Below are 53,992 nucleotides of genomic sequence, written 5' to 3'. Positions count from 1 at the left end.
TTGACCAGGAAGATCCAGTGCCACGAGAGGTACTGCGTGAGCGCGCCGCCCACGAGTGGCGCGACGACGGGCGCGGCGAGGGCAGGCCACACGAGGAATGCTGTGGCCTTGAGCAGCTGGTCCTTGGGCGTGCCCCGGAGCACGAGCAGGCTGCCCACGGGGACCATGAGCGCGCCCGCGAGGCCCTGGACGGCGCGGAAGGCGGTGAGGGCCGCGAGCCCGGGGCTCAGCGCGCACGCGAGCGAGGCGAGGGTGAAGAGGGCGATCGCCGAGCAGAAGACACCGCGTGCCCCGAACCTCTCGGCGAGCCACGAGCCGAACGGGATGCCCATGGCGACCGTGACGAGGTAGGCCGTCATGGCGATGCCGGCGTCCGCCGCCGCGACACCGAAGTCGGCCCCTATCGCCGGCAGCGCGGTGACGAGGGCTGTCCCGTCCAGGAACTCCATGAAGTACGCAGCGGCCACGAGCAGCGCGAGGCGGGGGTTCCAGGGTGCGGTCACTGTCACAGGGTAGCGACGGGGCGCCCCGCACTACGCCACGGATGTGAAATGGATGTTTACAAGAATGGAAATTTGCCTCAAGAACGACCCGTACAACCCGCAGTTCAACTCGCAGGGCATCTCCTGCGACATGACCGGCGGCTCCTCCGGCGGGCCGTGGTTCATCGGCACGGGCTCGGAGGGGTACCAGAACTCGGTCAACTCCTACGGCTACGGCAGCCGCTCGGACGTCATGTACGGCCCGTACTGGGGCTCCGTGATCCAGTCGGCCTACTCGGCTGCAGCGAGCTGACGCCGGGGGCGCTGGGCCGGCTCCCGGGCCAGCGCCGCTGAGCCCTGCCGGGACCTGCAGACGGCGGGCCGGGGGCACACAGCCCCGGCCCGCCGTCGTGCGCCTGGAGAAGGCCACCGGAAGGCGCCGGGCGAGGACGCCAGAGGAAGACCGCTGCCCGCTCAGAACGCGGGGTAGCCGTAGCCCATCTGCATGAGCTCCGGTGCCTGGCCCGAGGCCGCGAGCGCCACGACGCCGGCGGTGAGCAGGACGCTGACCACGAGCCACACGGCGGAGAACCTCGCGAGCGCGCGGAGCTCGGCGCGGCTCACGGGGGCAGTGTCCGCGCGCACCGCTTCCACCGTTGCGCGGAGGCGCTCCACCGGGGTGGGCGCGATGGGGGCGAGGACGTTCGAGGCCGAGTCCGTGGTGCCGTCCACGAGCGTGGCGACCATGCAGTTGCTGCGGCGGTCCAGACGGAGGTGCGCGATGCGGCCGCCGTGGCGCGCGAGGAGGATGTCCTCGCCGAGGTGCATGCGGCGGCGGGTGCGTGGGCGGCGGCTGTCGATGAGGGACATCGGTGCTCCTTTCGTGGCGCGGGGCACCGTTGCCCTCGTTTTTCGTATATGATCCGCCCTCCAGCGTACGCCCCGCGACGACGCGGACGACGCCGAAGGGGGCCTTTCGTAGCCAAGTTCACACGCGCCGCCTACCGTGGTCCCATGAACGGCCCCGACGGCGCCGACACCGGCGCGAGCGCATCTGGCCCTCCGAGCGCGGCCGGCGTCTCCGGCGCTGTCGATGCTTTGGGCGCAGCAGGGGCGGCGGGCGCCGCGGGCACAGCGGGCGCCGCGGGCACAGCGGGGGCGGGCGGCCAGCCGGCCTTCCACGACGTCTACTCCCACGGGCACCACGAGAGCGTGGTCCGCGCCCACGCCTCCCGCACCGCCCAGAACTCCGCCGCGTACCTCCTCCCCCACCTGTCCCGGGGGCTCTCCGTGCTGGACGTGGGGTGCGGTCCCGGCAGCATCACGTGCGACCTGGCCGAGCTCGTGGCGCCGGGCGAGGCGCTGGGGATCGACCGCTCCGAGGACATCGTGGCGCAGGCCCGGGCCCTCGCCGCCGAGCGCGGCCTGCCCCACGTCCGGTTCGCGGTCGGCAACGTGTACGACCTCGAGCTCGACGACGAGGCCTTCGACGTGGTCCACGCCCACCAGGTCCTCCAGCACCTGAGCGACCCCGTGGCGGCGCTGCGGGAGATGCGCCGCGTGGCCAAGCCCGGCGGGATCGTGGCCGTGCGGGACGCCGACTTCCACGGCATGAGCTGGTACCCGCAGCTGCCGGAGCTGGACGAATGGATGGAGCTGTACCAGCGCATTGCGCGGCACAACGGCGCGGAGCCGGACGCCGGACGGCGGCTCGTGGCGTGGATGCAGGAGGCAGGCTTCACCGACGTCTCCCCCACGAGCAGCAACTGGCTCTACGCGACCCCGCAGCAGCGGGTCTGGCAGGCGCGGGTGTGGGGCGAGCGGGTGCTGCACTCGGCGTTCGCGGAGCAGGCGCTCGAGTACGGCTTCGCCGAGCAGGCGGACCTGGACCGGATCGCCGCCGGCTGGCACCGCTGGGGCTCCTCTGTGGACGGCTGGTTCCTCATCCCCAACGGGGAGGTCATCGCTCGGGCGTAGGGGGATGCGGACGTGCACGGACGCACGCCTGCCGAGGCCGATGACGGGCTGGCTGTTCCTCCACAGGCATCCGCGCGGGCGTGTCGTCCACATACGACGGCGGGGACGCACCTCGGGGGCCGCCCCGCCCTAGCGTCGGGGCATGGACCCATTCGATGACCGACAGCGCAGATTCCCGCCCGACTACCCCCAATCCGAACCCGCGTGGACCGCCAGCGGCTACGTGAGGCCGGAACCATACACCGCCGAGGTTGACCAAGTAGACTTGGTCAACATGGGCCAGTACAACGTGCAGGACGCCAAGACGCGGCTCTCGGAGCTGCTCAACCTGGTCGAGGCGGGCGAGGACGTGGTGATCGCCAAGGCCGGCCGACCCGTGGCCCGACTCGTCAGGATCGAGCGCCCCTACAAGCGCCGCCTGGGGTTCGTGCACGGGACGCTGCCTGAAGACTTCCTCGAGCCCCCGCGAGAGGAGGACATCGCACCATGGGAAGGCCCCCTTATCTCCTCGACTCCCACGCACTCGTCTGGGCACTGACCGAGCCCCGGAAGCTCTCCCGCAAGGCCAAGAACGCCATCGAGTCCTGGGAGTCGATCCTCATTGCGTCCGCGGTGACGGCCTACGAGCTGTCGTACAAGCGGCGCGCCGGCCGGCTTCCCGGTCTCGAGGGGCTCTTCGTCGGCTACCGCAGGCATGTTCTGGAGCTCACCGCCGAGGAGCTGCCGATCAGCGGGGTCCACGCACTCGAAGCCGGCGGGCTCGAGTGGGAGCATCGAGACCCCTTCGACCGACTGATCGCCGCACAGGCCCTCGTGGAGGGCTTCACCCTGATCACAGCGGACCCGGTCTTCGACGGGCTCGAAGGCCTCGAGGTGCTGTGGTGAGCCGACGGGCCCTACGCTTGTCTGGTGCCGATCTCCCTCTGGGCCACCCTCCTCGGAGCCTGCCTGCTCATCAGCTTCACCCCTGGCGCTGGCGCCATCAACACCATGAGCAACTCGCTCAATGCCGGATTCCGCCGGGCGCTCTGGGGCGTGCTCGGCCAGCAGGCCGCACTGGTCATCCACCTGGCGATCGTGGCCGCAGGAATCGGTGTGATCGTGGCGAGCTCCCCGATCGCCTTCAACGTGATCCGCTATCTGGGCGCCGCCTACCTCGTCTACCTGGGCGTGCGGCAGTTCCTGCGCCGCCCCGACCTCTCCGAGGACACGGCAGCGGCCCTCGCGAACGAGTCCGGCCGCTCCATGTTCCAGCGCGGCCTGTGGGTGAACCTGCTCAACCCGAAGGCCATCGTCTTCTTCCTGGCCTTCATCCCCGGCTTCGTGCAGCCCGAGCATCCGCTGTGGAGCCAGTACCTGATCATCGGCGCAACCATCGTGGTGGTGGACATCGTCGTCATGTGGTTCTTCTTCGCCCTCGCCGCCAAGAGCTTCCAGCGGTTCACCCGCAGCGAGAAGGGCCAGCGGGCGCTCAACCGCGTCTTCGGCGTGCTGTTCGCGGCCGTGGGCGTGCTCCTCGCGGTCAGCTGAAGCCGGGCCGGCCGGGCTTCGGCGTGATTCCGCGGCGAGCGGGGGCCGACTCTATGCTTGGACCCATGAACCCGACGGCGAGCACATACCGGATCCTCACCGTCTGCACCGGGAACATCTGCCGCTCGCCCATGGCCGAGTCCATGATCGCGCACGCGCTGCGCGAGGCCGGCTTCGAAGGGTTCGCAGCGGTCGACTCCGCCGGGACCACCCACTACGAGGTGGGCCGCCCCATCGACCCCCGCGCCGCCCGCATCCTAGGGCTCCACGGACTCGCCGCCCCCACGCACGCCGCCCGCCAGTTCGACCCGGCCTGGTACCACGAGCGCGAGCTCATCCTCGCCCTCGACGTGGACCACTACGGCCACCTCCGCGAGAACGCACCGGCCGGGACCGAGCACAAGGTGCGCATGATGCGCGAGTTCGACCCCGCCGTCGCACATCTCGACCACCTGGACCAGGGCATCGAAGACCCCTGGTTCGGTGACCACCGCGACTTCGAGCTCACGTGGACGCTGCTCGCCGCCGCCGTGCCCGGCGTCATCGAGCACGTGCGCAGCGAGCTCGCACGGCGCGAGCACGAGCCCACGAGCGCCTGACACGTGGCAGCCACGCACTTCGGCTCCGCGCGCACCCCGGCTGTCATCGCCGTCGACGGCCGCTCAGGCGCGGGGAAGACCTCCCTCGCGGTAGAGCTGGCCGCAGCGCTTCGCGCCCATCGGAACGTTGCGCTCCTGCACCTCGAGGACGTCTACCCCGGCTGGGACGGGCTTGCTGCCGGGATCGACGCATGCGCTGCCCGTCTCCTCGGACCGCTGCGCCGGGGGGAGACGGCGCGCTGGCGGCCGTGGGACTGGGCCGCCGGCGCCGAGGGGCCTGAGCGGGAGAGCGAGCCCGCGGACGTCGTGATCCTCGAGGGCGTCGGTGCCGGCGCCGCCCCGCTGCGCGAGTTCTCGGACGCCGTGGTGTGGGTCGAGGCGCCCGCCGCGGAGCGCAAGCGGCGTGCCCTCGCCCGGGACGGCGAGACGTACGCGCCCTTCTGGGAACAGTGGGCCGCGCAGGAGGACGCCTGGCTCGCAGCGGACGACGTCCCCGCCGCCGCGGATGTGACCGTGGGAGGGCCTCGCGCTGGCGGGCCCGACGGCGAGGGCGGCGGGCACGGTGGGCCGCGGCCCGAAGGCGTCGCGCCACGGGTCCTCGCTGCACTCGCAGAGCTGCCCGCGCTGCGGGAGGCCCTCGCTCCGGAGCGTGCCGAGCGCGAGGCGGTGGGGGTTCTCGCACGGCGGATTGCCTGCCGTCCCAACCCGGAGGAACTGTTCGCGGGCCTGTTCGGCGCGTCCGGGCACGCCGTCTGGCTCGACTCATCCGACGCCGAGATGGGGGGCCTGTCCAGCGAAATGGGGGACCTGACCGGCGAGATGGGGGGCCTGGCCAGCGAAATGGGGGTTCTGACCGCCGAAATGGGGGTCCGGAGCCGCTTCAGCATCATGGCGGACGACGGCGGGCAGCTCGGCCGGCGCATGGCCCACCGGCGCGGCGCAACCGAGGTAGTCTTCGGGCCCGGTACCGAGGTGCCCGCTGCGGCCCGCTTCCAGTCGCCCTTCTTCCGCTGGCTCGACTCCGCCTGGGTGCAGGACGGCCCCGCAGCCGTCCCCGGGCTCCAGTGCGGATTCGCTCTGGGCTGGCTCGGGTACCTGGGCTACGAGCTCAAGCGCGAGTGCGGGGGCAACGACGTGGACCCGGGGCTGCCCGACGCGCAGCTCGTCTTCGCCTCACGCGCCGTGGTCCTGGACCATGGTCAGGGCGAGGCATGGCTCCTGGCCCTCGACGCGCCCGGCGCTTCCGAGTGGCTCGACGACGCTGCCACGATCGTCGCAGGCTCACAGGAGACCCCGATCTCGGCGGCCCACACCCCCATCTCGGCGGCCCACACCCCCATCTCGGCGGCCCACACCCCCACCTCGGCGGTCCAGCCCCCCACCTCGGCGGCCCACACCCCCACCTCGGCGGGGACCGGGCTGGGGGCGCGGCCGGCCTTCGCGAGCCGGGACTCCGCGGCGGGGTACATGGACAAGGTCCGCGCATCCCAGGCCGAGATCGCCGAGGGAAACACCTACGAGGTCTGCCTCACCACTGCGCTCGAGGCCACGGTCCCCAGCGCAGACCCCCTCGCCGCGTACCGCGCCCTGCGCCGCCGCAGCCCGGCCCCGTTCGCGGCGTTCGCGCGCTTCGGGCCGCTCGCCGTCGCGAGCACCTCGCCGGAGCGCTTCCTCGCCGTCACCGCGGACGGGTCCCTGCGCGCCGAGCCGATCAAGGGGACCCGGCGCCGCCGGGCGGATGCGAGCACGGAGGAGGACGCCGCCGTCGTGCGTGAACTCGCCGCGAACCCGAAGGACCGCGCCGAGAACCTCATGATCGTCGACCTGCTCCGCAATGACCTCAGCCACCATGCGGTGCCGGGCTCGGTGAGGGTGTCGCGGCTGTTCGCGGTGGAGTCGTATGCGACCGTGCACCAGCTGGTGAGCACGATCGACGCGCGGCTGCGGCCCGGCGCGTCCCGCGCGGAGGCGGTCGCGGCGGCGTTCCCGCCCGGCTCCATGACCGGCGCGCCGAAGATCAGCACCATGGACATCCTCGACCGGCTCGAAGCGGGCCCGCGCGGCGTGTACTCCGGCGCGATCGGCTACTTCTCCCGCACCGGGGCGGCAGACCTCTCGGTCGTGATCCGTACCCTCGTCATGGCGGGTCCGGCTGAGGCGGCGCCTGGCGAGCAGACGGGCGGGGCGCACGACGGCGGCACGCGGCTCACGCTCGGGGTGGGCGGCGCCGTCGTGGCCGACTCCGACCCGGCGGACGAGTACGAGGAGATCCGCACGAAGGCGTTCGGGGTGCTCAGCGCGCTGGGAGCCGACTTCCCCGACTGAGCCGCCCGTCGTCGTGCGCCCCCACCTCGGCGGCCCACACCCCCATCTCGGCTGCCCAGTCCCCCCTCTCGGCGGCCCACACCCCCATCTCGGCTGCCCAGTCCCCCACCTCGGCGGCCCAGTCCCCCACCTCGTCGGGCTACTGGAGGGTAGCGGTGAGCCGGGCCACGTTGTCCACGTACCGGCTCACGAGGGACCGGCCGCGCCAGGCCACGAGGTCCAGGGGCTCGCTGATCTGGCGGTAGGTGTCCTCCACGGCGCGCATCTGCGCCACGATCCCCGCGCCGGGGAGCATGAGGGAGACCTCCATGTTCAGGGAGAACGAGCGCATGTCCATGTTCGAGGACCCGAGCACGGCCACGTCGTCGTCCACCGTGAAGTGCTTGGAGTGCAGCACGTACGGCTTGGGGTAGCGGTAGATCTTCACGCCCGCGGCCAGGAGCTGCTCGTAGTAGGACTGCTGGGCGTGGTGGACGAGGAACTGGTCGCCCTGCTCGGACACGAACAGCTCCACGTCCACGCCGCGCTGGGCGGCGGTCGTCACGGCGTACAGGAGCGAGTCGTCCGGGACGAAGTAGGGGCTGCAGATGGAGAGCCGGTGCTGGGCAGAGTAGATGAGAGTGTTGAACAGGCGCAGGTTGTTCTCGTTCGCGAACGCCGGCCCGCTCGGAACCACCTGCGCGGGGGCGTCCCCCTCGTGGTCGGCCGGCTCGAGCTGCTCCTCGAGCAGCTGGTCCGTCTCGGAGAGCCAGTCCGTGGCGAAGACCACGTTGAGCGTCGTCACGACCGGCCCCTCGAACCGGCCCATGAGCTCGACCCATTGGCGCCCCACGCGGCGGTGGCGCGGGTTCCGGTAGGAGCGCTCCACGAGGTTGAGGGAACCTGAGAACGCCACCTCGCCGTCCACCACGAGGATCTTGCGGTGGTTGCGCAGGTCCACCCGGCGCCACTGCCCGTGCACCGGAAGGAGCGGGAGCATGCGGCGCCACTGGATCCTCGTGGCCTTGAGCCTCTTCTTGAGGTCCCGGTAGCCGTTGATGCGCAGCGTGCCGAGGTGGTCGAACAGGAGCCGGACCTCCACCCCCCGCTCGGCGGCCTCGGCGAGCGCCGTGAAGAGCTCGTCCGTGGTCTCGTCCCAGCTGACGATGTAGAACTCGGCGTTGACGAACCGCTGGGCCCCGCGCACGGCGTCGGCCATCTCCGCGAGCGCGTCCTCGTACTCGGGGATGAGCCGGACGGTGTTGCCGTTGACCATCGGCAGCGCGCCGAGCCCCCGGTTGAGCTCGGCCGCGGACTGCAGCCACTCGGGCCCCGGGAAGGAGGTCACGACGTCGTGCGACTCCGCAAGCGCCGCGCGCACCCTCGCGTTGACCTGCAGCTGCTGCTCCCGCCGCCGCCGCGAGAGGCGGAAGTTGCCGAAGAGGAGGAAGAGGAGGAGCCCCACGGTGGGGATGAAGAAGATCGCGAGGAGCCACGCCATCGCCGTGGTGGGGCGCCTGTTGCCGGGGATGATGCCGAGCACGGCGATCCGGATCACGAGGTCCACCACCGCGAGGACGAGCGTGACCCAGTCGGGCAGCAGGCCCACGAGCGGGAGCTGGAAGAGCATGGGCTCAGCCTAGGCCCGCCCCGCCCGGTCTAGGCTGTCCCCATGACTTCCACCGTGCTCGTGTTCCTCGACCCTGCGCACCCGGACGGCAGGATCGAGGACGCCTCCAGGCCGCAGCTGTTCGCCACGGACCTCGGGGCAACGCGCGGTGACGGGGTGTTCGAGACGCTCCTCGTGATGGACGGTCACGTGCGCAAGCTCCCCGCGCACCTGCGCCGGCTCGCCTCGAGCGCGCGGCTGCTCGAGCTCGAGGTCCCCGAGCACGAGGCGTGGGAGCGCGCCGTCGTGACGGCCCTGGACGAGTACCAGCGCACGGTGGGGCCGCTGCAGGAGGTGGTGGTCAAGCTCGTCGCGACGCGCGGGGTGGAGGGCGCCCACGCCGCCACGTGCTGGGTCGCGGCGAGCGCGCCCGCGCCCGCGGCGAAGCGGCAGCGCGAGGAGGGGGTCGACGTCGTGCTCCTGGACCGCGGCTACGACTCCGACCTCGGCGAGCGCGCCCCCTGGCTCCTGCTCGGCGCGAAGACGCTCTCCTATGCCGTGAACATGGCCGCGCTGCGCTACGCCCACGCGCACGGCGCCGACGACGTCATCTTCACCTCCTCGGACGGGAAGGTCCTCGAGGGGCCCACGTCCACGGTGCTGGTCGCCCATGCGGAGCGCGCACCCGGGGCGGACGACGCCGGCCAGGTCGCCTTCAAGAGGCTCGTCACCCCGCAGCTGGACTCGGGGATCCTGCCGGGAACCTCGCAGGGCGCGCTGTTCGCCGCGGCGAAGGACGCCGGGTGGGAGCTCGGGTACGGGCCGCTCGAGCCGCAGGACCTCTTCGACGCCGACGCCGTGTGGCTCATCTCCTCGGTGCGGCTGCTCACGCCCGTGAACCGGATCGACGGGAAGCCCGTGGGCACGGACCCCGAGCTCGCGAAGGCGCTCACGGCCGAGCTCGCGGCGCTCTTCGACCGGATCGCATAGGCCGGCGGGGCCCCGCGCGGGCGGGGCCGTCTGCGGCCGGCGCGAAACGCCCGGGACGGGCGACGGCTGGCGCGCCGCGGTGTGCGGCGTCTAGGTTTTCGATATGGAACACCGTGATCGCGATACGCCGCCCCCCGGACTCCCCGCGCTCGACGAGGATGCCCCGCTCGACGAGGGCTACGCGCAGGACGCCCACTACGGGCACAACCAGGACTTCGCCACTCTCCGCGATCCGGCAGAGCATGGGGACAACCCTCCGGGCGAGCCCGGAGAGGCCCACCCCGCGCTCCACACGGGCGCCCTCAAGAGGCCCCGGCGGCACGGCCTCCCGCTCGCGGCTCCGGGCGCGGCGGGGATCCCGGACGACGACGGCCACGAGGACACGGGCTTCGGAGACGCCGACCGCAGCTGATCAGCAGCGAGGGGACGGCGCCCGGCGCTCGGCATGGCCCGGCGCCCGGCGAAGGATCCCCGGAGCGGCCCGCCGGACTAGCTGCGCTCGCGCGGAAGGAGCACGTAGGAGCGGCGGTGGGAGATGAACCCGCTGGGCCAGCTCACGAGCGCGCGCAGCTTCTGCAGGCCGCCGGAGAGCAGCACCACGTGCACGCCGAGCCACGCGAGGAACGCGAGCGGCCCGGTCATGAGCATCCGCTTCCGGCCGATCTCCGCAACGGCCGAGCCCCGCCCCACCATCGCCATGTAGCCCTTGTCCACGTACTTGAAGGGCTCGCGCGGACGGCCCGCGCGGTCGGCGAGGATGTTCCTCGCCGCCCACTTGCCCGCCTGCTGGGCGCACGAGCCGAGCTGCGGGAGCCTGTCGCCGCGGGCGTCGGTCATGTTCGCGGCGTCGCCGAGCACGTACACGCCCTCGAAGCCCGGGACGGTGAGGTCCGGGTCGACGTCCACGCGCCCGCCCCGGCCCTGCGGCAGCCCGGCTGCGGCGATGAGCGGGCTCGCCTTGAGGCCGCCGGCCCAGACCGTGATCCGGGCGGGGATCTCGGTCCCGTCCGCGAGCACCACCTTCTCCCGCGTCACCTCGGAGACGCCCACTCCGAGGTGGACCTGCACGCCCATGCGCTCGAGGTTGCGCTGCGCGTACTCCTTGGACCTGTCCGCGAACGCGTTGAGCACGTTGGGGAGCATGTCCACGAGGTGCGCGTGGCATCGTCCGGCGAGCTCGGGCGAGAAGTAGTCGGGGATGACGTACTTGATCGTCTCCGCGACGGCGCCCGCCGTCTCGACCCCCGTGGGACCGCCGCCGATCACGACGACGTGCAGCTCGCCGTCGTACGCCCCCCGGTCCGCCTCGTCCAGGGCGGCGACGAACGCGGAGCCGAGGTCGACGGCGTCCTCCACGGAGTAGAGCGGGAAGCCGTTCTCCTCGGCGCCGGGAGTGTTGAAGAAGTTCGCCTCCGCTCCGGCCGCGATGACGAGGTGCCCGGCCGAGTAGGTGCCGCCGTCCGCCGTGGTGACGGTCTTGGCCCGGGGGTCGACGCCGGTCACCTCCGCCACGACGACGCGCACCTTCCGCTCGCCCCGGAAGATGTCCCGCAGGGGGCGTGCGACCTCGGAGACCCCGAGCTGCACGGTGGCCGCCTGGTACAGGAGGGGCTGGAACTGGTGGTAGGGGTTCCGGTCGATCAGCAGGACGCGGACGCCCTTGCGCGCGAGCTCCCGCGCGGCGGTCACGCCCGCGAATCCGCCGCCGACCACGATCACGTCGGCGCTGTGGCTGTCGGGGCCGTGGCTGTCGGCGCCGCTGCGGTCCGCGCTGTCCTTGGCCATGCTGTTCTCGTCCACCTGCCGCACCCTACCGGCTGCGCTGCGGCGGGGGAACGGTTGGATCGCCACCCCTTGACGGGACGGTCGGGCAGGCCTAACGTACAACCAAATGGTTGTAGATCAGCAGCTCCGCGAACCAGAGGTCGACCGCATCTTCGGCGCGCTCGCCGACGCGACGCGGCGGGACATCCTCCGCCGCTCGATGCTGCGGGAGCAGTCGGTCTCGGAGCTGGCGGGGAACTACGCCATGAGCTTCGCGGCCGTGCAGAAGCACGTCGCGGTGCTCGAGCGAGCCCTGCTCGTCACCAAGGAGCGGCGCGGGAGGGAGCAGGTGGTGCACTCCAACCCCGAGGCCCTGCGCCGCGCGGCCCGCCTCCTCGACGCCTACGAGGAGCTCTGGCGGGCGCGCATCGACCGGATCGGGGACCTTCTCTCCGGGCCGGGCCCAGAGGCACCACCTCCAGACATGCAAGACAAGGACACCGGGAAGGACACACAGCCATGACCTTCGTCAGCAGCAGCAAGGACACCGAGAACCTCACCCTCACGGTCGTCGCTGAGTTCGCCGCCGGCCGCGAGCGGGTGTGGCAGGTCTGGGAGGACGCGCGCCAGCTCGAGCGCTGGTGGGGCCCGCCCGGGTACCCGGCCACGTTCGTGCGCCACGAGTTCGTCCCCGGCGGCCGCTCGCACTACTACATGACGGGCCCCGACGGCGAGCGCGGCTACGGCTGGTGGGAGGTCACGAGCGTCGAGGCGCCGGACCGCCTCGAGTTCCTGGACGGGTTCGCCAACGAGGACGGCTCCCCCGTGGACCCCGAGGACACGAGCACGACCGTGGTGACCCTCGACGAGGCCGGCAGCACGACCCGCATGACCCTGGTCGCCACCTTCCGCAGCCTCGAGCAGCTCCAGCGGATGGCCGAGATGGGCATGGAGGAGGGCCTCAGGGAGGCCACGGGCCAGATCGACGCGATCCTCGCGGAGCCGGCCCTGAAGTAGCCCCTCGCCCCCAGGAGCACGACGGCGGGTGCCCGCCCGCCGTCGTGCGCCCTCCGCAGACGGGCTCCCTACCTTGTTCCCGGGTCCAAGATGAGGGGCACTTTCCTGTGCCCCGACCCACCAGGGCGGGACCGGCGCCCGCCTACCATGGAGCGGTCACAGTGGCTCCGAGTGAGCCAGGAAGCGCTTCAAGGAAGAGGCAGTGGGCTCCACGATCAAGAGCATCCTCGCGGACCTCCCGCCGGGATGGGCACAGCTCAGGCTGGACGCGGCGGAGGCGGACCGGGACATCGCCCGCGTCCTCGTCGTCGAGGCGGCGGACCTGGCAGGCGTCCCCGGGGCGCACCCCGGCGTCGGCTCCGCGCTCGTGTGCCTCGTCGGCGCGCGGGGGCGCGCCGCCGTCCCGGCCATCGAGCGGGCAGCCCTGGCGGGCCCCGCCGCCGTGGCGGTCAAGGGCGAGGGGGACCAGGCGGCGGAGGCCGAGGACATCTGCCGCGCCCACGGGGTCGGGCTCCTTCTCGTCGCCCCCGAGGCACCGTGGGACCGGATCGTCTCGGCCGCGGCGCGACGGATCAACGGCGCGGAACCGCAGGCCGCGGCGATGGCCCTCCTCGAGGAGGACCTGTTCGCCCTGGCCCAGACGACCGCGAGGATCACCTCGAGCCACGTCGTGATCGAGGACGCCGCCAACCGCGTGCTCGCGTACTCGACCCTGTCGAACAACATCGACGAGCTCCGCAAGGCCTCGATCCTCACCCGGCGCGGGCCGCGGGAGTACGAGCTCATGCTCAAGGACCTCGGCGCGTACCGCGAGATGCACCGGACCCGCGGCGTGGTCCGCGTGCCGGCCCGGCCGGAGCAGGGGCTGCGCGAGCGCGCCGCGATCGCCATCTTCGCCGGGGAGCGCATCATGGGCTACATCTGGCTCCAGGAGACCGGCGCTGGGTTCGGCGAGAACGTCGCCTACGCCCTCACCGGCGCCGCGCGGCGCGCCGCGTCGGAGCTGATCCGGTACCGGAACCAGCAGTCCGTCACGATGCACGCCGACCGCATCGACCGCCTCCTGGCCGGGCCGGCGCAGGCGCTGGCGTGCGCCAAGACCCTCGGCGTGGCGCACGACGCGCCCTCGTGCCTCCTCCTCGTCGGGGTCTCCCCCGCCGACGCCATGGCCGAGGACGCCGAGCTCGTCCACGGCCAGCTCGCGGACCTCGTCGCGCTGCACGCGGCCGCCTTCAAGGGCTCCGCAATCGTCGGACAGCACGGCGGGCGCACCGCGGCTGTCCTCCCGGCCCTCGCCGCGCGCACCGACACCGCCGCGCTGCGCTCCCTCGGGAGCCTCGTGGCCGCCGACGCGAAGAGGCACTTGGGCGTCACGGCGTTCGTCGCCGTCGGCCGGATCGTCCCGAGCCTCACCGCGCTGCACGCCTCCCTCGCCGAGGCCGAGGCCGTCATGGACTCCCTCCTGCGGGGTGCCGGCGCGCAGGTCGCGGCGATCGACGACGTCGAGACGGACGTCCTCCTGCACGAGGCCGTCTCGGCCTTCGCCACCTCGGGCTTCAGGCACCGGGCCCTCACGGACCTCCTCACCGGGGACCCGGAGCTCGCCGGGACGCTGTCCGGGTACTTCGGGGCGTCGGCGGACGTGGCCGCGTGCGCCCGGGCCATGGGCGTGCACCGCAACACCGTCTACTACCGGGTGGCCAAGGCCGAGCGCCTCACGCGCCTGGACTTCGGCAACCCCGCGCACGCTGCCATCGCCCAGCTCCACCTCGGCCTGTGGTCCCGCGGAGCGCTCAGGGGAGGGGGCTCGTGACGGCCACCGCCGTTCCGCCCCGCCCGCGCAGCACGGCGGACCCCGGACGGCCCGGCCTCGGCGCCCTCCTCGAGGACCTCGTGCGTGCGCACCGGCCCACACGCGCCCTCGGCTCCGTCCCCGGGTCCATCCCGCACCTTGCCGAGGTCGACCACACCCGCTTCGGCATCGCGGTGGCCATGGCCTCGGGGGAGGTCTTCGAGGCCGGGGACGCCGCCGTCCCCTTCTCGGTCCAGAGCATCTCCAAGGTCTTCTCCCTCGCCCTCGCGCTCGGGCACGACGGCGGCAGCGGCCTCTGGTCCCGCGTGCACCGCGAGCCCTCCGGCACGGCCTTCAATTCGCTCGTGCAGCTCGAGGCCGAGCGGGGCATCCCCCGGAACCCCTTCATCAATGCCGGCGCTCTCGTCGTCACGGACCACCTCATCGACGCCGTCGGCGATGCGAGCGGCGAGGTGCTCCGGCTCCTGGCCGCCCCCTCGGGCCGGGGCGCAGTCAACGAGGACGCGTTCGCCGCGGAGCTGGCCCGCAGCGGGCGCAACCTCGCCCTCGCGCACCTCCTCGCGGACCTGGGCAACCTGCGGAACCCGGCGGACGCCGTCGTGCACCACTACGTGCGCCAGTGCTCGGTCGAGATGTCCTGCGCCGATGTCGCCCGGGCGGGGCTGTTCCTCGCGGACGACGGCGTGGGGCCGGGCGGGCGGGTCGTCTCGCCCGCGGTCGCGAAGCGGCTCGGCGCCGTCATGCTCACCTGCGGGATGTACGACGCCGCGGGCGAGTTCGCCTACCGGGTCGGGCTGCCGAGCAAGAGCGGCGTGGGCGGCGGGATCCTCGCGATCGTGCCGGGGGTCTGCGCGGTCTGCGTGTGGAGCCCGCGGCTCGACGCGCACGGGAATTCGATCGCCGGGGCCGCGGCCCTCGCGGAGCTCGCAGAGAGGACCGGCTGGTCCATCTTCTGAGGTCCCTCCCTGCCCATCCGCGTATTGCCAATCGTTACTGCGCTCCCATGGCTGGCCCCGGCGCCCCGTGCTACGTTCGACCGAGAGTAACGAGTGCCAGCGCGGAAGCCCTGACTTGCTGGCCGGCAACCCTCCGTGCGGCGGGGTGCCTCAGGTGAGTACTCGGCATTCGATCGTTCGATAGCAAGCCCGAAGGAGCCCGCCATGACTGACACCGCGACCGCTCAGCCCGGCACGGAGCACACCCCGCTCAACGATCCGGCAGCCCCCTCCACGCCCGGCGAGGAGAAGCTCGCGTACCGGCTCCTGACGGGCCCGGACACGCGCGAGTTCTGTGCCCGCATCTCCCAGGCGCTCTCGGAAGGCTACGTCCTGCATGGCTCCCCCGCCGCCACGTTCAACGGCTCCGAGGTGATCGTGGCGCAGGCCGTGATCCTCCCGCACGCGGTCGCGCGCGCGGACGCCGCCGTGGCCTCCGCGGTCGAGGGCCTCGAGTACGAGGGCGAGGGCCACGCATGAGCTACGCGGGCGACCTCACGCCGGAGCAGGCGTGGCAGCGCCTCAAGGACGGGGCCGTGCTCGTGGACGTGCGCACCGAGGAGGAATGGGCCCACATCGGCATCCCGGACACGCATTCCGTGGACAACGACCCCCTCTTCATCCCGTGGGTGTTCGCCGGCGGGATCCCCAACCCTGACTTCCTCATGGAGCTCCAGCTCCAGGCCCCCGAGCCGGGTTCCACGGACCTCATCTTCCTGTGCCGCTCCGGGGCCCGTTCCGCCGCGGCCGCCGAGGTCGCGGCCAACCTCGGGTTCACCGCCTACAACCTCCTCGAGGGCTTCGAGGGCCACCCCGGCCCGGACGGCCGGAGGACTGTGAACGGGTGGAAGAACCGCGGGCTGCCCACCAATCTGGGCCAGGAGTAGGCACGGGGCCGCAGGCCCCTGAGCAAGACCACGAGCAGGACAGTCAGGATCAAGTGAACTTCAGCATCGACGCCGCCGGCTGGGGGCAGGACACCCAGGCCGTGCGCGGAGGGCTCCTCCGCACCGATTTCCACGAGACCTCCGAGGCGGTGTTCCTCAACTCCGGGTTCGTCTACGAGTCCGCGGAGGCCGCCGAACGCGCCTTCACCGGCGAGGACGAGCGCTTCGTCTACTCCCGGTACGGCAATCCGTCCGTCGCGACCTTCCAGGAGCGGCTGCGCCTCATCGAGGGCGCCGAGGCGTGCTTCGCCACCGCCTCCGGGATGTCCGCCGTGTTCACGGCCCTCGCCGCGCTGCTCGCCGCCGGCGACCGGGTGGTCGCGGCGCGGAGCCTGTTCGGCTCGTGCTTCGTGATCCTAAACGAGATCCTGCCGCGCTGGGGCGTGGAGACCGTGTTCGTCGACGGGCCGGACCTGGACCAGTGGGCCGAGGCGCTCTCGGTCCCTACCACGGCGGTGTTCTTCGAGTCCCCGTCCAACCCGATGCAGGAGATCGTGGACATCCGCGCGGTCGCGGACCTGGCCCATGCGGCGGGTGCGACGGTCGTCGTCGACAATGTCTTCGCCACCCCGCTGCTGCAGAAGAGCCTCGACTTCGGCGCGGACGTGGTCGTGTACTCGGGCACCAAGCACATCGACGGGCAGGGGCGCGTCCTCGGCGGCGCCGTGCTCGGGCCCAAGGAGTTCATCGACGGGCCGGTCAAGCAGCTCATGCGCCACACGGGCCCGGCGCTCTCGGCGTTCAACGCGTGGGTCCTCACGAAGGGCCTCGAGACGATGGGGCTGCGGGTCCGGCACGCATCCGCCTCCGCACTCGCGATCGCGGAATGGCTCGAAGCGCAGCCGGGGATCCGGTGGGTCAAGTATCCGCTCCTGCCCTCGCACCCTCAGTTCGAGCTCGCGCGCAAGCAGATGGGCGCCGGCGGCACGGTGCTCACGTTCGAGCTCGAGGCCCCCGAGGGCCACGGCAAGGACGCCGCGTTCCGCCTGCTCAACGGCCTGCGCGTCATCGACATCTCGAACAACCTCGGCGACTCCAAGTCCCTCATCACCCACCCCGCCACGACCACGCACCGCGCCATGGGGCCGGAGGGCCGGGCCGCGATCGGCCTGGGCGACGGCGTGGTGCGGCTTTCGGTGGGCCTCGAGGACGTGGGCGACCTCATCGCGGACCTGGGACGCGCGCTCCCGGTGGCAGGCTGAGCCAGGTGCACCGCTTCGGGATCACGCTCACCACCCCGCTGCCGCCCGCCGAGGCCTGGGACCGGGTCCTCGACCTGAGGGCCCACGGCCGGGTCGCCCCGCTGACCCGCCTCACCGAGGGCGCCGACGGGGCCCGCGATCTCCGGCCCGGGCACCGGTTCGTGGCGCGCACAGCCGTAGGTCCCGTCGGGTTCGACGATGTCATGACCGTCGCCGAGGTCGCTCCCCCTGCCAGCGGCGCGCCCGGGCGGGCCCGGATCGTGAAGAGCGGGCAGGTGATCCGGGGCGAGGTCCGGCTCACCGTTTCGGCGCACGACGGCGGCTCGTCCGTCCGCTGGGAGCAGGACTTCGCCCTCGGCCGGCTCGGCGGCCCCCTCGGGCGGCTCGCTGCTGCCGCCGCGCGGCTCGCCTACGGACGGGCGCTCCGCGCCCTCCTCCGCTGACCCGTCCCCTCCCCCCCACCCCGTTGCGGGGTCCCGTCCCCTCGATTGCGGGGTCCCGTCCCCTCGATTGCGGGGTCCCGTCCCCTCGATTGCGGGGTCCCGTCCCCTCGATTGAGGGGTCCCGTCCCCGAGGAGGGGCCAACGTCGTGGACGCGGCACGCACGGAATCAATCACGGGGCGGATTGCGGCGACCGGACTTGGTCTCGCTGCGCCGCTTCTTGGCCTCGAGGCGCCTGGCCTGGGAACCGCGCGTCGGGCGAGTCGGCCGGCGGACTGGCCCGGGCGGCAGGAGCGCTTCGGAGAGGAGTGCGACCAGCCGCTCGCGGACTGATTGCCGGTTGCGCAGCTGTGATCGCTCTCCCGACGCCACGAGACTTACTCGTCCTCCGACGAGGCGGCCGGCGAGGGCCTTGAGAACCCGCTCGCGCTGGACATCGGTGAAGGCCGTGCTCGCGCCCGGGTCGAAGAGCAGCTCGACGCGGCTGTCCGTCGTGTTGACGCCCTGGCCTCCGGGACCACTCGAGCGGCTGAACCGCTCTACAAGCTCCGCTGCGGGGATCAGCACGCCTCGCGGCGCTCCGGGCGACGGTGGAAGGCGCAGGTCTCCGCCGGGCTCGTTCATCTTCCCATTCTGACGGGCAGGCCGCTTCTCAAGGTGACCCCGCATCGCTGGGAAATGACCCCGCGTCGCAGGAAGGTGACCCCGGGTCAGGCGCTGGGGTCCCAGCCTCCGTCGTGGGACTGGGTCGCCTCGACCGCGGCGGCCACGACGGCGGCCAGCGCCTCGCCGCCCACGGCCGCCTCACGCTGCTCGCGCTCCCCGGTCCCGCGCGCCATGAGCTGCTCGACCGCCCGGGTGGCGGACGGGAGCTCGCCCGACTCGCGCAGCACCTCGGCGACGTGCGCGAGGAGGTCCCCCACGGCGTCGTGCGCGGGAACCGGGACCTGCTTCACGGGATGGACCAGACCCCCGTTGAGCCCGGACCGGCTGGCCCGCCACGCCGCGAGTCGCAGGAGCGCGGCCGGAGTGCCGAGCGGCGGGCGGCCCTCGGCGGCCTCCCGCGCAGCGGTCTCCACGAGCCCCCGGACGAGCACGGCCAGCAGGGCAGAGTCGGCGGCACGCAGCGGCACGTCCGCCACCCGCACCTCGACGGTGGGGTGGTGCCTGGAGAGCCGGGCGTCGAAGTAGATCATGCCCTCGTCCAGGATGGACCCGGTCTGCACCATGTCCGCCACGAGCCCGTGGTACTGCTCCGGCGTGCCGAACAGCTCCTGCGGCCCCGAGGTGGGCCAGCGGTTCCACGCCTGGGTGCGGAAGCTCGCGTAGCCCGTGTTGGACCCGTGCCAGAACGGCGAGTTGGCGCTCAGCGCCACGAGCACGGGCAGCCACTCGCGGATCCGGTCCAGGACGGCCACGCCCTCGGCGTCGCTCTCCACGGCCACGTGCACGTGGAGCCCGCACGTGAGCTGCTCCTGGGAGGTGATGCGGAAGTCCTCCGCCATGGCCGCGAAGCGCGGTCCCGGGCTCAGGTGCGAGGCGGCGCTCAGCGGGGACGTGGCGAGGGCCGCGATGCGGGCGCCCACCTGCCGGGCGGCGCGGTCCACGCTCGTGCGGGCCCGGTAGAGCTGCCCGAGGAGCTCGGGCTGGGTGAGGGACGGCTCGGTCTGGATCTCCACCTGCTCGAGCTTGAACTCCCGCTCCATGTCCCGCGGGCGGCCCGCCACAGCGAGGACGCGCTCCGCGAGCGGGAGCGGTTCACCGCTTTCGGGGTCCACAATGAGCAGTTCCTCTTCGACCCCGAATGTCCGCATGGCGCCATTCTGCCACCCCCTACTGTGGTGGCATGGACACCGTTCCCTGGCTGCTCGTGGTGGACCTCACGGGGGTCTTCGCCTTCGCCGTGTCCGGCTGCCTCGCGGCCGCGCAGAAGCACTTCGACATCGTGGGGTCCGTGCTGCTGGGCTCCCTCACCGGGATCGGCGGCGGTGTGATCCGGGACGTGATCCTGGGCCGCCTGCCGCTCGCGTTCGCCGAGCCCGTGTACATGGCCCCGCCGGTCCTCGCGGCGGCCGTGGTGTTCTTCCTCATGCCTGCCGTGCAGCGGCTCCGGCGGGTGCTCCTGACGTTCGACGCCGCCGGGCTGGCACTCTTCTGCGTCACCGGCACGCTCACGGCGCTGAGTGTGGGGGTGCACCCGGTCTCGGCCGCCCTGCTGGGCACCACGACCGCGATCGGCGGCGGGGTGCTCCGCGACACCGTGGCGAACGTGCGCCCGCAGCTGTTCAACCGGCATGACATCTACGCGCTCCCCGCCATGGCCGGCGCGGCGGCCGTGGCGCTGCTGTGGTCCGCCGGGGTGTACTCGGCGGGCGCCGGGGCCGCGGTGGTGCTCGGCGTGTTCGTGCTGCGCGTGCTCGCGCTGCGCTTCCGCTGGCGCGTCCCCCTCGCCGCGGCGGGGACCGACCACACCGAGCCCTCCCCTGCGGGGTGAGCGGCCGGCGTCGTGCGCCGGCTGGGTGGCGCGCGCCTCGGCCGGGGGGACGACGCCGGGCACCCGCCCGGGTGCCTCAGCCCGCCGGGGCGGGGGCCGGCTCGTGGTGCGGCTCGGTGACGGAGATGCGACGCCGCGCCGGGACGTGGGCGTGGATCGCCTCGAGGGCCTGGTCCGCGCCCTTGAGGATGGTGAGCGGGACCTCGATGACGTCCCCGGTGAGGCCGATGACGCGCAGCAGCTCGATGGCCGGGTCCGAGGTGTCGTGCTCGAGGCCCACGACGTCGTCCCACGCGAGGGAGCGCGGCGTGGCGCCGTCGGTGATTGCCAGGCCGGCCTTCCCGACCGTGAGGCGGAGCCCGCGGGGAGCGCCGGCCAGCCGCGCGATGAGCTTGGCCGGGTGCGCCTGGCCGCTCACCTCGGGGCCCTGGGCAGGGGCCAGGACGGTGGCGAGGAGGCCCGGCTGGCCCGGCTCGGGCTCGTGCGGGTACGCCGCGCCGGGGACGCCGACGAGCAGGGTCGAGTCCAGCCGGGAGAGGTACGCGGCGATGTCCTGGGGCGTGACGGCGCGGAGGGCCTCGGCCGCCTTCTCGAGGGGCAGGTGCGGGCGCCCGCTCAGGGCGTCCACGGCCGCGGTCTCGAGCTCGGCGGCGAGCCCCTCGGGGTCCTCGAGCTGGTCCAGGGCGTCCTGCACAGCGGCCTCGAGGTCCTCGGCCGCCACGCCGCCGTCGCGGATGCTCCGCAGGACGGCGAGCACGCCCGCCCCCGCCTCGCGGACCGAGGCCGGCGCGGTCCGCACGGTGACTACGCAGAGGCCGGACCCCGGCTGGAGGGCGAGCCCCGCGTCCGTCCCATAGACCACCCCGGCGTCCCGGCGCAGCTCGCGGAAGCACCGCCGCTCGAGCGCCTTGAGCGCCACGCGCGCCACGGCCTCGAGGGCGTCGTCGTCCCCCGGGACCTCGAACGAGAGGACGAGCTCCTCGCCGCCGGAGGGGTACTCGGCGGGCGCGGCGTGGACCACGGGGCCGAACGTCGGCACCGCGCGCCGGGTCCCCGAGGGCAGGGGGAGCGTGAGCCCGGCCGGCGGCTCCCCGGTGAGGACCAGGACGGCGTTCTGGGCCGTGAAGCGCGTGCGCGCCCATTCGTGGACCTCGTCCTCGCCGATGTTCTGCACCATGGGAGCGGGGATGCCCGCGAGCCCCGGCCCCCGCAGCCCATAGCGTGTTCCGAGCGCCTCCCCGATCGACGGGGAGGGCAGGGCGGCCGCGTTCCCCTCGGCGGCGAGGATCCGCTTCTCGTGCTCGATCCGGGCCGCCGGGAGCGTGCCGTCCGCGAGCGCGCTGAGGGAACGGCAGATCGAGGCGAGGTGCGCGGCGACCTTCTCGGGGCTCCCGCCCACATCGAAGCGCGTGGTCTGCACGCCCGTGCTGCCGTCCGTGTCCGGATCCAGGTCCTCCGCCTCGGAGAAGGCGAGATGCTCCACGAGGTGGGAGAGGCCGAGCGTGTGGAACTCCTCGTCCACGGCGCCCACGCGGAACACGAGGCTCGCGCGCAGGCGGCCCGGAGACTCGCGCCAGTGGACCTCGACGCCGTCGACCTCGGTGATGGTGGGGGCAGTGCTCATTGCCGTCTTCCTGCTGGTAGGGGCGGCCGGTGGGAGCCCTCCGGGCCCGCCGCGGACGCGGTGAGACGAATCTAGCGGCCGCGGCAGGCCGCGCCCCGCAGGCGGCCGTGTCAGGTCGGCGGCGAGGCCCGGCCGTGCGCGGGCTGGGCCAGCGTGGCGCACGACGCCGGTCACCCGCCCGGGTCCCTCAGCCCGCCGCCCGTCCTAGTCTGCTGCAGGCGGCGGCTGGGCTGGGCCCGCCTCGTCCGCCGGGTCCGGGGCCGCGGTCTTCGGGTAGACGTCCTCGGGGTTGATGATCCGCTCGTCGAGGGAGGGCGGCTCGAAGAACACCGGGAGCGCCTCCCCCTCGGCGTCGCGGCCAGTTCCACACCGACCCTCCCGGCGATGCGTCCCGGTGCGCGTATTTGCGGAAGTTCCGCAGGAGGTGCCCTCGAGCGGTCCGCTCGGCTGGCCGCGGAGGCGCGCGAGGCTCGTCTCGAGGCCCTGGCCGGTCGAGGACGCGCCCCGGTAGGCCACGTTCATGCGGTACCGGGCGCGGGACGGCTGCCAGAGGTCCTGCGTGAGGAGGAAGATGAGCTCCTGGAGGTCGCCCGCCTCGACCTCTTCAGCCGAGCCCTCGCCGCGCCCGTCGTCCCCGCTGCGCTCCCGGACCGCCACGGGCTCAGCCCATCGAGGCCAGCAGCTCGGCGCATGCACGCTCGCACCGCCGGCATGCCTCGGCGCAGAGGCGGCAGTGCTCGTGGTGGTCGGCGTGCTGCTCGCATTCGACGGCGCACGAGGCACAGGCGATCCGGCAGGCCTCGACGGCGATGCGGACCATGCGCAGGTCCTCGCCGCTGTGGCGGGAGAGGAGGTTGCCGGTGGCCGAGCACACGTCCGCGCAGTCCAGGTCGATGCGGACGCACCGTGCCAGCTCGGCGACCGCATCCTCCGCGAGGCATGCGTCGGCGCAGGCGGTGCATGCCTGAGCGCTCTCGAAGCATGCGCGGATGCAGGCGGCAAGCTTCTCCCGGTCCAGCCCGGGAGTTCCGCCCCTCTCGGGATGGGCCCCGATCATGTCCTCGATCTGATGCGTCATGCTGCAGCTCCTTTGCCGTCCGTCCTTGCCAAGCGGTGCAGGAAGGTCTTACCCCCCCGCGCTGCACGACAACCGGATTTCGCCAACAGGACAGCCCCCGTTCACCCAACTTCCCCACCACCGTCACGCACAGCCATTGCGATGGCTTCTGATGGAAAGTGAGGGATTCTGATGGGAACCGATTTGCCGCTGATCCGCAGGGAGCGGCTGCGCAGCGTCATCGACGCCGCCGGATCGATCTCGGTGCGCGAGGCGATGGACCTGCTCGAGGTCTCCGAGATGACCGTCCGACGGGACCTCGCGCTGCTCGCCGGGGACGGGCAGGTGGAGCTCACGCGAGGCGGGGCGGCGGCGGTGGGGCGGCTGGCCCCTGACGCGGACTTCGCCCAGCGGGTGGACCGCAATGTGGCCCCGAAGCGCCGGCTCGCCCAGCGCGCCCTCGCCGAGGTCGAGGATGACGACGTGCTGTTCGTCAGCGGCGGCACCACGTGCCTCGAACTGGCCAGGCAGCTGCGCGGGACGCGCCGCTGCACCGTGGTGACCAACTCCCTGCCGGTCGTGGCCGAGCTCGCCGCCGACCCCGCCATCCAGGTCATGGCCGTGGGCGGATGGGCCGGCCCGGACAACGACATGACCGGGAACCTCGCAGAACGCACCATCCGCGGCATGAGGGCCGGCAAGGCCTTCATCGGCGCCACGGGGATCGTCCCCGCCGGCGTCTTCAACGCCAATGCGGGCAGGGCCGCCGTGGACATCGAGATGGCCGCGAACGCGCTCGCCACCTACGTCCTCGCCGACTCCTCGAAGGTCGGGCAGGTGGCCCTCGTGAAGGTGGCCGGCCTCGGCGACCTCGCTGCAGTCGTCAGCGACACCGCGCCCCCGGCCGAGGCCCGCGGGTGGTTCGCCGACGCCGGCGTCCCCGTGCTGTGGCCCGAGGAGGAGACGGCATGACGGAAGTCCACGCGATCCTCAGGGCCGCGAAAGCCGCGGCGCGGGCCGCCGCGCCGATCGCCCTGCGCGGCTGGGGGCAGGCCCCCGGCCAGGCGAAGGGCGGACGGCACGACCTCGTCACGGAGTTCGACGTCGCCTCGCAGGACATCATCAGCGGAGTCCTCCTCTCGGCCTTCCCGGAGAGCTCGGTGATCGGCGAGGAGGAGCCCGTGGCCCCCACGAGCGGGCTGGACTGGCACGTGGACCCGATCGACGGCACCACCAACTTCGTCTCGGGCCTGCCCCTGTGGTGCATCTCGATCGGCGCCTCGCTGGACGGCGAGCTCGTGGCCGGCGTGGTGTACGACCCGGTGCGGGACGAGATGTTCACTGCGACGCGCACCGAGGCCCGGCTCAACGGCGCGCCGATCCGGGCCGGGGGAAGCCAGCATGCCGCGGGCGCCGTCGTCGCGTGCGACTGGCCGGACCCACGGATTCCGCTGTGGGGCGCCGACGAGGTCAGGGCCCGCGAGGCCTATGACCGCATGCTCTCCTCCTTCCTCGCGGTCCGGCGGATCGGAAGCGGCGCGCTCGGCCTCGCCTACGTTGCGGCCGGCCGGCTCGACGCCGCGGTGGGCATCCTCTCCAACTCGTGGGATGTCGCGGCGGGCAGGCTCCTTCTCGAGGCGGCCGGCGGCCGCTTCCACCCCTTCGGCCCCGCCACCGAGCACCCGGTGGGCTGGGCCAGCGAGCGCTACGTGGCCTCGACCGCGCAGCTCGACCTGAAAGCCACTCCCCTCTCCGACCTCATGGAGCTCCTATGACCGCCCAGACAGCCACTCCCTGGCCGTCCCGCCGGGACCTCGGCCGGCCCGCCCTGATCGCCCACCGCGGCGAGACCCTCCTCGAGCCCGAGAACACCATCCCGGCGTTCGAGGCGGCCGTCGCCGCCGGCGCGGACCTCATCGAGATCGACGTGAAGCTCAGCCGCGACGGCGTCCCGGTGGTCTTCCACGATGACAGCCTGGCGCGGATGGCCGGCGGCCTCGCCGGGACCACGCGGGACCTGGACGCGGAGGCACTCGCCGCCGTCGCCTCCTGCCACCCGGACACGGGCAGGACGGCGCCCATCCCCACCCTTGTCGAGGTGCTCGCGTGGGCCAGGGGCCGGGTGCCCCTGCTCGTGGAGCTCAAGACCCACCCGCTGCTGGACCCGCAGGCCGCCCGCGCGGTGGGCGAGGCGGTCCGCGGGGCCGAGGGCATCCTCGTCTACTCGAGCGACCACGCGGTGGTGGCGGAGGTGGCCGCGGCCGCGCAGGGCATTCCCCACGGGCTCATCCTCAACGAGAACACCCCGTTCCTCGGCGCCATCCTGGACGATTCCCGCCCCGCCCTGCTCAGCCAGGCCATCGCCGTGCTGACGCCCTCCGCAGTCAGCGCCGCGCACGCCCGCGGCACTGCGGTGTCCACCGAGGTGCGCTCGCCCGAGGACATCGGGCTCGTGCGCCGCTTGGGGGCAGACGCCGTGGTGAACACCAAGTACCCGTTCGCGCACCTCGTGGAGTGGGTCGCCTCGACGGAGTGGGGGGAGCACTGATGCAGCTCGCCTTCCCCCTGGCCGGCGGGCCGTGGATCTCGGCGCACCGCGGCAGCACGGACACCGCTGGGGAGAACACGCTCAAGGCCTTCGCGGCCGCCGTCGCCAACGGTGCCCAGATGGTCGAGCTCGACCTCCACCCGTGCCTCGACGGCAGCCTTGTGGTGGTCCACGACGTCACGCTGGGCCGCACGACGACGGGCACCGGCCCTGTCGCCGAGGCCTCGCCCGAGCACTGCGCGCAGCTCGGCCTGCCGACCCTCGAGGACGTCCTGGACTGGAGCCGCGGACGGGCGGTCCTGAACCTGGACACCCGCAACTACCCCGGGGTCCCCGGCTAAGACCGTGACGCCACGGCCCAGCGGATCGCCGACGCGCTCGAGGCCACGGGAACGGTGGCCGGCGCGGTGGTCCAGTGCCTCGACCACACGCTCGCGGCGGAGGTGCGAAGGCGCTGCCCCGAGGCGACCACGGGCATCACGCTGCACGGACGCGCCCTGGATCCGGTCGGCGTCGCACGCTCCGCGGGGGCGCGCCTCATCAGCGGCGACGCCTCCTTCACCGTGCGCCAGGACGTCGAGGCGCTGCACGCCGCCGGGATCGGCTGGATGGTGGCGGAGGAGCTGCGGCTGCCCGGCGCGGCCGAGACCCCGGAGGCCCTCGCCGCGAGCGTGCGCAGGCTGCTCGGGGCCGGCACGGACATCATCGTGACCGACGACGTCGCGGCCTGCCGCGCGCGGGTGGGCGGGCTCTGATGGCACAGCACGAAGCGACGGCCGAACGCGCCTCAACTGCCCAGGCCGCGGAGGCTTCCGTCCACGCCCCGAAGCGGCCGCGCCCCTCCAAGGGCCAGGGCGCACGGAAGGCCCGGCGCGGGCGCCACGACCTCGTGGCCTACGCCTACGTGGCGCCGGCGACGGTCCTGCTGCTCGTCTTCGGCGTGCTCCCCCTCGCCGTGAGCCTGTGGATCAGCCTCTGGAAGTGGGGGATCTTCCCCGAGCGGTTCATCGGGATGGCGAACTACCAGGAGATCCTCGAGAGCGGGCTCGTGGTGGTGGACGCGGCGGGGAACACGCAGGCCGGCCCCGTGGGGCAGGCGCTCGCCAACACCCTCTACTACGTCGCGTTGACCCTGCTCGGCACGATCGGGCCCTCCTTCCTCGTGGCCTACCTGCTCTTCCGGATCCGGACCCTGCGCGACGTCCTGCAGACGGTGTACTTCATGCCGTTCGCGACCACCGCCGTCGCGGCCGCCCTCGTCTTCGCGTGGATCTTCAACTCCCACTTCGGGATCGCGAACGGCGTGCTCACCGCGCTCGGGCTGCCCGAGCAGCAGTGGCTCCTGGACCCGACGCCGGTGGGCCGGCCGCTCGCGGACGCCCTCACCGGCGGCCACGCCGAGCGGATCCCGACCGCGCTGCAGGGCCCGAGCCTCGCACTGTGCGTGGTGATCCTGTTCAACGTCTGGAACGTCCTGGGCTTCGCCGTGGCGATCTACCTCTCGGGCCTCGCCGGGATGCCCGCAGAGTTGCTGGACGCCGCAGAGGTGGACGGCGCCTCGAGCCTGCAGCGGTTCCGCCACATCGTGGTCCCGCTCATGCGGCCCACCACGCTCTTCCTGACCATCTACCTGACCGTCTCCGCCTTCAAGGCCTTCACCCCGGTCTTCGCCCTCACGCAGGGCGGGGACGGGCAGAGGGAGGCCGGCGGCCCGCTCGGAAGCACCAACATGCTCACCATCGAGATCTTCAACAACTTCTACCAGCGCTCCGACCGGGTGGGCTACGCCTGCGCGGTGGCCGTGATCCTCCTGATCGCGGTGGGCGCCCTCTCCGCCCTCCAGTTCCGCGTCTTCAGGGAGCGGCCATGAGCGCCCGCCCCTCCGCGAGGCAGCTGCTGCCCCTCGCCATCCTCATCCCGGGCGCGCTCATCATGCTGTTCCCCTTCGTGTGGATGGTCCTGTCCTCGCTCAAGACCGTCCAGGAGACCACCCAGCTCCCCCAGCCGTTCTTCCCCGGCTCGCCCGAGTTCGGGAACTACGTCGAGGCCTGGCTGAAGCCGGCGGGCACGTTCGGCCACTACTACCTCAACTCGGTGCTGCTGGCCGTGGGAGGCACGGCCGTCCGGGTGGCCCTCTCCATCCTGGCCGCGTACGCCTTCGCCATGATGCGGTTCCCGGGGAAGCGGATCCTGTTCGCCCTGTTCCTGCTCACGGCCATGGTGCCGGGCGAGGTCACGCTCATCCCGAACTTCATCACCATCCGGCACCTGCCCCTCCTGGGCGGCAACGACCTCTGGGGCACCGGCGGGCACGGGCTCTACAACTCGTTCGCCGGGATGATCCTGCCGACCGCCGTGGACGCGTTCAGCGTCTTCCTCCTGAGGCAGGCGTTCCTCGCCATCCCCGGGGACTACTGGGAGGCGGCCTCCCTGGACGGCTGCTCGCGGTGGGGGTTCCTCACCCGCATCGCGCTGCCCATGATCTCCCCTGCGGTGGGCGTGGTGGCCGTGCTCTCCGCGTTCGAGTACTGGAACTCGCTCCTGTGGCCCCTCGTGGTCACGGACAGCGACGCGATCCGGCCCGTGCAGGTCGGGATCCTCGCCCTCCAGGGCGAGTTCGACCAGAACCCCAACCTCGTCATGGCCGCGGCCGCGCTCAGCGTGCTGCCCGTGATCGCCCTCTACCTCATCGTCCAGCGCCAGTTCCGCGAGTCCGTGACCTTCAGCGGCCTGCGCGGCTGAGCATCCCCCTCGACCACCCCCTGTTCACCGTTCACCACCCACCAAGGAGAAAGCCATGTTCCGCAAGATCGTCTCTGCTGCCTTCGTTCTGGGGGTCGCCGTCACGGCGACCTCGTGCGCGGGGCTCGCGCCCCAGTCCTCGGACGGCGGCTCCCCCCGCGCCATCCCCACCGCCACGCCGGAGGGGGTGACCATCTCCTTCTGGGACCGCTACTGCGATGACGGCGTCAAGAAGGTGGTCAGCGACTTCAACGAGGCCTACAAGGGCAAGGTCGAGGTGGAGCACGTGTGCGTCTCGGGCGGCGAGAGCAACCTCGCGGCCAAGATCCAGGCCGCGGCCGTGGGCGGAGGCCTCCCGAATGTGAGCGCGCTGTCCGAGCAGAACATCGTCCAGTACGCGAACGACGGGCTCGTGGTCCCGCTCGACCCCTACCTCGAGGACCAGGCGTGGGGCCTCAAGGACGAGGAGCGCAAGGACCTCACGGAGAGCGCCATCGCCCGCACCGAGCTCCCGGTCTACGGCGGCAAGACCATGTCCTGGCCCTTCGGCAACACCGCGAACGCCCTCTACGTGAACACGGACCTGCTCAAGGCCGCCGGGATCAAGGAAGCCCCCTCCACGTGGGACGAGTTCTACGCTGCCGCGGCGAAGATCAAGAAGGCCACCGGCAAGCCCGGATGGGCCATGGCCCCCTCGGACGGCGCCAACCTCATCGACGCCGTGTGGTCCTCCGGCACCCCGTGGATCGACGGGAACGGCAAGGTGCTCCTGGGCGACGCCGCGACGGCGGACGTGCTCAAGGGCTGGAAGGACCTCAGCGCGAGCGGTTCCGCGACCGTCTCCGAGAGCTACCGCGACCTCTTCCTGAGCGGCAACGCGGGCATGGTCTTCTCGAGCACCGGGTTCGTGGGCAAGTGGACCTCCACCGCGAAGTCGGCGTGGGAGGTCGCCCCCTTCCCGCACGCTGAGGGCAAGGAGCCGCTCACGGAGATGTTCGGCTCGGCCTCGGTGGTCTTCAAGTCCACGCCCGAGGAGGAGCTCGCGAGCTGGCTCTTCGCCAAGTACGCGGCCTCCGCGCAGGCCCAGGCCACCATGTGCCCGGAGCAGGGCTGCCTCCCCGCCACGGCCTCGAGCCTCGAGCTGCCGGAGATCAAGGCGCTCATCGCCGAGGCGCCGCAGTACCGCACGGCCCTCGAGGAGATCGCGCCCACCGCGCAGCTCCTGCCGCAGGACGCCGCACTCGCCGAGGTCCGCGGCAAGGTCTCGGGCGACGTGCTCACGCGCGTCCTGAACGGCTCGGTCACGCCCGAGCAGGGCGCCCAGGAGCTCGGCAAGCGGGCCACGGCCGCGGTCGAGGCCGCCAAGTAGGAACACCCAGCAGGAACGCCGGGCAGGAAGGCCTGGCAGGAAAGCCGGGCAGAAAAGCACAGGCCCAGGGCCCATCCCCACGGGGTGGGCCTTGGGCCCTTCCGGTCCTTGGGCCGTCCGGCCTGTGGGCCGCTCCTACAGCGCCACGGTGCGGAACCCGCAGTTCCCGCTCGAGGAGTCCGGCGTGTTGGATGTCCTGGCGGCGACCCGGTACCGGTTGCAGTACGACTCGTGGCACAGGTACGAGCCCCCGCGCATCACGCGCCCGGCACCGATCGTGGGCCCCTGGGGGTTCTCGGCGGGCGAGGTGCGGTAGTAGCCGGGCAGGAACCAGTCCGCGCACCACTCCCAGACGTTGCCGGCCATCTCGTGCAGCCCGTAGCCGTTCGGCGCGAAGGCGCGGACCGGCGCGGGGCCGAGGTGGCCGTCGTCCTGCGTGTTGTACGTCGGGAAGGTGCCCTGCCAGATGTTGCAGCGGTGCTCGCCGCCGGGGGTGAGCTCGTCCCCCCACGCATAGCGCTTCCCCTCGAGGCCGCCGCGGGCTGCGTACTCCCACTCGGCCTCGGTGGGCAGTCGGCGGCCGGCCCAGCGGCAGTAGGCCAGGGCGTCGTGGTGGGACACATGCACCACGGGGTGGTCGGGGAGGTCCTCCCAGCGCGAATCCGCCCCGGCCGGGTGCGCCCAGTCGGCACCGCGGACGTTGAGCCACCACGGCACCCCGGCGGCGCGGCCCAGCACGTCCTGCTCCGGCGCGTCCACGAGCAGGTGGAACACCGCCGAGCTTCCGTACACCTCGGCCTCCGTGCGGTACCCCGTCGCCTCCGCGAAGGCCGCGAACATGCGGTTCGTCACCGCCGTGGCGTCCATGCGGAATGCGTCCAGCCGCACCTGGTGGACGGGCACCTCCCCGTCTCCGGGGTAGCCCTCGCCGAACGCGTCCCCCATCGCGAATCCGCCGGCAGGGATGAGGACGTCCTCGTGCAGCGGGGCGGGCAGGGTGGGGCGCACGACGGCGGGGATCACCCCGTGCGCGCCGGCAGGCGGAGCGCTGTCCCCACCGGGGTGGGGCTGGGCCGGCCTCACGGCGGAACCGGCCCGGCTCTCGCGCGGCCCGGCCGCGCAGCACGCGGCAGGGCCCCCTTCAGCGTTGTGCGTCATGCTCCTCCTGATGGCTGGGGGCCTTCGTGCCTGGGGCCTTTCCTGCACGGGCCTTTCCTCCACTGGGCCTTGCCGCGTCTCGGCGTTCCTGAACCGGCCCCGCCACGGTACCGCGCCACCCCTGCCCCGCACCAAGGGCGGATACCCACGGGTATCCAGAGCGCGGCCGATCTCGAGTGCGGGCGGGGTACCGTGGAGGCAGAGCTCTGCACACCGAGCTCCCGGACGAGGGGCGCCGTACCCGGAACGCGACAAGACGGCCCGTGGAGGTCACCATGTCCCTGTCCTGGATCATCCTCGTCCTCTCCGGCGTGCTCGAGGCCGTCTGGGCCACCGCCCTCGGCAGGTCCGAGGGGCTCACCCGGCTCGGGCCCACTGTGCTCTTCTTCGTCGCGATCGCCGGAAGCATGGCCGGGCTCGCGTACGCGATGCGCGAGCTGCCCATCGGGACGTCCTACGCAGTATGGGTGGGGATCGGCGCGGTCCTCACGATCGCCTACTCGATGGCCACCGGCAGCGAGTCCGTCTCGGCGCTCAAGCTCCTGTTCCTCGCCATGATCGTGGGCGGAGTGGTGGGCCTCAAGGCCATCCACTGAGGGCCGGGGCTCAGGAGTCCTCGGCGAGCGCGGGGTGGGGCACCACGACGTCGTCCGCGGCGCGGCCAGCTGCCGGGAAGAGCAGCAGGACGAGCCCGAGCGCCACCGCGACGCCCACGAGCTGCGCCCCGACGAAGCCGGGCACCGAGCCAGGCGCGATCCCCGCGAACGTGTCGCTGAACATGCGGCCGAACGTCACGGCCGGGTTGGCGAAGGACGTCGAGGAGGTGAACCAGCAGGCCGCCCCGATGTAGGCGCCCACCGCCGGGGCGGCGAGCAGGCCACGGGAGGTGCGCGCAAGGGCGAAGACCAGGAGGATGAGCCCCGCGGTGGCCACCACCTCTCCCACGAGGAGACCACCGCCGGCCCGCTCCGTGGCCGAGAAGGAGACCTCGACGTCGAACATCACGTTCGCCAGCACGCTGCCGCCGGCCGCCCCGGCGAGCTGGGCCGCGGAGTAGGCGCCGACCTCCGGCAGGGTCAGCCCGGCGCCGCTGCCGCGCCCGAGGAGCCAGTCCGCGAGCGAGACCGCCGGGTTGAAATGCGCCCCGCTCACCGGCCCGAGCACGAGGATCAGCACCGTGAGGCCGAACACCGTGGCGGTGGTGTTGTGGAACAGCTGCACGCCCGCGTCGGCTGGGGAGAGCTGCTCGGCGGCGATGCCGGATCCGACGACGACAGTCACGAGGAGGCCGGTGCCGAGGAGCTCGGCGAGGCAGCGGCGCCAGAGAGGCGGCTGGGAGGAAGTCATGGGCACAGCTTGACGCACGCGAATTACCTCAGTCAAACTTGAACCAATGACCATTGAGCAAACCTCCGCCTTCCGTCGGCGCCTCGCCAAGCACGCCGCGCTCGCGGACGCCGCGCGCCTGCGGATCGTGGACCTGCTGACCCTCGGCGACCTCTCCCCCACCGAGCTGCAGGCGGAGCTCGGGGTGCCCTCCAACCTCCTCTCGCACCACCTGCGCGCGCTCGAGGGGGCCGGCCTCATCGCGCGGCGCCGCTCGGAGGCGGACGGGAGGCGCAGCTACTTCCGCCTCGCGGACGGCGCGCTGGACGGGCTCGTGCCGGCTGGCCGCAGCACCGCGCGGCGCGTCCTGTTCGTCTGCACGGCCAATAGCGCGCGCTCCCAACTCGCGGCCGCGCTGTGGTCGCGGGCGAGCGCCGTCCCCTCCGCCTCGGCGGGCACCCACCCTGCCGCGCGGATCGCGGCGGGCGCGGTCGACGTCGCGCGCCTCCACGGCGTCGACCTCCCCGAAGCGGCGCCCCGGCAGCTCGAGCAGGTGGTGCGGGACGGGGACTTCGTCGTGACGGTCTGCGACAGCGCACACGAGGACCTCAGGGGCGCCGACGACGTCCACTGGTCCGTCCCCGACCCCGTGCGCCGGGGCACGCCGGAGGCGTTCGGGGCGGCCTTCGAGGAGATCGCCCGCCGCGTGGGAGAGCTCGCGCCGAGGGTCGCCGCCGCATGAGCGTCCGGGCGAGGATCCGGCCTGACGCGAATCGTTGACGCACGCCGCCGTGCCGCGATGGACTCGGAGGAGACAGCCCGCTCCACCTGCCGACCGCCACTGACCACGTACCGACCACAGCACCGAAACCACCACTCCAGGAGGAGCACCGTGACCACCGAGACCGCCAAGAAGCCTTCCGTCCTGTTCGTCTGCATCCACAACGCCGGCCGCTCCCAGATGGCCGCCGCGTTCCTCACCACCCTCGGCAGGGGCGAGATCGAGGTCCGCTCCGCCGGGTCGCAGCCCGCGGACAAGGTGAACCCCGCCGCCGTCGAGGCCATGGCGGAGCTCGGCATCGACATGTCCGCCGAGGTGCCCAAGGTCCTCACCACCGAGGCGGTCAAGGAGTCGGACGTCGTCATCACCATGGGCTGCGGCGACGAGTGCCCGTACTTCCCCGGCAAGCGCTACGAGGACTGGGTCCTCGAGGACCCGGCCGGCAAGGGCGTGGACTCCGTCCGCCCGATCCGCGACGAGATCCGCGGCCGGGTCGAGGCCCTCATCGCGGACCTCCTGCCGGCCCGCCACGCGGACGCGCAGTAGCATCGCCGGCAGCACGCCCACGAGCACGGCCCGACGAGGAGCGACAGAGGAGCACGCCATGAGCCACGGAACACCCACCGCCGAGCAGCTGATCATCATCGGGTCCGGCCCCGCCGGCTACACGGCTGCGGTGTACGCCGCCCGCGCAGGCCTCGCGCCCCTGGTCGTGGCCGGGTCGGTCACCGCCGGCGGCGCGCTCATGAACACCACCGAGGTGGAGAACTTCCCCGGCTTCCCGGCCGGCATCCAGGGGCCCGAGCTCATGGACGGCCTGCAGGAGCAGGCGGAGAAGTTCGGCGCGCAGATCGTGTTCGACGACGCCACGGAGGTTGACCTCAGGGGGCACCTCAAGCGCGTGGTCACCGGCGGCGGCGACGTGTACGAGGCTCCCGCCGTGATCCTCGCGACCGGCTCGGCCTACAAGGAGCTCGGCCTGGCCGAGGAGAAGGCGCTCAGCGGGCACGGCGTGTCCTGGTGCGCCACGTGCGACGGCTTCTTCTTCAAGGACCAGGACATCCTCGTGGTGGGCGGGGGCGACTCCGCGATGGAGGAGGCCACGTTCCTCACCAGGTTCGCGAGGTCCGTGACCGTGGTGGTGCGCCGCGACGAGCTCCGCGCCTCCCGGATCATGGCCCAGCGCGCCAAGGACAATCCCAAGATCGCGTTCGCGTGGAACTCGGCCGTCACGGCGATCCACGGCGAGGGGAAGGTCACGGGCGTCACGCTCACGGACACCCGCACGGGCCAGACCCGGGAGCAGTCCGCCACGGGCATCTTCGTGGCGATCGGCCACGTGCCGCGCACGGACCTCGTGGCCGGGCAGGTGGAGCTGGACGCCGAGGGGTACATCAGGGTGGACTCGCCCACGACGTGCACCAACCTCAGCGGGGTGTTCGCGTGCGGCGACGCGGTGGACCACCGCTACCGCCAGGCCATCACCGCCGCGGGCACCGGCTGCGCGGCGGCACTCGACGCCGAGCGGTACCTCGCGGCCCTCGAGGACGCGGACAGCATCGCGACCGCGCTCGTCGAGGAACCCACCCACTCCTAGGAAGGGCGCACCATGGACGAGCAGGCCCGTGCGGCAGCCGCCGAGCAGCAGCCAGGGCAGCAGCCCGAGCACCAGCCGGAGCACCAGCGCTCGCGGCACCCCGTCGTCGTGATCGGGGCCGGGCCCGTGGGGCTCGCCGCCGCCGTGCACCTGCTCCAGCGCGGCCTCGAGCCGCTCGTCCTGGAGGCGGGCCCCACGGCGGGCTCCGCCATCGGCCAGTGGCGCCACATCCGCCTCTTCTCCCCGTGGCGGTTCAATCTGGACCCCGCGGCGGTCCGCCTGCTCGAGGCCTCGGGCTGGGAGGCTCCGCGGCCCACCGCGCTGCCCTACGGCGGCGAGATCGTGGACCGCTACCTCGCGCCGCTGGCCGCGCTGCCCCAGATCGCGCCGCGCCTCCAGACGGGCGCGAGGGTCGTGGCCGTGACCCGGGCGGGGCTGGACAGGACGCACTCCCGGGACCGCGAGGGCACCCCGTTCAGCGTCCGCGCCCGGAACGCGGACGGCACCGTCCGGGAGGTCACGGCCGCGGCCGTCATCGACGCCTCGGGCACGTGGTCCACGCGCAACCCGCTGGGCACCTCGGGCCTGCCCGCCACGGGCGAGCCCGAAGCCGAGGCGAGGATCTCCGCCCCGCTGCCGGACGTCGTCGGCCGCGACCGTGCGCGCTTCGGGGGGCGCCGCGCGCTCGTGGTCGGCGCGGGGCACTCTGCCGCGAACACGCTCATCGCCCTCGCCGAGCTCGCCCGGGCCGAGCCGGAGACCCGGATCCTGTGGGCGGTGCGGGGCGCGTCCGCGCAGAAGGCGTACGGCGGGGGCGACGCCGACGGGCTGCCCGCGCGCGGACAGCTCGGCTCGCGCCTGCGCCGCCTCGTGGAGGCGGGGACGGTCGAGCTGCACACGGGGTTCGGGATCAGCTCGCTCAAGGCCCTCGACTCGCACGTGACGGTCGAGGCCGTGGACGGGCGGACACTGGAGGCGGACGTGGTGGTGCCGTGCACCGGGTTCCGGCCGGACCTGGGCATCCTGCGCGAGCTGCGCCTCGAGCTGGACCCCGCCGTGGAGGCGCCGCGGGAGCTCGGGCCGCTCATCGACCCGGAGTTCCACTCGTGCGGGACCGTTCCGCCGCACGGGGCGAGGCTGCTCGCGCATCCGGAGAAGGACTTCTACATCGTGGGCATGAAGTCCTACGGACGTGCGCCCACCTTCCTGCTGGCCACCGGGTACGAGCAGGTCCGCTCCGTGGCCGCCGCCCTGGCCGGGGACCGGGCCGCCGCGGACACCGTCCAGCTCGAACTGCCCGAGACCGGGGTGTGCTCGACCGACGTGGGCACGGGCTGCGACGCCCCGGAACCCGCCGCCCAAGACTGCTGTGCAACGGAAGGAATCCCCTCATGACCAGTCCCGCCGCGCCCGAGGGCCGCAGGCCCGCCGTCCTGTTCGTGTGCAGCAAGAACGGCGGGAAGTCCCAGCTCGCCGCGGGGCTCATGCGCCAGCTCGCGGGCGGGAGCGTGGACGTCTTCTCGGCCGGGACCAAGCCCGGCAAGGAGCTCAACCCGCTCGCCGTCGAGTCCCTCGAGGAGCTCGGCGTCGACGTTGCGGGCGAGTATCCCAAGCCCGTCGCGGACGAGGTCGTGGAGAAGGTGGACGTCGTCGTCGTGCTGGGCACGGAGGCGAGGCTCGAGCCGCGCGAGGGCACCGCGTTCGAGGTGTGGGAGACGGACGAGCCCTCCGAGCGCGGGATCGAGGGCATGGAGCGCATGCGCCTCGTGCGGGATGACATCAAGGCCCGCGTGGAGAGGCTCTACGCGGAGCTCACCTCCGCTTAGCACTCCGCGCGCTCCGCGGGCGCGTTCCGTCCGGGAGCGTGCCGGTCGGGGAGCGTGCAGGTCCGGGCGCGTGCAGGCTTCCCCAGAAGCAGTGCCGACACGCCGGGCGGCTGGCCTCCCCGCGGCGTGTCAGCCGGGCACGGCTTCCGTTGGTGGGGAAACCTGCACACGGGACCCCGGGCCTCTGAGAGGTGACCCCGCATCCGGGGGAGGTGACCCCGCATCCGGGAGAGGTGACCCCGCATCCGGGAGAGGTGACCCCGCACCATGGAGAGGTGGGCCCGGGCTGCGGCGGGCTTCCGTTCCGAGCACGACGCCGTTGACCGCCTCCGCGAGCCGGCCCACCTGGGCGGCGGTGAGGCCCGCGAGGTTCACCCGCCCACCCGGGGTGCCGTATACGGCGTGCTCGCGGCTCAGGTGGGACATGGCCTCGGGCCCGAGCGGCAGGGTCGAGAACATCCCGCGGTGCGCGCGCAGGGCCTGCCACTGCGGCAGCCCGGCCAGCCGCGGGTCGAGGGCGTCGAGGAACCCGGCCCGGAGCGAGTCGATCCGCGAGCGCATCGCGTCCAGCTCCGTCCGCCAGTCGGCCAGCAGCGCCGGGTCCCCGAGGACCTCGGTCACGATCGCTGCGCCGTGGTGCGGCGGCTGGGAGTACTCGGCGCGGGCGAGGGCCTCGAGCGTGCCGCGCACGGCGCCCGCGTGGCCCGGCTCGGAGAGGACGATCGCCGCCCCCACCCTCTCGTTGTACAGCCCGAACGCCTTGGACCCGCTCACGGCGATGAGCGCCTCCGGCACGCGGGCGGCGAGGTGCCGGGTCCCGGCGAGGTCCTCGTCCAGCCCCCGGCCCAGCCCGTAGTAGGCAAGGTCCACGAACGGCACCACGCCGGCGGCCAGCACGGCCTCCGTGATGGCCACCCACCCCTCCGCGTCCAGGTCCGTCCCGGTGGGGTTGTGGCAGCACCCGTGCAGCAGGAGCACGTCCCCGGGGCGGGCGCCGGCCACGGCGTCGAGGACCGCCTGCACGGACGCCCGTCCGCGCCCTGCGGGTCCCGCGTCCAGATGCGGGAATGCCGCAACCTCGAGCCCGGCGGCGCGCAGCACGGGGACGTGGTTGACGTAGGTCGGGGTGCCGACCAGGACGCGCGCCCCGGGCCGGGTCCGCGCCACCAGCCCGGCGAGCACGTGGAGGGCGCCGGTGCCCGCGACGGTCTGCACCGTCGTCCTGCGCCCCTCCCCCGCCCCGGCGAGGACGAGCCGCTCCACCGCCTCCGCGAAGGCCGGGCAGCCGGAGAGGCCCACGTACTCCTTGGATGGCGCGCGGTGGGCCAGACGGCGCTCGGCCTCGGCCACGGCGCGCATCACCGGGGTCGCGCCGGCCTCGTCGCGGTACACCCCCACCACGAGGTCGAGGCGCCCGGGCCGCGGGTCAGCCCGGTAGGCGAGGGCCTGCGCCCACAGCGGGTCCGGGCTCGGGGACGGCAGGGACGCGAACATGGTGCTCCTGAGGGGTTGGCGGGGCTGGTTGCGGCTGTCCGGCCGGCACCGCGGCCGGTGGGGTGGTGGCGCGCACGACGCCGGCCACCACGAGGGCGGTGCCCACCGCGCCGGCGGCGGTGGCCGGCTCGGCGAAGAGCGGCACGGCGAGCAGGACGGTGAGGACAGGGCTCGTGGCGCCGAAGGCGGCCGCGCGCTGGGGGCCGAGGCTGCGGATCGCCGCCGCATAGGCGAGGGCCGCCACGACTCCGACGCCGAGGCCCTGCACGCCGGCGAACACGGCGAGCTCGCCGAGGGGAGCGTGGGGCAGGCCGCTCGGCCACAGGCCCGTGGACTGCCCGAGGACCAGGGCGAGGACGGAGAGGACTGCGGAGGGGACGCACAGCACGAGGGTCGCGGCGAGCGGGGTGAGCCCGGCGCGCCTGATCCCCGTGGTGTAGAGGGCCCAGAAGAGCCCGGCGAGGACCAGGACCGCGCACGCCCCTGCGCCCGGGGCTCCCGCGGGCCCGCCGCCGGCCGGCGCAGCGAGGGCCAGCACCGCGACGCCCGCCAGCACCGCGGCGAGGCCGGCGGCAGCGCGGCCCGTGGGGCGCACGCCCCAGCAGGTCCACGCGAGGACGGCGACGAAGAGCGGGGTCGCGCCTGGGATCACGACCCCCACGAGCCCCGCGCTGCCGAGGGCCCCTCCCCACGAGGCGAGGAGGAAGAACGGCAGGCCCGCGCCCGAGGCGATGAGGACGAGGGCGAGCTTCCCGCCGGGGCGGGCGGCGGCGTCGTGCGCCTCCCGGACGGCGCGCGGAAGCCACGGCGCGAGGACGAGGACCGGGAGGGCGAAGCGGATGAGCGCCACGTCCACGGGGGTGAGGCCGGAGAGGGCGATGCCGCGCATGCTGAGCGCGAAGCCGGCCCACATGAGCACGGTCAGCGCGATCGCTGCGTAGCCGCCGGCCGGGGATCTCGTCATGGTCCGAGCGTAGGAGCAGGGGCCCGGCACGCGATTGCGAATTCGGGTGCGAAGCGGGCCTGTGTTGGCAGAATCTGCTAAGAATGGCGGATGGACGCCATCGACCACCGGATCATCGCCGAACTGCGCAAGGACGGGCGGCTCACCAACCAGGACCTCGCGGACAGGGTAGGGCTCTCGCCCTCGCCGTGCCTGCGCCGAGTGCGCCGGCTCGAGGCGGAGGGGATCATCTCCGGCTACACCGCGCGCGTGGACCTGCGGAAGTACGGGCTGCCGGTGGCCGCGTACGTGCGGCTGCGGCTCAGCAAGCACGGGGACACGCGGGGCATCGAGGAGCGGCTCGCGGGGATCGACCAGGTGCAGGAGTGCTACCTCATGGCCGGCGACCACGACTTCCTGCTGCGCGTGGCCGTGGACAGCATCGACGGGTACGAGCGGTTCCTGCGCGAGCACCTCCACGGGATCGCGGACGTGAGCTCGATCGAGACGAACTTCGTGATGAGCACCGTGAAGGAGACCGGGCCGCTGCCGCGGTGAAGAGGTGAGTGGCAGACTGGCGCCATGTCCACCGAGGCCCTTGCCCGCGGAAGAAGCGACGCCCACCGGGCCGGACTGGCGGCGTCGTGAAGCAGATGAGACTCCGGTACGCCGGGACATGCCGAGCGTGCGGCGCCTCCCTTCCCGCGCGGGCACCCGCCTTCTACGAGGGCGAGACCAAGACCGTGCTGTGCCTCGAATGCGGACGCGGCGCCAGCGAATCCGCCGTTCCCGCCGTTGAGAGGCCGCCTGAGGGCGTGCCGTCCGCCGCGGCGGGAGCGGCTGGCGCGTCCGCCCGGCGCGAATACGAGCGCCGCAGGGTCAAAGACGAGGAACGGCTCCGCGAGAAGTGGGGCCGCCTCGGCGGTCTGGCCGTAGCGCTCTCAGACGAGCGGCAGAGCACCGCGGCCTGGGAGCGTGGTGCGGTCGGCGAGGAACGCCTCGGGTCCCGTCTCGACTCACTCGCCGGGGACGGGGTAGCCCTCCTCCACGACAGGCGTATCCCCGGTTCGAAGGCCAACATCGACCACATCGCCGTCACGCCTGCCGGGATCTGGGTGATCGACGCCAAGCGGTACAAGGGCCGTCCACAGCTGCAGATTGAAGGCGGGATCTTCCGGCCGCGCGTGGAGAAGCTGGTCGTGGGATGCCGGGACTCCACCAAGCTCGTTGACGGGGTGCTCAAGCAGGTGGACGCGGTGCGGGAGGCCGTGGAAGACGTGCCGGTGATGGGCGTGCTGTGCTTCGTCGAGGCGGACTGGCCGCTGATCGGCGGCTCCTTCTCGACCCGCGGGGTCCACGTTCTCTGGCCGAAGCGGCTGGTCAGGCTCCTGGCGCAGCAGGACGAGGGCGACGTCGACGTCCCCGCAATCCGGGAGGCCATCGCCGGCCGGTTCCGACCGGCGTGAGGGGAGGCCCGAGCGTCAGCCCAGCAGCTCCGCCGTGATCCGCTCCCCTTCCGCCTCGAGCCACGCGACGCGGCGGCGGATCTGGTCCCCCACGCCGTCCTCCCACATGCGCCGCCACCCGCTGCCGGCCGTCTCGGCCCGTTCGCGCATGAGGTGCCAGGACCGCTCGGCCCGGCGGATCGCCGTCGGCACGAACTGGGCCCGTCCGGCGTCGTCGAGGCCGTAGGCGTCGGCGGCGAGGCGGATGCGCACGACGGCGTCGGCGCGCCTCAGCGCGGGGCTGCGGTCCCGCTGGGGTGCGAGGGGCGCCCAGTGGAGGCAGAGGTTGGTGACCTCGTCGAGGCGCGTGGCGGGCTTGGCGAGGTCGAAGTCGATGAGGCCCGCGGCTTCCCCGCCGCGGAACACGGTGTTCTCGGGCGTGATATCCATGTGCCCGATCAGTTCCGCGGGCGCGTCCGGCGCCGGCGGCATGCCGGGCAGCTCGGGCGGGGCGACGGCGGCGAGCATGGCGGGCGACGGCGTGAAGCCCACCATGGCGTCGTCGAGCCGCCGGAGCAGGCGGGCCGTGGATGCGAGGCGACCGGGATCGGTGAGCCATGCCGGGTGTGGCCTGCCGGGCACCTCGCCCTCGAGGAAGGTGAGGACCTCGCGGCCCTTCTCGTCGATGCCCAGGAACCGCGGGGCGCCGTCGAACCCCTGCGCCTCGAGGTGCTGGAGCACAGCGTGCACGAGTGGCGAGTGCGGGCCCGTAGGCCGCCGCACGGTGTCCCCCACCCGCACGACGCCTTCTGTGACGTCGCCGCCGGGAAGTGGGATCTCGGGGTGGCCGGTCATATCAGCGAAAATCGCGGACTACACCGTCGGTCAATCGGCTCAAGAATGCGCATCGAGCCACTCCGAAATGCTCCAGACTTGGCTCCGCCACTCGTCAGGATAGGCGGAATGCAGCTGGGCGGGGGCCACAATCCGACAGCCCGCCCTCTCGAGCATTCGGTGCGTCGAATCGCCAAGACCAGGCTGCAGCGTCACAAGGAACCGTGGCATCGTCCCGAGTCTAAGATGGGCAAGCGTCGCCGCGTCGAGCAACGGCCGCACCTCCGTGTGCTGCCACACGCCTGACCTGTCGCGAAGCAGGACTCCTCCTTCGTCCCGGCTAAGCGCATCCTTGTGCGCCAGCCCAGCTCGCACAATCTCGCCTACCAGGAGGTCCCTGAGAATTCGGACCTGATGGACTTGGAACCTTCCGCCAAGTGCCCGTGCTTCATGGAACAGTTCAAGCGGACCCTTGGCGGGGCCCGGCCCCTCTTCCTTCAGACGCTCCGCAAAAGCGAGCTCATGCTCCCGGAAGTCGCGGTCGAAGCATGCTCCAACTCGATTGTCCGGCGAGTCCGCCGTATCGACGCAGCCACTGACTTCCATGCGCAGCCCAAGTGACATCCCCAGCGCATCGATGGCAGATGCGGCTCCACTCGGCAGGCTTAAGCCATGGGCCGCTTGGTGACTTAGCGAGCCGCCCTCCATTGCGTCCCTCGGTTGATTGAATGCCCATGACAGCAACCGTGCCGGAGCCGACCCCTGGCGGGCGATCGCAACCGAGACTTGGAGGTGGTGCCGAGCCGGGCTGTGGTGGCGCAATAGCAACAAGATATCCCCGGGATTCGCACGACTTACGATCCCATCAATTTCAGGCCGATAATAAAGCCTGAACTCCGGCGCACGCCTTGGATTGTTCACGCGCGCGTTGTACCAAGTCATCCATGTCTCAGCGCTCGATGTAGCCCGGTTGAAGTCATCGTGGTCCAACTCGACAACCCTCGCCCACACGTCGGTTTTTCCCACCGGCTCGCCGAGGACCCGCCGGAACCCTGCAGCCCCATTGAACTCATGCTGATTCGACTTGAAATGATTGATGTCTACTGGGGCAAGAACTTTCAGCGCATACATGACGTCCCCCGATCGGCGTTTTCTACGCCGCGCCGTCAATGCGGCCAGAATAGCGCCTTCGCCGCAGCTCAGCGATGTGAGGAGCCATAATCCTTGCAAGCTCAGCGAACACTGGCGCCACAACGCTGTTGCCGAACTGCCGATAAGCTTGAGTGTCGCTCACGGGGATTACGAAGGAATCAGGAAAGCCCATGAGCCTCGCACACTCCCTAGGCGTCAGTCGCCGCGGACGGGAGTCTTCCTGCGCGACCAGGATTTCGGAACCGTCTTTGTAGTAGCGTGCCGACAGCGTGCGCGTGCGTGATTCCGGCGTTACGAGACCGTAGCCGAAGCCATTGCCGGCCTTGCGGTGCTTCACGGCGTAGGCTTGGAGGTAGTTCCAGAGGTTCTCTGACAGGGTGTAGCGCTCGTGGACACGTCCCCTGCCGAAGTCGAAGTACTTCTCGCCGTCGTGGTCGAGGAAAGGCTCCGAGCCGTCGCACTTGTGGAGTATTGACTCCAGTCGGTGAGAAGTACGTTCCGGAAGCTCCATGCTGTCGAGGCTGAAGTCAACTTCCTCCGCAAAGCCGACGATCACAATTCGCTCACGGTGCTGCGGCGTGAAATGCCCGCCGTCTACGATCTTCGCCTGAACCTTGTACCCGAGCTCATTTTCGAGCACATCCATGATGACCTTGAAGGTCCGGCCTTGATCGTGCGAACGGAGATTCTTGACGTTCTCTAGGACGAACGCCGACGGCCGGCGAGCAGCCAGAATCTCCTTAATCTCAAAGAACAGCGTCCCTTGGGTCGGGTCTTCGAAACCGTGCGGGCGCCCGAGAGAGTTCTTCTTGCTTACTCCCGCGATGGAGAATGGCTGACACGGAAATCCTGCGAGCAGGAGGTCATGGTTCGGAACGTCCGCGACGCGGCCCACGATGTCGCCAATGAACTTATGGTTCATTCCAAAGTTCACGCTATAGGTCCGCTGCGAATAGGAGTTCCACTCGGACGTCAGCACGCAGAGACCGCCTGCGGCGTCAAACCCCTGCCGGATGCCGCCGATCCCCGCAAACAGATCAATGAACGTGAAGTCGCCTTGCTCTGGAGCCGGCCGCTTGGCCAGCAGGGCTCCCAAAGCACCCTGCAGGTACGGCGGCGGCGTCGTCTCACCGGAGAGCCATCTTGCAATGGTGCGCCCGTCGACACCCAAAGCCGCGGCCAACTCCCTTCGTGTGAAGCGAACCAGGGCGTGCTCAAGCCCGAGGGAGGGCGTGGGGGAACTCATGCTGCCATCCTGTCATGAAAGTGTCCCGGCGAACTTGCACCGCAGCGGCGTTCCAAGAACTCCATCACAGCTGGAACGTCTCGAATCCGCGCGAGTTCGCAGCCTCCACGATCGCGCACAGACGTGCGGCCTGCCGGTCGCTGGGGATTCCCATGCCGTTGGTGACTAGCTTGAGGATGCTCAGGTCCTTCTCAGCGACGAGGCGATTGGCCAGCCCAAAGTCCCGCAGCTCTGCCCAGTGTGCCGCTGGCACGTCCATGACCTTCACCACTTTGTCGATGCCATTGTCGATCTTCTGATTGTCCTTGGCCTGCCGCTTGGCGGTGGCCACTGCGACGGGGTCCGCAAGCCCAGCAGCCGCCGTGACCGGGATCTCCACCCGCAAAGCGCGGACGCGATTCCAGCACTCCGGCTTCTTCGCCCACTCCGTGACGTTCTGCACGGCTCTCGTGTCTGAAGTCAGAACTGCCTGGACCTCCTGAGCGATGTCGAGAGCGAAGGCGAGGAGCGAGGGCTGGACCTTCTGCTCACGCCAGATCCGCTCGAAGTCGAGCACCCTCCCCCGGGCCGACTGGGCGACGACATTGGCAATCTTCGCAACCGTGTAGGCGACAATGTTTGCGAGATACCCCTTCTCATACCACTCCGCCTTGCCGACAGCCGACCTGATATCTTCAAAGAGAATGCCCTTTGCGATGGCCTCTTTGAAGTACGCCTCGTTGAACGAATCCGGGTCTTTTTCCCACGTTTTTTCAACGTGGTTAGCGAATGCGGCAAAGTTCTTCTGGGCACCAAGGCTCACGACATGCGGCTGCTGCTCCCACGCCATCGTGTACTTCGCGAGCGACGGCTTATCGATCCGCTGTCTCTTCGGGTACTCCTTCTCAAATCGAGCGCTTGCACTCCCTGCCCGGAGGCTCTTCTCGTTCTCGTACTGCCCCTTGGTCCGCTCGTAATACCACTTGGTATTCAGTGTCGAGCCTAGCGCCGCAGGCACAAGCACCCGCCTGGACAGGGATTCGATACGCTGATGGAACTCATGGTTGGAGAAGAAGTCTGATGCGCTCACCGCGTTCTGGCTATTGGCATACTGGGAGATCTTCGGAACGAGCTCGGGATCTGTCGTGGTGTCCAGAACGACCAGCTTCATCTGAACGAAGGCAGCATCTAGGTTTGCATCCCTGCTGTCGCGTCCTACGAAGAACAGGGAAGCAGTGGTCTGACCGCCGTTGACGATCTGTAGATCTCGGATTCTGGCGATGGAACCGTCCGGCGTCGTCTCGACTGAGGCCGCGGTCGCAGTGATCCCGTTATTGTAGGCCAAGAACCGAGAAGGCTTCGCGATGATCGTGTCCTTGATTCCGCGGTTGACCTTTCCCCGGTTGCTCAAGTACGAACGCACGTTGCTCTCTAGGAGCCGGCTGCCATACCTGCCATACAGTCCCGCAACCAAAGACCCAGGCATGCAGGCTAGATAGACAGAAAAGTCCTCCGACGCGCCGTGGCGCACAGCAAGGGCGGGAATCCCCTTGTCAGCCCATTCGGTGATATCAATGTCGAGCGGTTCGTGATCGCTGGACGACAGGCTCAGCTGGAGGAGCCTCTCGATATCCCAGATGTGGAAGTCGACCGGAACGCCGCCAACAGAAACCGAGGGAAGTTCCTTGAGCCGGTCAGAAGCGCGCCCGTCGGTGATGAAGAAGAGACGGTAGCGCGAGACCACGGAACCGCGATCCCGAAGGTCCGATGCGAGCTGGTAAGCCGGGTCGCTGTGTTCGCGTCCTTCAAGGAAGGATCCGTCGACCGCGTCCTCAAGGTAGGACTGGAGCGATTTGAGCTGAGCCTTGATCTCTGGCACGCCTACCGACTCGACGTAGCCGCCGCCGTTGAAGAGGGAAACCACCAGCGCGACGCTGGCGTCTTGATTGTCTAGGTCATAGCCGTTGACTCTCAGCGTCCGCCGGCGTTTGCCTGTCCCCTCGAAGTCAAGGACTTCGAGGGATTCGAATTCTCCCGCTTCTGCGAGACGCTCCCCGACCGTGCGCGTGAAGGCCGACTGCATGTAGTCGCCCTCAGCATCCGCGCGAAGACCGACTTCGGCCAGGAGCGATTGATGGAACTCGCGGACATCCATTCTATTCTCCCCCAAGGATGATCTTCGGGACGGCTTGGGTCTCGTCCACTCGGAACGGCTCGATCGCGTCCCACTCAATGTTGTACTTCACCCGTCCGACACCCTTGGGAAGGTCGCCGGGAAGGATCCTTGGAAAACCCGGCCGGATGTCGAAGTAGGACAAAGAATCGAGGCGCAGATATACGGACCTGTAGTAGTCGTCCGAGACGTCATATCGCAGCTCGCTGAGCGCGTCGTCGAAGGACTGGATGTCGGACGACGATGACAGGATTTCCGACCGGATAGCTTCGACGACCGCACCCAGCGATTCGAAACCAGGCTCTGCCACCTTCGCGTCGGAGACCGCAGCACAAACGAGCGCGCCCCCCTCGGCCAGCTGGTACTCGTTGGCGATCGTCACGGATCGGGCTGTGGGGTGAACGCTCTTCACCTCAAACCGATCATTGCCAATCTGGAAGTCCTGGTCGGCGCCAAAGGGCCCCTCCCATGCATCGAGGGCGGTCGAGAGCCCCACAGCGGGGGCGAGGACTCGGAACCCAAACACCAGCTCTGCGTAGAGGCCTCGGCATCCTTCAAGCCCCAGCCGGTTCTGGTTCGAGGAGCGAAACAGTTCCCTCCATGTGGCGAGACAAGCGAGTGCCGCGTCGGTGCCCTTGCGTGCGGATGTCGCCCGCGCGACGGTTTCATAGACGTGACCACACAAACGCCCGAAGACATCGGTGAACTGGGCATCGTCGAGAGTGAGCAGAAGCATCCACGAGCCGTCGGACCGGCGGCCGTTCTCGACCGTGACGACACGTGAAAGGTCAGGGCGTCCCACCGGGTACGGCGAGATCATGCCGAACTGGAGTCTTCCATAGTGATCGCAGCCGTACACGAGGCGGGTTGCCGTTTCTGGGTCCAGCTCTCTCAGGCCGACCAATCCGTTCCTGACCGAATCGAGCCAGGCTTCGACCGTCCAAGTGCTCGTCACGCGAAGTCCTCGTATTCGATGGTCCACTGGCGCTGCGCCACCGTATTGATCAGATAGACAGCCTTACCGTTCCCCGATTTGATGTCCCGCGGATCTGACGGGAGGGCGACCTTCAGCGCAACTAGGTGCTGACCGCGGAATTCTTCGGGGAGATATTCCTCTCCCTCGAAGCTGGTGGCCGTTGGGTTTAGCACGTAGATCATCAACTTTGCGCGTGTGAGGTAGGGGTAGATGGCGTGCTCCGGCACGGAAACCTTGCCCTCATCAGCGACTTCCGGGTGGCGGTTCACATAGTCCTCGACGATCTTCGTCTGCGTCTCGCTGTCAAGGAGCCTGGCTAAGTCGTCGGGGCCCGCCAGCCGGGACCGCTTGCCGCTGACCCAGAGAGCGGCTTGGCGCGCCTCCCCTCGTCGGCTCTCCGTCTCACGCCTTGAAACTGAACGACGCGTCTCGCGAACTTCGAGGCTCTCACCGAGCGGCACCGGCTCCGCAGTGGGCGCCCCGTTCATGAACACGACATCCCACGTATCGAACCGCTCGCCGGCACTGGCCTTGGCCATGTCCGCGAGGACTTTGACGTCAAAGCGGGACTCGACGGGAGGAAGTGAGAAGCTGCGCAGGAAATCTGCAATGGCTTCCTTCGGCACGCTCTCGAAGAGCGGGTACTCACGGGGAGTCAGACCTCTCGTGACCTTGCCAGAGGCCACGTGAGCGGCCAATGAATCGGCAAAATTGCTCGTCAGCTTGAAGTTTTCTTCGGCGATAGCCAGATTATTAGCGAGCTTCGTCGATTCAAGCATCTGGCCCAAAAGATTGACGCTCTTCGGAGCCGAGATCGCACTCTTCTGCTTGTTCCGAGCGGTGATCAAAAGCGCTTCGGGATGCTTCCTCACCGCCAAGCCGAAGTCTTGTGGCGTCATATTGTACTTCTTCATGTTGGCCAGATCGTTGCGGAGCTCCATGACCGCGCTGCCCACAAACCGATAGTCATCCGCCATCGATTCTCCGATCCACAGGTGGCACAGGTCGCGGTAGCCATCGCGGTACCCGAACCAGCGGGCCATCTGCATCATCGTGTCCGCTGCTGCCACGCGCCTATGGAAGTAGCTAACAACCAGCCCGTCGAGAGTCAGTCCCCGGCTCAGGAGGTCGCCTCCGATGGCGATCTGTCGGGTGGGCACGGAGTCTTCGTAGAGTTCGTCCTCCCCGTCCTTGTCGATGCGGGAGTTATAGACCTTCGGTCGCATCGAGGCCACGGCGCCGGGCAGGGCCGCGAGCACGGCGGGCCACGTCACCGACGTATGGGCGAAGCGCCGCACGAACGTATCGTGCAGCTCGTCCAGGGTGCTGCTGCCCTCACCACGTGCATAGGCCTCGCTGTGCAGGTCGATAGCCATCTTGTAGCGTTCGAAGATCTCAAGTACCTGGTCGAAGATCCGCCCTTGGACGTCCACGAATCTCGAGGCGTTGATGAGCATAGAGCGCCGTCTGGGCGCCTTGACTCGGAGGTCCATGATTGCATTGGCGATGATGAAGGTCCGGATGGCGTCCCTCAGCGATTCCGGCACGAGGCCGGGCTTCTGGTCTTTACGGTGCTTGACCGGTATCCACTTTTCCGCGTCGGTGAGCGAGACAAGGCCCTGCGGACCAGCTTCCCCCGGCAGGCCGAAGATACTGAAGATTCCTGAGTAGTTGGTCGGTGCCTCGAGCGGGTAGACGTAGTCCTCAGGGAAGAGATCCGGATACGCCGTTCCGTCCTCGGGGTCGAAGACCTTCTCGGCTTCGTGGTCGATGAAGATGTTGGCGAACGGTGTAGCCGTGATGGCCACGTAGGACGACCTGTTGAAGCGGGCCAGGATCCGCCGGATCGCTCCGTTGATCGCGGTCGGGTCGTCCTCGTTTCCGGTATTGACGGACGCGTAGTCGGATTCGTCATCCAGCACGAGCACAGGAAGGTCGATCTTTCCGTGCACGTTTGCGTTCGCTGCGGCCCACCCTTCCACCGCCCGGAGGACATGCAGATTCTTCTTGATCACGAAGACCACCGGCTGGGTCGACTCGGCACTTGGCAGCGGTGCGCTCACGGCCTTCTTGCTGTGTTGGAGGTAGTCCATCGGGACTGTCGTCATGCTCAGGACGTCTGACACACCGTCGTTCCCGATACCCACGCCCACTCGGTTGTCGCGATGGACGAGGACCTGGTTCGGCAGATCGACCAGGCTGGTGTCGCGTCCGATAAAGCCTGCGTCAACTCGCTCGTGCGTCTGACGCCGCAGGTACTCCGTGTTCCCTGACAGCACGATGATGAGCCGGTATCCAGCATCGGCCGCCTTGTTCATGATGCCGATGAAGTTCTGCGTCTTTCCGGATTGGACATCTCCGATGATGAGGCCGCGGCGGTTCCATCGGCCCGGGTTCTTGGGATCACCGATGAGGTCCAGGATGTCGTCGGTGAACTTGTCGAGGCTGAGCAGCACTTTGGGGGAGATGCCGTTCTTTGACAGCATCCTCCGGTAGGCGTACCAGCGTCGCCACGTGATCGACGGCTTCGCCTTCTCCAGCCACGGCTTGTGATCCTTCACAAGAGGCCCACCAGGGGGAGGTATATCGGCGCCGATGTGGGCGACAATAGTCCTGAGAAGTTCGTCGAGCTGCTCGGCAGTCGCTCCCGGGGCAAGAATCGACGACAAGACGTCCATGTGGCCTCGGACGTCATCCTCGCTGACATCTCGTCTCGTCTCGCCGGTCTCGGGGTCCCTAAGGCGCCCGATGATCGCGCCCTCCAGGGTATTCAGGTCAAGACGCTGGTTCTCGTCGATGAGGTTCATTCGGCCACAATCCTTTCAAGCAGCGCACGACCGGCGCTATCACCGACGAATGGTTCAGACGAGGCCATCAGATCAACGAACTCGTCCGCAGAGATTCGGCCCCGATAGGCCTCCCAAAGCCTTCGGCCGTGGCGCTCAAGCTCGCTTGATACGCCGCCCGCGGGTTGATGCTTCTCGTCCTGACCGATGCGGTTGTAGACGTCGTCGACTGGGAAGTTGCTCTCGACCAGTTCAAGGACCGTCTCCACCGCCTCGAGCTGTTCCGCGTCCAACGTTGCAGCGAGGGCTTCCAGCGCCGGGTGGGTCCGATTGATCTCGTATCGGAAGACGTCCCTGTCGGCGATGACGTCCCATAGATGCCGCGTGGTGTCGACGCGGGCACTTCGTCCTCGGTAGGTGTGGACCCGCCGGCTCGGCGCCACGATGCGGTCCGCGAACCCCTTGAGACGATTCCGGATCGCTGGCGGAGGCATGGCCTGGGACTTCTTGATATCCAAGTGCCACAGATGATCCAAGGTGTTCGGGATATCGACGCGTACCCGTGCCAGCTTTCCGAGCTCCTGCTTCGGCGACACGCGGAACCACGTGCCCCAGATGACGAGGCGAAGGGCTCGGTAAACGTAGAAGCCCTGACTGTCCCTCAGCGTGCCGCCTACTTGGGCCCTTCTGCGGTCCGCCTCCGACAAGTGGGCAATATGGGGAAGGGTAAAGGGACGGACCTCGATGACTGAGCCTTCGATCGGGATTCGCTCTACCGGTCCCTTCTGAGTGGCGGTGTGCTGGGAGAGTAGGGGGTCGGCTCCAGCGATCGGCCGGTAGTTGACACTGATAGTCAGCTTTGCGCCGTGCTCTCCAGCGAGGAAACGGTGGAAGACAAGACCTAGATGCTCCCTCGCAAGCTTCATGCGCTCGTCAATTGTTTGGGACACATCAGTGGTAGCCGAGGTGAGCCGATCCAGGTTGGTCCAAAGGACCATGGTGCCGCTCTCGTGCTTGTCGAGCACGTGCATCCCGGGCAAACCGGCGATTTCATCCCGATCGAGCTCTTGGAGACTCCAAGACCCAGTGCTCACGAGATAGTCAAGGTCCCAGCGGAATCCGTGCACGCTGTCGCCCCGCTTGGAAATGAGCGTCACGCGGCGACATTGTGAAATCGAGGCGGTCTTGAGCCCCAGCCCGAACCGGCCGAGGTCTCGAGGATCGCGTTCCCCCGTCGAGCTCACACCGGCGAGGCGCATTGCGTTCTGCGCCTCGCCTCGGGACATCCCGACGCCATCATCGACAATGGCTATGTAAGGATCATCTTCCGGGGAGAACAGGACGTCGATTGCACCCGCCCGCGCGGTGATTGAGTTGTCCACGAGATCCGCAATTGCGGTCTCCAAGTTGTACCCAACAGCCCTCATTGACTCCATCAGATGTGGATCCGGGACGAGTTGGATGTCGTGAGACAAAAGGACCCCCGTGGTCATTCGAAGCCGCACCCCTTGCGGCGTGAACAAGCCTATAACCCGAGGCCGACAATCTTCGATCCCCTACATCCCGTGAGCAAGGCGCCAACCGCCGAGCACCTGCAGCCATGGGGGCAATGAGGGCATCCAAACGTTTTTAGCCTCCGCACCGAGCGTAGCCTCGTCCCCATGAACCCCTCCCCCTCCCCCACCCTGGCCATCGCCGGCGTGACCGGCACGGTGGGCGGGCACGTCGCCCACCTGCTGTCCGAGGCGGGCCTGCCGCTCACCCTCCTGGCGCGCAGGCCGGCGAAGGCGCCTGAGCTGCCCCACGCCGTCGTGCCCCCGGCCGACTACGGCGAACGCGCCCTGTGCGAGCAGGCCCCGCGCGGGGTGGAGGTCCTCTTCGTGGTCTCCGGGCGCCGCGACGTCGAACGCCTCACCGGCCGCCGCCCGCGCACTCTGGAGGAGGTGCTCAGGAAGTAGCGAACGTGCCCTCCCACCGCCGCGCGGGCAGGCGTACCCTAGGCGCACGGCGGTGGAAGGAGAGCCATGACACGGTTCCTCATCACGTACCACGGGATGGCGTATCCGAACACCGAGTACGCCGTCGCAAGCCGCAGGGTCCTGCGCGAGTGGGCCAACCGGAAGCTCGGGGACGCCCTCGTGGACTTCGGCGCGCCCCTGCTCCTGGCAGGGCAGCTCTCCGACGGGCCGCCCTTCGACTCCGTGGAGATCAGCGGCTACACGATCATCCAGGCCAGCTCGCTCTCCGAGGCACGTGAGCTGCTCGCAGACCACCCCTACCTGGCCCGCGGGGCCACCCTCCAGATCGACGAGTGCATGGAAGTCGACGCCTGAGGCACGAGAGAGGAACCACCATGAAGAAGGCAGTGATCGCCAGTATTGCCGCAGCAGTCCTGGGGCTCGCCCCCCTGATACTGGCGCCTGCCGCTGGTGCCGCGGACCCGCCGCCGCACGTGGAGGGGCAGATCCTGGTCAAGTTCCACGACGACCGTGCCTCTGCCGGAGTCCTGAAGGCCTACGGGCTCGCCAACGGTCCCGGCGTCGGCAGCACGGGGGCGCGCCTCATCAGCGTCCCCGAGGGCAACGAGCAGCGCCTCGCCACCGCGCTCGGCCACAACCCGGCGGTCGAGTACGCCGAGCTGGACGGCATCGCGACAGCACTGAGCGACGACTTCTACTTCCCCCGGCAGTACGCCCTGGAGAACACGGGCCAGTCCTTCACCAACACGAGCGGCAGCGTCACGGTGCCCGCTGGCACGGCGGACGCCGACATCGACGCCCCCGAGGCCTGGACCGTCACCACCGGCGGCGGGACGAAGGTCGCGGTGCTGGACACCGGCGTCGACGACGACCACCCGGACATCACGCCCAAGGTGGTGGGCAGCGCCAACTTCAGCGGGACCGCGAGCAACGACGACTTCTACGGCCACGGCACCCACGTGGCGGGCATCATCGCGGCTACGGCCAACAACTCGATCGGTGTGGCGGGCGTGTGCCCCTCCTGCACCATCCTGGACGTCAAGGTGCTGAACGACAGCGGGTCCGGCTCCTTCTCGGCCATCGCTGCGGGCATCGACTGGGCGGTGGGGCAGAAGGCGAAGGTCATCAACATGAGCCTCGGCAGCCGGTTCTCGTCCACCACGCTCGAGACCGCCGTCAAGAAGGCCTGGGCTGCCGGCGTCGTCATCGTCGCGGCCGCGGGGAACACCGGCGCGCAGGGCAAGGTCTACCCCGGCGCCTACACCAACGTCATCGCGGTCGCGGCCACGGACAACAACGACGAGAAGGCATCCTTCTCGACCTACAGCGCCAAGTGGGTGGACGTCGCGGCGCCGGGGGCCAGCATCTACTCGACGCTCCCGAACCACCCGTTCGCCATGGAGTCCAACGGCCGGTCCAAGGACTACGACATCGCGAGCGGCACCTCGATGGCCTCGCCCGTGGTCGCCGGCACGGTGGCGCTGGCCTGGAGCGTCCGCCCCAGCGCCAACAACTCCACGGTCCGCTCCGTCGTGGAAGCGACGGCAGACCCGATCTCCGGCACGGGCAGCTACTGGATCCACGGCCGCGTGAACGCGTACGCGGCCGTGAAGTAGGAGGGCAACCACAGGAACGGGCCGGGCGGAGAATGCTCCGCCCGGCCCGTCTGCCGTCTGGCCGTCCGCCGTCCGCCCGTCCGGGGCCTAGCTGTACCCGGCCATCAGGTTGGTTGCAGTCGGCTGGTCGGGGGCTTGCCTCCGAGTGCGCTGTGGCTACGTTGAGTGTTGTAGTGCTCGAGCCAGGGTGCAAGTGCTTCGGTGCGTTGGTCGTTGCTGGTGAAGGGCTGGCGGTAGGCCCACTCGGTCTGCAGGGTGCGGTTGAGACGTTCCACCTTGCCGTTCTGCCAGGGGCAGTGGGGCCGGATGAACTTCTGGCGGATGCCATGCCTGGCGCAGACCTCGCCCAGGGAGTACCGGTAGGCGAAGGCGTTGTCGGTCATGAGCCGCTCGATGCGGGCGATCCCGTGGGCGGCGAAGTAGGCGACCGCCCGGTCGAGGAAGCCGGCACAGGTGGTGCCCTTCTCGTCCGGGAGGATCTCGGAGTAGGCCAGCCGGGAGAAGTCGTCCACGAGCGAGTGCACGTAGTCGAAGCCGATCGGGCCCTTCTTGTGCTTGTGGGCCACGGTCGCTTCCCTGCCGAGGGCGCGCCAGCCTCCTCCGTCCGGGATCCGGCCGAGCTTCTTCACGTCCATGTGGACCAGCTCGCCGGGCCGTTTGCGTTCGTAGCGCACGGCTGTGGCCTTGCTGGAGCGGATCAGCTCTCCGCTCATCGGGTCGAGCGCTGCCAGGGGCGGCAGGCCGTTGCGGGCCAGGAACCGCGAGACCGTCCGGGGCGGCACCTCGAGCTGGGCCCCGATCCAAGCGGGCCCACGCCGTTCGCTCTGGCGCAGGTCGATGATCCGCTGCTCGAGCTCGGCGCTGGTCTTTCTCGGGCAGCTGTGCGGACGGGAGGAGCGGTCGTGGAGGCCGTCCTCGCCCTCCTCGGCGTAGCGGTCGATCCAAGTCTTCACGCACTTGCGCGAGATGCCCATCGCCGAGGCGAGGTGGGCCTGCTTCCACCCCTCGAGATGGCGGCGGACGATCAGCAGGCGGCCATGGAAGGTCAGGCGGGCGTTACCGTGGGACAAGAGAGCCTCCGGGGTCAGGTGAAAGCCTTCGACAAGCCACACCCCACCCGGAGGCTCTCCCTACGTCAACACGACTCGCCTGCCACCAACGTCATGACCCGGTACA

General features: G+C 70.6%; 57 protein-coding genes, 1 pseudogene and 2 riboswitches (1 of these 60 cut by a window edge). Of the genes and pseudogenes, 37 read left to right on the top strand and 21 right to left on the bottom strand.

The genetic code is table 11. The features are described from left to right. On the bottom strand, window positions 1-503 hold the beginning of the coding sequence (locus tag ABCQ75_RS13190; RefSeq protein WP_345885890.1) for an MFS transporter. It extends 958 nt beyond the left edge of the window; 503 of the gene's 1,461 nt are visible here — the first part of the coding sequence; its start codon is at window positions 501-503; its stop codon lies off the left edge, out of view. A gap of 82 nt (window positions 504-585) precedes the next feature. Here ABCQ75_RS13190 and ABCQ75_RS13185 point away from each other — a divergent pair. Next, a pseudogene (locus tag ABCQ75_RS13185) lies at window positions 586-795 on the top strand (hypothetical protein); the annotation flags it as partial. A 161-nt stretch (window positions 796-956) separates the two neighbouring features. Here ABCQ75_RS13185 and ABCQ75_RS13180 read toward each other — a convergent pair. Next, complete coding sequence (locus ABCQ75_RS13180; protein WP_345885888.1) at window positions 957-1,352, bottom strand: hypothetical protein; 396 nt, start codon at window positions 1,350-1,352, stop codon at window positions 957-959. A gap of 144 nt (window positions 1,353-1,496) precedes the next feature. On the opposite strand from ABCQ75_RS13180, the gene ABCQ75_RS13175 reads away from it, so the two are divergent. The 6 genes from ABCQ75_RS13175 (at window position 1,497) to ABCQ75_RS13150 (ending at window position 6,913) form a co-directional block, all read left to right on the top strand. After that, a complete protein-coding gene (locus ABCQ75_RS13175) occupies window positions 1,497-2,459 on the top strand; it encodes a methyltransferase domain-containing protein (RefSeq protein WP_345885887.1) in 963 nt (320 codons plus the stop codon). A 274-nt stretch (window positions 2,460-2,733) separates the two neighbouring features. Continuing rightward, window positions 2,734-2,997 (top strand): type II toxin-antitoxin system Phd/YefM family antitoxin, encoded by a 264-nt coding sequence (locus tag ABCQ75_RS13170; RefSeq protein ID WP_345885885.1) that lies wholly within the window; start codon window positions 2,734-2,736, stop codon window positions 2,995-2,997. Further along, window positions 2,946-3,344, top strand: coding sequence for a type II toxin-antitoxin system VapC family toxin (locus tag ABCQ75_RS13165; protein ID WP_345885883.1), 399 nt, complete (start codon window positions 2,946-2,948; stop codon window positions 3,342-3,344). Before ABCQ75_RS13170 ends, ABCQ75_RS13165 begins: the two co-directional genes overlap by 52 nt. 24 nt (window positions 3,345-3,368) lie before the next feature. Further along, window positions 3,369-3,989 (top strand): LysE family transporter, encoded by a 621-nt coding sequence (locus tag ABCQ75_RS13160; protein WP_345885879.1) that lies wholly within the window; start codon window positions 3,369-3,371, stop codon window positions 3,987-3,989. Window positions 3,990-4,054: 65 nt separating this feature from the next. After that, a complete protein-coding gene (locus tag ABCQ75_RS13155) occupies window positions 4,055-4,588 on the top strand; it encodes a low molecular weight protein-tyrosine-phosphatase (protein WP_345885877.1) in 534 nt (177 codons plus the stop codon). Between the two features lie 3 nt (window positions 4,589-4,591). Continuing rightward, window positions 4,592-6,913: a chorismate-binding protein gene (locus ABCQ75_RS13150; RefSeq protein ID WP_345885875.1), complete on the top strand. Its 2,322-nt coding sequence runs from the start codon at window positions 4,592-4,594 to the stop codon at window positions 6,911-6,913. A 139-nt stretch (window positions 6,914-7,052) separates the two neighbouring features. Here ABCQ75_RS13150 and cls read toward each other — a convergent pair whose 3' ends face one another. After that, window positions 7,053-8,522 carry a cardiolipin synthase gene (gene cls / locus ABCQ75_RS13145; RefSeq protein WP_345885874.1) on the bottom strand — a complete coding sequence of 490 codons (1,470 nt, stop codon included), beginning with the start codon at window positions 8,520-8,522 and terminating at the stop codon, window positions 7,053-7,055. A 42-nt stretch (window positions 8,523-8,564) separates the two neighbouring features. On the opposite strand from cls, the gene ABCQ75_RS13140 reads away from it, so the two are divergent. Together ABCQ75_RS13140 and ABCQ75_RS13135 are read left to right on the top strand one after the other, a co-directional pair. Next, on the top strand, window positions 8,565-9,491 hold the full coding sequence (locus ABCQ75_RS13140; RefSeq protein WP_345885872.1) for an aminodeoxychorismate lyase: 927 nt from the start codon (window positions 8,565-8,567) through the stop codon (window positions 9,489-9,491). 103 nt (window positions 9,492-9,594) lie between these two features. Further along, on the top strand, window positions 9,595-9,903 hold the full coding sequence (locus tag ABCQ75_RS13135; RefSeq protein ID WP_345885870.1) for a hypothetical protein: 309 nt from the start codon (window positions 9,595-9,597) through the stop codon (window positions 9,901-9,903). Between the two features lie 77 nt (window positions 9,904-9,980). Here ABCQ75_RS13135 and ABCQ75_RS13130 read toward each other — a convergent pair whose 3' ends face one another. Then, complete coding sequence (locus ABCQ75_RS13130) at window positions 9,981-11,276, bottom strand: NAD(P)/FAD-dependent oxidoreductase (protein ID WP_427916102.1); 1,296 nt, start codon at window positions 11,274-11,276, stop codon at window positions 9,981-9,983. 106 nt (window positions 11,277-11,382) lie between these two features. On the opposite strand from ABCQ75_RS13130, the gene ABCQ75_RS13125 reads away from it, so the two are divergent. From ABCQ75_RS13125 to ABCQ75_RS13090, 8 genes are all read left to right on the top strand, one after another. Beyond that, window positions 11,383-11,778: an ArsR/SmtB family transcription factor gene (locus ABCQ75_RS13125; RefSeq protein WP_345885866.1), complete on the top strand. Its 396-nt coding sequence runs from the start codon at window positions 11,383-11,385 to the stop codon at window positions 11,776-11,778. Next, window positions 11,775-12,272, top strand: coding sequence for an SRPBCC family protein (locus ABCQ75_RS13120; protein WP_345885864.1), 498 nt, complete (start codon window positions 11,775-11,777; stop codon window positions 12,270-12,272). The genes ABCQ75_RS13125 and ABCQ75_RS13120 overlap by 4 nt, the downstream gene beginning before the upstream one ends. 202 nt (window positions 12,273-12,474) lie before the next feature. Continuing rightward, window positions 12,475-14,085 carry a PucR family transcriptional regulator gene (locus ABCQ75_RS13115; protein WP_345885862.1) on the top strand — a complete coding sequence of 537 codons (1,611 nt, stop codon included), beginning with the start codon at window positions 12,475-12,477 and terminating at the stop codon, window positions 14,083-14,085. Further along, window positions 14,082-15,041, top strand: a complete 960-nt coding sequence (locus ABCQ75_RS13110; protein WP_345885860.1) for a glutaminase — start codon at window positions 14,082-14,084, stop codon at window positions 15,039-15,041. Before ABCQ75_RS13115 ends, ABCQ75_RS13110 begins: the two co-directional genes overlap by 4 nt. Before the next feature lie 85 nt (window positions 15,042-15,126). After that, window positions 15,127-15,237, top strand: a riboswitch (SAM riboswitch). Between the two features lie 8 nt (window positions 15,238-15,245). After that, on the top strand, window positions 15,246-15,560 hold the full coding sequence (locus ABCQ75_RS13105) for a DUF1737 domain-containing protein (protein WP_345885859.1): 315 nt from the start codon (window positions 15,246-15,248) through the stop codon (window positions 15,558-15,560). Continuing rightward, a complete protein-coding gene (locus ABCQ75_RS13100) occupies window positions 15,557-15,967 on the top strand; it encodes a rhodanese-like domain-containing protein (RefSeq protein WP_345885857.1) in 411 nt (136 codons plus the stop codon). Before ABCQ75_RS13105 ends, ABCQ75_RS13100 begins: the two co-directional genes overlap by 4 nt. A 53-nt stretch (window positions 15,968-16,020) precedes the next feature. After that, a complete protein-coding gene (locus ABCQ75_RS13095) occupies window positions 16,021-17,229 on the top strand; it encodes an O-succinylhomoserine sulfhydrylase (protein ID WP_345885855.1) in 1,209 nt (402 codons plus the stop codon). Between the two features lie 5 nt (window positions 17,230-17,234). Next, window positions 17,235-17,672 (top strand): SRPBCC family protein, encoded by a 438-nt coding sequence (locus tag ABCQ75_RS13090; RefSeq protein ID WP_345885853.1) that lies wholly within the window; start codon window positions 17,235-17,237, stop codon window positions 17,670-17,672. Between the two features lie 167 nt (window positions 17,673-17,839). Here ABCQ75_RS13090 and arfB read toward each other — a convergent pair whose 3' ends face one another. Then, window positions 17,840-18,295, bottom strand: coding sequence for an alternative ribosome rescue aminoacyl-tRNA hydrolase ArfB (gene arfB / locus ABCQ75_RS13085; protein ID WP_345885851.1), 456 nt, complete (start codon window positions 18,293-18,295; stop codon window positions 17,840-17,842). Window positions 18,296-18,381: 86 nt separating this feature from the next. Then, window positions 18,382-19,485, bottom strand: coding sequence for a glutamate--cysteine ligase (locus ABCQ75_RS13080; RefSeq protein WP_345885849.1), 1,104 nt, complete (start codon window positions 19,483-19,485; stop codon window positions 18,382-18,384). 32 nt (window positions 19,486-19,517) lie between these two features. Between ABCQ75_RS13080 and ABCQ75_RS13075 the strand changes: the two genes are divergently transcribed. Then, window positions 19,518-20,165, top strand: coding sequence for a trimeric intracellular cation channel family protein (locus ABCQ75_RS13075; protein WP_345885847.1), 648 nt, complete (start codon window positions 19,518-19,520; stop codon window positions 20,163-20,165). Between the two features lie 76 nt (window positions 20,166-20,241). On the opposite strand, the gene ABCQ75_RS13070 is transcribed toward ABCQ75_RS13075, so the two are convergent. The 3 genes from ABCQ75_RS13070 to ABCQ75_RS13060 form a co-directional block, all read right to left on the bottom strand. Further along, window positions 20,242-21,789, bottom strand: coding sequence for a M16 family metallopeptidase (locus ABCQ75_RS13070; protein ID WP_345885845.1), 1,548 nt, complete (start codon window positions 21,787-21,789; stop codon window positions 20,242-20,244). Between the two features lie 204 nt (window positions 21,790-21,993). Then, window positions 21,994-22,446, bottom strand: a complete 453-nt coding sequence (locus ABCQ75_RS13065) for a hypothetical protein (protein ID WP_345885844.1) — start codon at window positions 22,444-22,446, stop codon at window positions 21,994-21,996. A gap of 4 nt (window positions 22,447-22,450) precedes the next feature. Continuing rightward, entirely contained in the window at window positions 22,451-22,867 is a 417-nt protein-coding gene (locus ABCQ75_RS13060) for a four-helix bundle copper-binding protein (RefSeq protein ID WP_345885843.1), read from the bottom strand. Between the two features lie 171 nt (window positions 22,868-23,038). Here ABCQ75_RS13060 and ABCQ75_RS13055 point away from each other — a divergent pair, with 171 nt between their 5' ends. Genes ABCQ75_RS13055 through ABCQ75_RS13020 form a run of 8 tightly spaced genes read left to right on the top strand, consistent with a single transcriptional unit; the run spans window position 23,039 to window position 29,505 of the window. Beyond that, window positions 23,039-23,818, top strand: a complete 780-nt coding sequence (locus ABCQ75_RS13055) for a DeoR/GlpR family DNA-binding transcription regulator (RefSeq protein ID WP_345885841.1) — start codon at window positions 23,039-23,041, stop codon at window positions 23,816-23,818. Continuing rightward, complete coding sequence (locus ABCQ75_RS13050) at window positions 23,815-24,621, top strand: inositol monophosphatase family protein (RefSeq protein WP_345885839.1); 807 nt, start codon at window positions 23,815-23,817, stop codon at window positions 24,619-24,621. Before ABCQ75_RS13055 ends, ABCQ75_RS13050 begins: the two co-directional genes overlap by 4 nt. Beyond that, a complete protein-coding gene (locus ABCQ75_RS13045; protein ID WP_345885837.1) occupies window positions 24,618-25,394 on the top strand; it encodes a glycerophosphodiester phosphodiesterase in 777 nt (258 codons plus the stop codon). Before ABCQ75_RS13050 ends, ABCQ75_RS13045 begins: the two co-directional genes overlap by 4 nt. Next, the gene (locus ABCQ75_RS13040) at window positions 25,394-25,735 is read left to right on the top strand and encodes a glycerophosphodiester phosphodiesterase family protein (protein ID WP_345885836.1); all 342 of its coding nucleotides are present in this window, start codon (window positions 25,394-25,396) and stop codon (window positions 25,733-25,735) included. The genes ABCQ75_RS13045 and ABCQ75_RS13040 overlap by 1 nt, the downstream gene beginning before the upstream one ends. A gap of 54 nt (window positions 25,736-25,789) precedes the next feature. Further along, a complete protein-coding gene (locus ABCQ75_RS13035) occupies window positions 25,790-26,149 on the top strand; it encodes a hypothetical protein (RefSeq protein ID WP_345885834.1) in 360 nt (119 codons plus the stop codon). Next, the gene (locus ABCQ75_RS13030; RefSeq protein ID WP_345885832.1) at window positions 26,149-27,264 is read left to right on the top strand and encodes a carbohydrate ABC transporter permease; all 1,116 of its coding nucleotides are present in this window, start codon (window positions 26,149-26,151) and stop codon (window positions 27,262-27,264) included. The genes ABCQ75_RS13035 and ABCQ75_RS13030 overlap by 1 nt, the downstream gene beginning before the upstream one ends. Beyond that, window positions 27,261-28,136, top strand: a complete 876-nt coding sequence (locus tag ABCQ75_RS13025; protein WP_345885830.1) for a carbohydrate ABC transporter permease — start codon at window positions 27,261-27,263, stop codon at window positions 28,134-28,136. Before ABCQ75_RS13030 ends, ABCQ75_RS13025 begins: the two co-directional genes overlap by 4 nt. 55 nt (window positions 28,137-28,191) lie before the next feature. Beyond that, window positions 28,192-29,505: an ABC transporter substrate-binding protein gene (locus ABCQ75_RS13020; RefSeq protein ID WP_345885828.1), complete on the top strand. Its 1,314-nt coding sequence runs from the start codon at window positions 28,192-28,194 to the stop codon at window positions 29,503-29,505. Window positions 29,506-29,640: 135 nt separating this feature from the next. Here the strand turns inward: ABCQ75_RS13020 and ABCQ75_RS13015 are convergent, their stop codons facing one another. Beyond that, a complete protein-coding gene (locus ABCQ75_RS13015; RefSeq protein WP_345885826.1) occupies window positions 29,641-30,663 on the bottom strand; it encodes a formylglycine-generating enzyme family protein in 1,023 nt (340 codons plus the stop codon). 198 nt (window positions 30,664-30,861) lie between these two features. Beyond that, window positions 30,862-30,929: riboswitch (guanidine-III (ykkC-III) riboswitch) on the top strand. A 15-nt stretch (window positions 30,930-30,944) separates the two neighbouring features. Between ABCQ75_RS13015 and ABCQ75_RS13010 the strand changes: the two genes are divergently transcribed. Beyond that, window positions 30,945-31,259, top strand: coding sequence for a DMT family transporter (locus ABCQ75_RS13010; protein ID WP_345885929.1), 315 nt, complete (start codon window positions 30,945-30,947; stop codon window positions 31,257-31,259). Window positions 31,260-31,269: 10 nt separating this feature from the next. Here ABCQ75_RS13010 and ABCQ75_RS13005 read toward each other — a convergent pair whose 3' ends face one another. Continuing rightward, a complete protein-coding gene (locus tag ABCQ75_RS13005) occupies window positions 31,270-32,010 on the bottom strand; it encodes an aquaporin (protein ID WP_345885824.1) in 741 nt (246 codons plus the stop codon). A gap of 46 nt (window positions 32,011-32,056) precedes the next feature. Here ABCQ75_RS13005 and ABCQ75_RS13000 point away from each other — a divergent pair, with 46 nt between their 5' ends. The 5 genes from ABCQ75_RS13000 to ABCQ75_RS12980 all read left to right on the top strand — a co-directional run bounded on the left by ABCQ75_RS13000 (window position 32,057) and on the right by ABCQ75_RS12980 (window position 36,193). Then, on the top strand, window positions 32,057-32,731 hold the full coding sequence (locus tag ABCQ75_RS13000) for a metalloregulator ArsR/SmtB family transcription factor (RefSeq protein ID WP_345885822.1): 675 nt from the start codon (window positions 32,057-32,059) through the stop codon (window positions 32,729-32,731). A 150-nt stretch (window positions 32,732-32,881) separates the two neighbouring features. Then, window positions 32,882-33,316 (top strand): arsenate reductase ArsC, encoded by a 435-nt coding sequence (locus ABCQ75_RS12995; RefSeq protein WP_345885820.1) that lies wholly within the window; start codon window positions 32,882-32,884, stop codon window positions 33,314-33,316. Between the two features lie 58 nt (window positions 33,317-33,374). Then, entirely contained in the window at window positions 33,375-34,367 is a 993-nt protein-coding gene (gene trxB, locus ABCQ75_RS12990) for a thioredoxin-disulfide reductase (protein WP_345885819.1), read from the top strand. A gap of 12 nt (window positions 34,368-34,379) precedes the next feature. Beyond that, entirely contained in the window at window positions 34,380-35,762 is a 1,383-nt protein-coding gene (locus tag ABCQ75_RS12985; RefSeq protein ID WP_345885816.1) for an FAD-dependent oxidoreductase, read from the top strand. Next, window positions 35,759-36,193, top strand: coding sequence for an arsenate-mycothiol transferase ArsC (locus tag ABCQ75_RS12980; protein ID WP_345885815.1), 435 nt, complete (start codon window positions 35,759-35,761; stop codon window positions 36,191-36,193). The genes ABCQ75_RS12985 and ABCQ75_RS12980 overlap by 4 nt, the downstream gene beginning before the upstream one ends. Before the next feature lie 129 nt (window positions 36,194-36,322). Here ABCQ75_RS12980 and ABCQ75_RS12975 read toward each other — a convergent pair whose 3' ends face one another. Next, window positions 36,323-37,687: an aromatic amino acid transaminase gene (locus tag ABCQ75_RS12975; protein ID WP_345885813.1), complete on the bottom strand. Its 1,365-nt coding sequence runs from the start codon at window positions 37,685-37,687 to the stop codon at window positions 36,323-36,325. Beyond that, the gene (locus ABCQ75_RS12970; RefSeq protein WP_345885809.1) at window positions 37,620-38,651 is read right to left on the bottom strand and encodes an EamA family transporter; all 1,032 of its coding nucleotides are present in this window, start codon (window positions 38,649-38,651) and stop codon (window positions 37,620-37,622) included. Before ABCQ75_RS12970 ends, ABCQ75_RS12975 begins: the two co-directional genes overlap by 68 nt. Window positions 38,652-38,741: 90 nt before the next feature. Between ABCQ75_RS12970 and ABCQ75_RS12965 the strand changes: the two genes are divergently transcribed. Next, complete coding sequence (locus tag ABCQ75_RS12965) at window positions 38,742-39,188, top strand: Lrp/AsnC family transcriptional regulator (protein WP_345885807.1); 447 nt, start codon at window positions 38,742-38,744, stop codon at window positions 39,186-39,188. Window positions 39,189-39,283: 95 nt separating this feature from the next. After that, on the top strand, window positions 39,284-40,096 hold the full coding sequence (locus tag ABCQ75_RS12960) for a nuclease-related domain-containing protein (protein WP_345885928.1): 813 nt from the start codon (window positions 39,284-39,286) through the stop codon (window positions 40,094-40,096). A gap of 15 nt (window positions 40,097-40,111) precedes the next feature. Here the strand turns inward: ABCQ75_RS12960 and ABCQ75_RS12955 are convergent, their stop codons facing one another. The 7 genes from ABCQ75_RS12955 to ABCQ75_RS12925 all read right to left on the bottom strand — a co-directional run bounded on the left by ABCQ75_RS12955 (window position 40,112) and on the right by ABCQ75_RS12925 (window position 50,714). Continuing rightward, window positions 40,112-40,930: a phosphotransferase gene (locus tag ABCQ75_RS12955; RefSeq protein WP_345885806.1), complete on the bottom strand. Its 819-nt coding sequence runs from the start codon at window positions 40,928-40,930 to the stop codon at window positions 40,112-40,114. A gap of 39 nt (window positions 40,931-40,969) precedes the next feature. Further along, entirely contained in the window at window positions 40,970-42,040 is a 1,071-nt protein-coding gene (locus tag ABCQ75_RS12950; protein WP_345885805.1) for a hypothetical protein, read from the bottom strand. Window positions 42,041-42,062: 22 nt separating this feature from the next. After that, the gene (gene dcm, locus ABCQ75_RS12945) at window positions 42,063-43,307 is read right to left on the bottom strand and encodes a DNA (cytosine-5-)-methyltransferase (protein WP_345885803.1); all 1,245 of its coding nucleotides are present in this window, start codon (window positions 43,305-43,307) and stop codon (window positions 42,063-42,065) included. 64 nt (window positions 43,308-43,371) lie between these two features. Further along, on the bottom strand, window positions 43,372-45,441 hold the full coding sequence (locus ABCQ75_RS12940; RefSeq protein WP_345885801.1) for an AIPR family protein: 2,070 nt from the start codon (window positions 45,439-45,441) through the stop codon (window positions 43,372-43,374). Window position 45,442: 1 nt separating this feature from the next. Continuing rightward, entirely contained in the window at window positions 45,443-46,414 is a 972-nt protein-coding gene (locus ABCQ75_RS12935) for a PD-(D/E)XK motif protein (RefSeq protein WP_345885799.1), read from the bottom strand. Continuing rightward, a complete protein-coding gene (locus ABCQ75_RS12930) occupies window positions 46,411-49,242 on the bottom strand; it encodes a Z1 domain-containing protein (protein ID WP_345885798.1) in 2,832 nt (943 codons plus the stop codon). Before ABCQ75_RS12930 ends, ABCQ75_RS12935 begins: the two co-directional genes overlap by 4 nt. After that, a complete protein-coding gene (locus ABCQ75_RS12925; protein WP_345885797.1) occupies window positions 49,239-50,714 on the bottom strand; it encodes an ATP-binding protein in 1,476 nt (491 codons plus the stop codon). The genes ABCQ75_RS12930 and ABCQ75_RS12925 overlap by 4 nt, the downstream gene beginning before the upstream one ends. Before the next feature lie 168 nt (window positions 50,715-50,882). On the opposite strand from ABCQ75_RS12925, the gene ABCQ75_RS12920 reads away from it, so the two are divergent. From ABCQ75_RS12920 to ABCQ75_RS12910, 3 genes are all read left to right on the top strand, one after another. Then, the gene (locus ABCQ75_RS12920) at window positions 50,883-51,179 is read left to right on the top strand and encodes an NAD(P)H-binding protein (protein WP_345885795.1); all 297 of its coding nucleotides are present in this window, start codon (window positions 50,883-50,885) and stop codon (window positions 51,177-51,179) included. A gap of 66 nt (window positions 51,180-51,245) precedes the next feature. Next, window positions 51,246-51,554, top strand: coding sequence for a hypothetical protein (locus ABCQ75_RS12915; protein WP_345885794.1), 309 nt, complete (start codon window positions 51,246-51,248; stop codon window positions 51,552-51,554). Between the two features lie 20 nt (window positions 51,555-51,574). Further along, a complete protein-coding gene (locus ABCQ75_RS12910; protein ID WP_345885793.1) occupies window positions 51,575-52,816 on the top strand; it encodes a S8 family serine peptidase in 1,242 nt (413 codons plus the stop codon). A 104-nt stretch (window positions 52,817-52,920) separates the two neighbouring features. Here ABCQ75_RS12910 and ABCQ75_RS12905 read toward each other — a convergent pair whose 3' ends face one another. Then, on the bottom strand, window positions 52,921-53,886 hold the full coding sequence (locus tag ABCQ75_RS12905) for an IS481 family transposase (protein WP_345883225.1): 966 nt from the start codon (window positions 53,884-53,886) through the stop codon (window positions 52,921-52,923). Between the last annotated feature and the right edge of the window lie 106 nt (window positions 53,887-53,992).

The sequence above is a fragment of the Sinomonas halotolerans genome (assembly GCF_039615075.1).
Classification (GTDB): domain Bacteria; phylum Actinomycetota; class Actinomycetes; order Actinomycetales; family Micrococcaceae; genus Sinomonas; species Sinomonas halotolerans.
This window is presented reverse-complemented; position numbering and strand designations above follow the sequence as displayed.

Coding starts and splice junctions, on each gene's coding strand:
- ABCQ75_RS12930 (WP_345885798.1), bottom strand. CDS start 49,242: ATGAACCTCATCGACGAGAACCAGCGTCTTGACCTGAATACCCTGGAG.
- ABCQ75_RS12985 (WP_345885816.1), top strand. CDS start 34,380: ATGGACGAGCAGGCCCGTGCGGCAGCCGCCGAGCAGCAGCCAGGGCAG.
- ABCQ75_RS12920 (WP_345885795.1), top strand. CDS start 50,883: ATGAACCCCTCCCCCTCCCCCACCCTGGCCATCGCCGGCGTGACCGGC.
- ABCQ75_RS13165 (WP_345885883.1), top strand. CDS start 2,946: ATGGGAAGGCCCCCTTATCTCCTCGACTCCCACGCACTCGTCTGGGCA.
- ABCQ75_RS13180 (WP_345885888.1), bottom strand. CDS start 1,352: ATGTCCCTCATCGACAGCCGCCGCCCACGCACCCGCCGCCGCATGCAC.
- dcm (WP_345885803.1), bottom strand. CDS start 43,307: ATGAGTTCCCCCACGCCCTCCCTCGGGCTTGAGCACGCCCTGGTTCGC.
- ABCQ75_RS12975 (WP_345885813.1), bottom strand. CDS start 37,687: ATGTTCGCGTCCCTGCCGTCCCCGAGCCCGGACCCGCTGTGGGCGCAG.
- ABCQ75_RS13025 (WP_345885830.1), top strand. CDS start 27,261: ATGAGCGCCCGCCCCTCCGCGAGGCAGCTGCTGCCCCTCGCCATCCTC.
- ABCQ75_RS13030 (WP_345885832.1), top strand. CDS start 26,149: ATGGCACAGCACGAAGCGACGGCCGAACGCGCCTCAACTGCCCAGGCC.
- ABCQ75_RS13170 (WP_345885885.1), top strand. CDS start 2,734: ATGGGCCAGTACAACGTGCAGGACGCCAAGACGCGGCTCTCGGAGCTG.
- ABCQ75_RS13055 (WP_345885841.1), top strand. CDS start 23,039: ATGGGAACCGATTTGCCGCTGATCCGCAGGGAGCGGCTGCGCAGCGTC.
- cls (WP_345885874.1), bottom strand. CDS start 8,522: ATGCTCTTCCAGCTCCCGCTCGTGGGCCTGCTGCCCGACTGGGTCACG.
- ABCQ75_RS13155 (WP_345885877.1), top strand. CDS start 4,055: ATGAACCCGACGGCGAGCACATACCGGATCCTCACCGTCTGCACCGGG.
- ABCQ75_RS12955 (WP_345885806.1), bottom strand. CDS start 40,930: ATGACCGGCCACCCCGAGATCCCACTTCCCGGCGGCGACGTCACAGAA.
- ABCQ75_RS12925 (WP_345885797.1), bottom strand. CDS start 50,714: ATGACCACGGGGGTCCTTTTGTCTCACGACATCCAACTCGTCCCGGAT.
- ABCQ75_RS13050 (WP_345885839.1), top strand. CDS start 23,815: ATGACGGAAGTCCACGCGATCCTCAGGGCCGCGAAAGCCGCGGCGCGG.
- ABCQ75_RS13135 (WP_345885870.1), top strand. CDS start 9,595: ATGGAACACCGTGATCGCGATACGCCGCCCCCCGGACTCCCCGCGCTC.
- ABCQ75_RS13045 (WP_345885837.1), top strand. CDS start 24,618: ATGACCGCCCAGACAGCCACTCCCTGGCCGTCCCGCCGGGACCTCGGC.
- ABCQ75_RS13080 (WP_345885849.1), bottom strand. CDS start 19,485: ATGCGGACATTCGGGGTCGAAGAGGAACTGCTCATTGTGGACCCCGAA.
- ABCQ75_RS13100 (WP_345885857.1), top strand. CDS start 15,557: ATGAGCTACGCGGGCGACCTCACGCCGGAGCAGGCGTGGCAGCGCCTC.
- ABCQ75_RS13040 (WP_345885836.1), top strand. CDS start 25,394: ATGCAGCTCGCCTTCCCCCTGGCCGGCGGGCCGTGGATCTCGGCGCAC.
- ABCQ75_RS12910 (WP_345885793.1), top strand. CDS start 51,575: ATGAAGAAGGCAGTGATCGCCAGTATTGCCGCAGCAGTCCTGGGGCTC.
- ABCQ75_RS12960 (WP_345885928.1), top strand. CDS start 39,284: ATGAGACTCCGGTACGCCGGGACATGCCGAGCGTGCGGCGCCTCCCTT.
- ABCQ75_RS13020 (WP_345885828.1), top strand. CDS start 28,192: ATGTTCCGCAAGATCGTCTCTGCTGCCTTCGTTCTGGGGGTCGCCGTC.
- ABCQ75_RS13125 (WP_345885866.1), top strand. CDS start 11,383: ATGGTTGTAGATCAGCAGCTCCGCGAACCAGAGGTCGACCGCATCTTC.
- ABCQ75_RS13005 (WP_345885824.1), bottom strand. CDS start 32,010: ATGACTTCCTCCCAGCCGCCTCTCTGGCGCCGCTGCCTCGCCGAGCTC.
- ABCQ75_RS12950 (WP_345885805.1), bottom strand. CDS start 42,040: ATGTATGCGCTGAAAGTTCTTGCCCCAGTAGACATCAATCATTTCAAG.
- ABCQ75_RS13130 (WP_427916102.1), bottom strand. CDS start 11,276: ATGGCCAAGGACAGCGCGGACCGCAGCGGCGCCGACAGCCACGGCCCC.
- trxB (WP_345885819.1), top strand. CDS start 33,375: ATGAGCCACGGAACACCCACCGCCGAGCAGCTGATCATCATCGGGTCC.
- ABCQ75_RS12970 (WP_345885809.1), bottom strand. CDS start 38,651: ATGACGAGATCCCCGGCCGGCGGCTACGCAGCGATCGCGCTGACCGTG.
- ABCQ75_RS13120 (WP_345885864.1), top strand. CDS start 11,775: ATGACCTTCGTCAGCAGCAGCAAGGACACCGAGAACCTCACCCTCACG.
- ABCQ75_RS13075 (WP_345885847.1), top strand. CDS start 19,518: ATGGACACCGTTCCCTGGCTGCTCGTGGTGGACCTCACGGGGGTCTTC.
- ABCQ75_RS12940 (WP_345885801.1), bottom strand. CDS start 45,441: ATGGATGTCCGCGAGTTCCATCAATCGCTCCTGGCCGAAGTCGGTCTT.
- arfB (WP_345885851.1), bottom strand. CDS start 18,295: ATGAACGAGCCCGGCGGAGACCTGCGCCTTCCACCGTCGCCCGGAGCG.
- ABCQ75_RS12965 (WP_345885807.1), top strand. CDS start 38,742: ATGGACGCCATCGACCACCGGATCATCGCCGAACTGCGCAAGGACGGG.
- ABCQ75_RS13140 (WP_345885872.1), top strand. CDS start 8,565: ATGACTTCCACCGTGCTCGTGTTCCTCGACCCTGCGCACCCGGACGGC.
- ABCQ75_RS13015 (WP_345885826.1), bottom strand. CDS start 30,663: ATGACGCACAACGCTGAAGGGGGCCCTGCCGCGTGCTGCGCGGCCGGG.
- ABCQ75_RS12915 (WP_345885794.1), top strand. CDS start 51,246: ATGACACGGTTCCTCATCACGTACCACGGGATGGCGTATCCGAACACC.
- ABCQ75_RS13105 (WP_345885859.1), top strand. CDS start 15,246: ATGACTGACACCGCGACCGCTCAGCCCGGCACGGAGCACACCCCGCTC.
- ABCQ75_RS13000 (WP_345885822.1), top strand. CDS start 32,057: ATGACCATTGAGCAAACCTCCGCCTTCCGTCGGCGCCTCGCCAAGCAC.
- ABCQ75_RS13175 (WP_345885887.1), top strand. CDS start 1,497: ATGAACGGCCCCGACGGCGCCGACACCGGCGCGAGCGCATCTGGCCCT.
- ABCQ75_RS12980 (WP_345885815.1), top strand. CDS start 35,759: ATGACCAGTCCCGCCGCGCCCGAGGGCCGCAGGCCCGCCGTCCTGTTC.
- ABCQ75_RS13070 (WP_345885845.1), bottom strand. CDS start 21,789: ATGAGCACTGCCCCCACCATCACCGAGGTCGACGGCGTCGAGGTCCAC.
- ABCQ75_RS13060 (WP_345885843.1), bottom strand. CDS start 22,867: ATGACGCATCAGATCGAGGACATGATCGGGGCCCATCCCGAGAGGGGC.